This window comes from Rhodoglobus galactosidasius (assembly GCF_054957775.1).
The window spans coordinates 1-57,671 of record NZ_JBQIAV010000008.1; the positions used below are offsets into that span (position 1 = coordinate 1).

43 protein-coding genes (1 of these 43 running past the window's edge) are annotated in these 57,671 nt (G+C 60.1%); 11 read left to right on the top strand and 32 right to left on the bottom strand.

Annotation, left to right across the window (positions count from 1 at the left end; genetic code table 11):
* Nucleotides 1-3,116, top strand: a 3,116-nt coding sequence (locus ACTJJW_RS11015; protein ID WP_462644619.1) for a carbohydrate binding domain-containing protein, incomplete at its 5' end; no start/stop codon positions are given.
* Nucleotides 3,117-3,200: 84 nt separating this feature from the next.
* On the opposite strand, the gene ACTJJW_RS11020 is transcribed toward ACTJJW_RS11015, so the two are convergent.
* From ACTJJW_RS11020 to ACTJJW_RS11035, 4 genes are read right to left on the bottom strand one after another with little or no spacing between them, the layout of a single operon-like run.
* Nucleotides 3,201-4,058, bottom strand: a complete 858-nt coding sequence (locus ACTJJW_RS11020) for an aldehyde dehydrogenase family protein (protein WP_462644620.1) — start codon at nucleotides 4,056-4,058, stop codon at nucleotides 3,201-3,203.
* Nucleotides 4,055-5,566, bottom strand: a complete 1,512-nt coding sequence (locus ACTJJW_RS11025; RefSeq protein ID WP_462644622.1) for an aldehyde dehydrogenase family protein — start codon at nucleotides 5,564-5,566, stop codon at nucleotides 4,055-4,057. The genes ACTJJW_RS11020 and ACTJJW_RS11025 overlap by 4 nt, the downstream gene beginning before the upstream one ends.
* A gap of 8 nt (nucleotides 5,567-5,574) precedes the next feature.
* On the bottom strand, nucleotides 5,575-6,588 hold the full coding sequence (deoC, locus tag ACTJJW_RS11030) for a deoxyribose-phosphate aldolase (RefSeq protein ID WP_462644624.1): 1,014 nt from the start codon (nucleotides 6,586-6,588) through the stop codon (nucleotides 5,575-5,577).
* Complete coding sequence (locus ACTJJW_RS11035; protein WP_462644626.1) at nucleotides 6,585-7,529, bottom strand: sugar-binding transcriptional regulator; 945 nt, start codon at nucleotides 7,527-7,529, stop codon at nucleotides 6,585-6,587. The genes deoC and ACTJJW_RS11035 overlap by 4 nt, the downstream gene beginning before the upstream one ends.
* Before the next feature lie 190 nt (nucleotides 7,530-7,719).
* Here ACTJJW_RS11035 and ACTJJW_RS11040 point away from each other — a divergent pair, with 190 nt between their 5' ends.
* Nucleotides 7,720-8,679, top strand: a complete 960-nt coding sequence (locus tag ACTJJW_RS11040; RefSeq protein WP_462644628.1) for an ROK family protein — start codon at nucleotides 7,720-7,722, stop codon at nucleotides 8,677-8,679.
* Here ACTJJW_RS11040 and ACTJJW_RS11045 read toward each other — a convergent pair.
* The 5 genes from ACTJJW_RS11045 to truB are packed head-to-tail and all read right to left on the bottom strand — an operon-like array spanning nucleotide 8,676 to nucleotide 12,626.
* On the bottom strand, nucleotides 8,676-9,923 hold the full coding sequence (locus ACTJJW_RS11045) for an MFS transporter (RefSeq protein ID WP_462644630.1): 1,248 nt from the start codon (nucleotides 9,921-9,923) through the stop codon (nucleotides 8,676-8,678). The two genes, ACTJJW_RS11040 and ACTJJW_RS11045, sit on opposite strands and share 4 nt — an antisense overlap.
* 10 nt (nucleotides 9,924-9,933) lie before the next feature.
* Nucleotides 9,934-10,890 (bottom strand): bifunctional riboflavin kinase/FAD synthetase, encoded by a 957-nt coding sequence (locus ACTJJW_RS11050; RefSeq protein ID WP_462644632.1) that lies wholly within the window; start codon nucleotides 10,888-10,890, stop codon nucleotides 9,934-9,936.
* A gap of 1 nt (nucleotide 10,891) precedes the next feature.
* Nucleotides 10,892-11,305, bottom strand: a complete 414-nt coding sequence (locus ACTJJW_RS11055) for a hypothetical protein (RefSeq protein WP_462644634.1) — start codon at nucleotides 11,303-11,305, stop codon at nucleotides 10,892-10,894.
* Between the two features lie 24 nt (nucleotides 11,306-11,329).
* A complete protein-coding gene (locus ACTJJW_RS11060) occupies nucleotides 11,330-11,698 on the bottom strand; it encodes a hypothetical protein (protein ID WP_462644636.1) in 369 nt (122 codons plus the stop codon).
* Nucleotides 11,691-12,626, bottom strand: coding sequence for a tRNA pseudouridine(55) synthase TruB (truB, locus tag ACTJJW_RS11065; protein WP_462644638.1), 936 nt, complete (start codon nucleotides 12,624-12,626; stop codon nucleotides 11,691-11,693). Before truB ends, ACTJJW_RS11060 begins: the two co-directional genes overlap by 8 nt.
* Before the next feature lie 135 nt (nucleotides 12,627-12,761).
* Between truB and ACTJJW_RS11070 the strand changes: the two genes are divergently transcribed.
* Nucleotides 12,762-13,769, top strand: a complete 1,008-nt coding sequence (locus ACTJJW_RS11070) for a ketopantoate reductase family protein (RefSeq protein ID WP_462644640.1) — start codon at nucleotides 12,762-12,764, stop codon at nucleotides 13,767-13,769.
* The gene (locus tag ACTJJW_RS11075) at nucleotides 13,759-14,652 is read left to right on the top strand and encodes an HhH-GPD family protein (protein WP_462644642.1); all 894 of its coding nucleotides are present in this window, start codon (nucleotides 13,759-13,761) and stop codon (nucleotides 14,650-14,652) included. Before ACTJJW_RS11070 ends, ACTJJW_RS11075 begins: the two co-directional genes overlap by 11 nt.
* On the opposite strand, the gene rbfA is transcribed toward ACTJJW_RS11075, so the two are convergent.
* The 8 genes from rbfA to ACTJJW_RS11115 form a co-directional block, all read right to left on the bottom strand.
* Nucleotides 14,649-15,149, bottom strand: a complete 501-nt coding sequence (gene rbfA / locus ACTJJW_RS11080) for a 30S ribosome-binding factor RbfA (protein WP_462644644.1) — start codon at nucleotides 15,147-15,149, stop codon at nucleotides 14,649-14,651. The two genes, ACTJJW_RS11075 and rbfA, sit on opposite strands and share 4 nt — an antisense overlap.
* Nucleotides 15,150-15,268: 119 nt before the next feature.
* On the bottom strand, nucleotides 15,269-18,112 hold the full coding sequence (gene infB / locus ACTJJW_RS11085; RefSeq protein WP_462644645.1) for a translation initiation factor IF-2: 2,844 nt from the start codon (nucleotides 18,110-18,112) through the stop codon (nucleotides 15,269-15,271).
* A 90-nt stretch (nucleotides 18,113-18,202) separates the two neighbouring features.
* Nucleotides 18,203-18,493, bottom strand: a complete 291-nt coding sequence (locus tag ACTJJW_RS11090) for a YlxR family protein (RefSeq protein WP_462644647.1) — start codon at nucleotides 18,491-18,493, stop codon at nucleotides 18,203-18,205.
* Nucleotides 18,494-18,620: 127 nt separating this feature from the next.
* Nucleotides 18,621-19,622 carry a transcription termination factor NusA gene (gene nusA, locus ACTJJW_RS11095; RefSeq protein ID WP_462644649.1) on the bottom strand — a complete coding sequence of 334 codons (1,002 nt, stop codon included), beginning with the start codon at nucleotides 19,620-19,622 and terminating at the stop codon, nucleotides 18,621-18,623.
* A 74-nt stretch (nucleotides 19,623-19,696) separates the two neighbouring features.
* The gene (locus ACTJJW_RS11100) at nucleotides 19,697-21,478 is read right to left on the bottom strand and encodes a proline--tRNA ligase (protein ID WP_462644651.1); all 1,782 of its coding nucleotides are present in this window, start codon (nucleotides 21,476-21,478) and stop codon (nucleotides 19,697-19,699) included.
* 18 nt (nucleotides 21,479-21,496) lie between these two features.
* A complete protein-coding gene (gene ispG / locus ACTJJW_RS11105) occupies nucleotides 21,497-22,645 on the bottom strand; it encodes a flavodoxin-dependent (E)-4-hydroxy-3-methylbut-2-enyl-diphosphate synthase (protein WP_462644653.1) in 1,149 nt (382 codons plus the stop codon).
* A gap of 69 nt (nucleotides 22,646-22,714) precedes the next feature.
* The gene (locus ACTJJW_RS11110) at nucleotides 22,715-23,359 is read right to left on the bottom strand and encodes a CoA transferase subunit B (protein WP_462644654.1); all 645 of its coding nucleotides are present in this window, start codon (nucleotides 23,357-23,359) and stop codon (nucleotides 22,715-22,717) included.
* Nucleotides 23,359-24,135 carry a CoA transferase subunit A gene (locus ACTJJW_RS11115; protein WP_462644656.1) on the bottom strand — a complete coding sequence of 259 codons (777 nt, stop codon included), beginning with the start codon at nucleotides 24,133-24,135 and terminating at the stop codon, nucleotides 23,359-23,361. The genes ACTJJW_RS11110 and ACTJJW_RS11115 overlap by 1 nt, the downstream gene beginning before the upstream one ends.
* Nucleotides 24,136-24,523: 388 nt before the next feature.
* Here ACTJJW_RS11115 and ACTJJW_RS11120 point away from each other — a divergent pair, with 388 nt between their 5' ends.
* On the top strand, nucleotides 24,524-25,720 hold the full coding sequence (locus tag ACTJJW_RS11120; protein WP_462644658.1) for an acetyl-CoA C-acetyltransferase: 1,197 nt from the start codon (nucleotides 24,524-24,526) through the stop codon (nucleotides 25,718-25,720).
* 91 nt (nucleotides 25,721-25,811) lie between these two features.
* On the opposite strand, the gene ACTJJW_RS11125 is transcribed toward ACTJJW_RS11120, so the two are convergent.
* The 4 genes from ACTJJW_RS11125 to ACTJJW_RS11140 form a co-directional block, all read right to left on the bottom strand.
* Nucleotides 25,812-27,140, bottom strand: coding sequence for a M50 family metallopeptidase (locus ACTJJW_RS11125; protein WP_462644659.1), 1,329 nt, complete (start codon nucleotides 27,138-27,140; stop codon nucleotides 25,812-25,814).
* 89 nt (nucleotides 27,141-27,229) lie between these two features.
* A complete protein-coding gene (locus ACTJJW_RS11130; RefSeq protein ID WP_462644661.1) occupies nucleotides 27,230-28,312 on the bottom strand; it encodes a 1-deoxy-D-xylulose-5-phosphate reductoisomerase in 1,083 nt (360 codons plus the stop codon).
* 49 nt (nucleotides 28,313-28,361) lie between these two features.
* Nucleotides 28,362-29,177, bottom strand: a complete 816-nt coding sequence (locus ACTJJW_RS11135) for an FKBP-type peptidyl-prolyl cis-trans isomerase (protein WP_462644663.1) — start codon at nucleotides 29,175-29,177, stop codon at nucleotides 28,362-28,364.
* A 289-nt stretch (nucleotides 29,178-29,466) separates the two neighbouring features.
* The gene (locus ACTJJW_RS11140; RefSeq protein ID WP_462644664.1) at nucleotides 29,467-29,937 is read right to left on the bottom strand and encodes an OsmC family protein; all 471 of its coding nucleotides are present in this window, start codon (nucleotides 29,935-29,937) and stop codon (nucleotides 29,467-29,469) included.
* 164 nt (nucleotides 29,938-30,101) lie between these two features.
* On the opposite strand from ACTJJW_RS11140, the gene ACTJJW_RS11145 reads away from it, so the two are divergent.
* Nucleotides 30,102-31,085: an asparaginase gene (locus ACTJJW_RS11145; RefSeq protein ID WP_462644666.1), complete on the top strand. Its 984-nt coding sequence runs from the start codon at nucleotides 30,102-30,104 to the stop codon at nucleotides 31,083-31,085.
* Between the two features lie 24 nt (nucleotides 31,086-31,109).
* Here the strand turns inward: ACTJJW_RS11145 and ACTJJW_RS11150 are convergent, their stop codons facing one another.
* Nucleotides 31,110-32,315 (bottom strand): ABC transporter substrate-binding protein, encoded by a 1,206-nt coding sequence (locus ACTJJW_RS11150; RefSeq protein ID WP_462644668.1) that lies wholly within the window; start codon nucleotides 32,313-32,315, stop codon nucleotides 31,110-31,112.
* A gap of 172 nt (nucleotides 32,316-32,487) precedes the next feature.
* On the opposite strand from ACTJJW_RS11150, the gene ald reads away from it, so the two are divergent.
* On the top strand, nucleotides 32,488-33,603 hold the full coding sequence (gene ald, locus ACTJJW_RS11155) for an alanine dehydrogenase (RefSeq protein WP_462644670.1): 1,116 nt from the start codon (nucleotides 32,488-32,490) through the stop codon (nucleotides 33,601-33,603).
* Here ald and ACTJJW_RS11160 read toward each other — a convergent pair.
* The 10 genes from ACTJJW_RS11160 to ACTJJW_RS11205 form a co-directional block, all read right to left on the bottom strand.
* Nucleotides 33,569-36,658, bottom strand: coding sequence for an FtsK/SpoIIIE domain-containing protein (locus ACTJJW_RS11160; protein WP_462644672.1), 3,090 nt, complete (start codon nucleotides 36,656-36,658; stop codon nucleotides 33,569-33,571). The two genes, ald and ACTJJW_RS11160, sit on opposite strands and share 35 nt — an antisense overlap.
* Nucleotides 36,659-36,775: 117 nt before the next feature.
* Nucleotides 36,776-39,217: an FHA domain-containing protein gene (locus tag ACTJJW_RS11165; RefSeq protein WP_462644674.1), complete on the bottom strand. Its 2,442-nt coding sequence runs from the start codon at nucleotides 39,215-39,217 to the stop codon at nucleotides 36,776-36,778.
* 82 nt (nucleotides 39,218-39,299) lie between these two features.
* The gene (locus ACTJJW_RS11170; RefSeq protein WP_462644676.1) at nucleotides 39,300-41,591 is read right to left on the bottom strand and encodes a transglutaminase-like domain-containing protein; all 2,292 of its coding nucleotides are present in this window, start codon (nucleotides 41,589-41,591) and stop codon (nucleotides 39,300-39,302) included.
* Nucleotides 41,588-43,021, bottom strand: a complete 1,434-nt coding sequence (locus ACTJJW_RS11175) for a DUF58 domain-containing protein (RefSeq protein WP_462644678.1) — start codon at nucleotides 43,019-43,021, stop codon at nucleotides 41,588-41,590. The genes ACTJJW_RS11170 and ACTJJW_RS11175 overlap by 4 nt, the downstream gene beginning before the upstream one ends.
* Nucleotides 43,018-43,989 carry an AAA family ATPase gene (locus ACTJJW_RS11180; RefSeq protein WP_462644680.1) on the bottom strand — a complete coding sequence of 324 codons (972 nt, stop codon included), beginning with the start codon at nucleotides 43,987-43,989 and terminating at the stop codon, nucleotides 43,018-43,020. Before ACTJJW_RS11180 ends, ACTJJW_RS11175 begins: the two co-directional genes overlap by 4 nt.
* A gap of 9 nt (nucleotides 43,990-43,998) precedes the next feature.
* A complete protein-coding gene (locus ACTJJW_RS11185) occupies nucleotides 43,999-49,911 on the bottom strand; it encodes an Ig-like domain-containing protein (protein WP_462644682.1) in 5,913 nt (1,970 codons plus the stop codon).
* 18 nt (nucleotides 49,912-49,929) lie between these two features.
* Nucleotides 49,930-51,357 (bottom strand): serine/threonine-protein kinase, encoded by a 1,428-nt coding sequence (locus ACTJJW_RS11190; RefSeq protein ID WP_462644684.1) that lies wholly within the window; start codon nucleotides 51,355-51,357, stop codon nucleotides 49,930-49,932.
* A 119-nt stretch (nucleotides 51,358-51,476) separates the two neighbouring features.
* A complete protein-coding gene (locus ACTJJW_RS11195; protein WP_462644686.1) occupies nucleotides 51,477-52,271 on the bottom strand; it encodes a PP2C family protein-serine/threonine phosphatase in 795 nt (264 codons plus the stop codon).
* A gap of 19 nt (nucleotides 52,272-52,290) precedes the next feature.
* Entirely contained in the window at nucleotides 52,291-52,806 is a 516-nt protein-coding gene (locus ACTJJW_RS11200; RefSeq protein WP_462644687.1) for an FHA domain-containing protein, read from the bottom strand.
* A 43-nt stretch (nucleotides 52,807-52,849) separates the two neighbouring features.
* Nucleotides 52,850-54,286: a gamma-aminobutyraldehyde dehydrogenase gene (locus ACTJJW_RS11205; protein ID WP_462644689.1), complete on the bottom strand. Its 1,437-nt coding sequence runs from the start codon at nucleotides 54,284-54,286 to the stop codon at nucleotides 52,850-52,852.
* A gap of 122 nt (nucleotides 54,287-54,408) precedes the next feature.
* On the opposite strand from ACTJJW_RS11205, the gene ACTJJW_RS11210 reads away from it, so the two are divergent.
* The 4 genes from ACTJJW_RS11210 to ACTJJW_RS11225 all read left to right on the top strand — a co-directional run.
* Nucleotides 54,409-54,891 (top strand): Lrp/AsnC family transcriptional regulator, encoded by a 483-nt coding sequence (locus tag ACTJJW_RS11210; protein WP_462644691.1) that lies wholly within the window; start codon nucleotides 54,409-54,411, stop codon nucleotides 54,889-54,891.
* 57 nt (nucleotides 54,892-54,948) lie between these two features.
* Nucleotides 54,949-56,331 carry an aspartate aminotransferase family protein gene (locus tag ACTJJW_RS11215; RefSeq protein ID WP_462644693.1) on the top strand — a complete coding sequence of 461 codons (1,383 nt, stop codon included), beginning with the start codon at nucleotides 54,949-54,951 and terminating at the stop codon, nucleotides 56,329-56,331.
* Nucleotides 56,332-56,380: 49 nt separating this feature from the next.
* A complete protein-coding gene (locus ACTJJW_RS11220; protein WP_462644695.1) occupies nucleotides 56,381-57,433 on the top strand; it encodes a hypothetical protein in 1,053 nt (350 codons plus the stop codon).
* A gap of 93 nt (nucleotides 57,434-57,526) precedes the next feature.
* A protein-coding gene (locus tag ACTJJW_RS11225) for a methylated-DNA--[protein]-cysteine S-methyltransferase (protein WP_462644697.1) crosses the window boundary here: on the top strand, nucleotides 57,527-57,671 show its start. It continues 368 nt past the right edge of the window; only the first 145 of its 513 coding nucleotides appear in the window; it begins with the start codon at nucleotides 57,527-57,529; its stop codon lies off the right edge, out of view.

Sequence of the window (57,671 nt, forward strand, 5' to 3'; positions counted from 1 at the left end):
TCCCTACAGCCTGCCCGATCGAGCTGAGCCCTGTCATTACGGTGTTCGTCAAGGGGAACTCCTTCCCCGCCCTCTACGACACTATTCGGGACGATCCCGGTGCCTTATGCAAGGTTGACAGAGAGGGATACGCCGGATACGGCCACAACTTCCCCACGGCGACCGACTGGAGCGAGTTCGATGGCGTGAGGTTCATGCTGAACGGCACGGCCTCCGGATCCGTCCTGCAGTTCGAGATCTTCGACGGCGGAGCCAACTCGGACTCCTCTGAGCGGTTCGAGCTGGAGTTCATCGATGACGTCGCCGGATGGCGCTCCATCGAAATCCCGTGGTCGGCTCTGGTGCGTTCCACCGACTACAACCCGGGGCCCAATGACGGCCTAGGCCTCACGACCGTGTGGGGCTACGCCGTTCCGGTCGTCAGCGGCAACACCACCGTGCAGATCGACGACATCGAACTCTTCGCGGGCGCCGAGGTAGCGCCGACGGTCTCGCTGTCCGCCGCATCCGCCGAGGTCATCGAGGGCGCTACAGCGAACATCAACGTGCGACTCAATGTCGCGCCCACCGTGCCCACCACCGTCGACTACGCGACGAGCGGCGGCACGGCCGACACCGATGACTACACCTCCGAAGCAGGCACGCTCACCTTCGCCGCGGGCGAGACGACGAAGACGATCTCCATCGCCACGACAGACGACGACGCCGAGGAACCAAGCGAGATCCTCTCGTTGGCCCTCAGCAATGCCGTCGGTGCCGCGCTCGGCACCCCGAGCGCGGCGACGATCACGATCGTCGACAACGACGGCCCAGTCGTCGGTCGGCCCACCGGCCGCACACTGGTCGTCGAGGACTTCGAAGCCACACTGCCGTCGGGCACCACGGGAGCCGTCCCGGTCGGCTGGTTCAGCGCCGAGGACCCCAACAGTACCGTCGCCTTCACCACTGTCCCCTCGCCCGTGGCCGTGCCCGCTGAGGCTGCCGGCAACGATGTGCTGTCGTCGGCGTTCACGGTGACGTCCTACGGCGTCGTGGTGAGCAACTTCACTAACGACACCGTAGACACGTGGACCACCCAAGACTGGAGCACCTACGAGGGCATCGGCTTCTGGATGCACGGCAACGGATCGGGCACGCGCCTGTTCCTCGATATCCAGGACAACCGCAATCCCGGTTCAACCGTCGACGATGCCGAGCGTTTCGTCGTCGAATACACCGACAACTGGACTGGCTGGAAGTTCCAGCAGTTCGACTTCGCGGACTTCGTGCGGAAGAATATCAACAACAACGCGCCCAACGACGGACTCGGACTCACCGACATGCACGGTTACGCATTCGGTGCGCTCACCACGGGCGGCACGCAGATGTTCTACTACGACGACGTGCTGCTCTACGGCCAGGCCGCGGAGGTTCCCCTGACAGTCGGATTCGACCGCGCCGGGTACGAGGTTCTCGAGGGCTCCGACGCCACCATGACCGTGCGGCTGAACCGCGCCGCCGCCACCGACGTGACCGTCGACTTCGCCACCGCGGAATCCGCGGCGCGCACCGCAACCGAGGACCTGCCCGCGACGCTCGACCGCGACTTCATCGCGGCAAGCGGAAGCGTCACGATCCCCGCCGGGGAGCGTGAGGCGACCATCACGGTCTCGACTCTGCAGAACGCCAAGCACGAGGTGGACGAGACCTTCCTCATCGACCTGTCGAACCCGATCGGAGCCGAGTTCGGCTTTGTAAGTAGTGCCACCGTGAGCATCCAGGACGACGACCCGATCGACTTCACGATCGTCGACGACTTCGAGACTCACCCGTGGCTCTTCGACGCCGAGGGCGACATCGACCTCGCAGTACGGCAGGTCGCGGCCGGCACCTACGCCGGACAGGACGTCTTTGAGAACGTGCTCGACGTAACGACGGGCGGCGATTCAACCCTTTTGCGTAACTTCGCGGCCGGTCAGGACTGGTCGGCCTACGAGGGACTGTCGTTCTGGTACTTCGGAGAGGGCGATGGCGACACCGTCACCATGACGGTGTCCGACAACGCGGCCGCCGATGAGGGGCCTGACAGCTGGGTTCCGGTGTGGAGCGACGAGTTTGACGGGGCGGCCGGTACTCCCGCCAACCCGGACAACTGGACCTACGAGACCGGAGGCTGGGGGTGGGGCAACGACGAGCTGCAGTACTACACCGGCAGCACCGAAAACGCAGCGCATGACGGTGACGGCAACATGGTGATCACGGCTCGCGAAATCGACCCCGCGAACACGGACCTCGATTGCTGGTACGGACCGTGCACGCACACGTCGGCGCGCCTGATTACCGAGCAGAAGAAGGAGTTCGAGTACGGACGCATCGAGTCACGCGTGAAGGTGCCCCGGGGCTCCGGCATCTGGCCCGCCGTGTGGACGCTCGGCAACGACTTCCGTGAGGTCGGCTGGCCCCAGACGGGCGAGATCGACGTAATGGAGTTCGTCGGCCGACTGCCGAACGAGATCTTCGGCACCATCCACGGACCGGGATACTCGGGAGGCAACTCCTTCGGCGACACCTACACGTTCGATTCACCGGTGTACGAGGAGTTCCACACCTTCTCCGTCGAGTGGACCCCGGAGCGGATCGACTGGTTCGTCGACGACATCCAGTACCACTCGGCCACCCCCGAGAACTTGGCCGGTAAGGAGTGGGTCTACGACCACCCCTTCTCGTTGATCACCAACGTGGCAGTTGGCGGAAACTTCGGTGGAACGCCGGGCGAGGACCTCGTGTTCCCGCAGTCACTCACTCTGGACTACATCCGTGTCTTCCAGGCGCCGGACACCGCCGAGCGGTTCGAGACGAGATTCGTCGACAATCAAGCCGGATGGCGCAAGGTGACCGTCGCGTTCGCCGACCTCACCCGTTCCGCCGACCAGCCGGCCGACGCGCCGAGCGACGGCCTTACCCTCACCGACGTGCAGGGCTACGGCTTCGGTTTCAGCGGTGCGGGGTCGGTGAGCCTGGACCGGGTCACCCTGGTCGAGAATGTTCCGACCTGCACGGTGCGGGGCAAGCCGGAGGTCAAAGGTAAGCCCGCCGTGACGGGCAAGCCGGCGTTCCCCGGACGGCCCTGCCGGTAACGCTCGAGCCACACTGACGGCACCAGAAAACGAGGAAGCCCTGCACCGGTCGGTGGGGCTTCCTCGTTGTACGGGGTTCGGGACCTAGATGAGGCTCTTCGTGTGCCACACCGTCTTGGTCTCGGTCCACTGCACAACGCGCTCAATCGACGGTGCCGGAACACCGATAACCGGCCCGGAAACGCGCTTGAGTGTGTCGGCAGCCGCGATCTGAAGGTCAACCCACTCGAGCTGTTCAGCTCCAGCGAGGTCGAGACCATTGACATCCGCATGGCTAGCAAGCCACGGCGCAATCTCGGCCGGCGAACCGGTGAGGATGTTGACGACGCCACCGGGAACATCACTCGTTGCGAGCACCTCTGAGAGGCTGATCGCGCTGAGCGGTGCGCCCTGGTGAGCAACAACGACAACAGTGTTTCCGCTGACGAGGGCCGGAGCAATGACGCTCACGAGGCCCAGCAGCGACGACGAGTCCTGAGGAGCAACGATTGCGATAACACCGCTAGGCTCGGGCGTTGAGAGGTTGAAGTACGGGCCAGAGACCGGGTTGCCGTTTCCGGCAACCTGCACGTACTTATCTGCCCAACCTGCATACCAAACCCACGCATCAATCGCGGTGTCGAGCTGCGTGGTTGCCGCCGCCTTCGACAGCGACTCGGTTGCCATCAGCTCGTCAATGAACTGCTCGCGACGACCCTCCAGCAGTTCGGCGATGCGGTACAGCACCTGGCCGCGGTTGTAGCCGGTAGCACCCGACCAACCGCTGAAGGCCGCACGGGCCGCGACAACGGCATCCCGAGCATCCTTGCGGCTTGCCAGGGCGGCATTCGCGAGGAAGGCGCCCTTCTTGGTTGCTACCTCATAGGTGCGGCCACTCTCGCTGCGCGGGAACTTGCCACCGATGTAGAGCTTGTAGGTCTTAGGAACCGTGAGACGGGTCATTTCTTGCCACCTTTCGTGACGGCGGGCGCGGCCCATCCAGCGGATTCTAGGTAAGCGGCCAGTCCGTGACGGCCACCCTCGCGGCCGTAGCCACTCTCCTTGTAGCCACCGAACGGCGACGCAGGATCGAAACGGTTGAACGTGTTGGCCCAGATGACGCCGGCACGCAGCTTGTCAGCAACGGCGAGGATGCGCGAGCCCTTGTCGCTCCAGATGCCTGCAGACAGCCCGTATGGCGTGTTGTTGGCCTTGGCGATGGCTTCGGCCGGGGTGCGGAACGTCATTACGCTCAGTACGGGCCCGAAGACCTCTTCGCGAGCAATGCGGCTCGAGGTCGACACGTTCGTGAAGATCGTTGGTGCGAACCAGAATCCGTTCTCGGGGATCGCGCAGTCGGCGGTCCAGCGCTCGGCACCTTCGGCTTCGCCGACGTTGCTGAGTTCACGGATGCGGTCGAGCTGAGCCTGGGAGTTGATCGCGCCAATGTCGGTGTTCTTGTCGAGCGGGTCACCCATTCGCAATGTCGACAGTCGCGCCTTGAGACGGTCGACGACCTCATCGTGGATGTTCTCCTGAACCAGAAGGCGCGATCCTGCACAGCAGACGTGCCCCTGGTTGAAGAAGATGCCGTTGACGATTCCCTCAATAGCCTGATCGATAGGTGCATCGTCGAAGACAATGTTGGCGTTCTTTCCACCGAGCTCGAGCGTGACCTTCTTGCCGCTGCCCGCGATGGACTTGGCGATCGCGCGGCCAACGCCGGTTGAGCCGGTGAAGGCGACCTTGTTGACATCGGGGTGGTTGACAAGCGCCTGGCCCGTGTCTCCCGCGCCAGTGACGATGTTCACGACACCCTTGGGCAGATCAGCCTGCTGCAAGATCTCGGCGAAGATCATCGCGCTCAACGGTGTGGTCTCAGCCGGCTTGATCACGACAGTGTTTCCTGCCGCGAGCGCCGGAGCGATCTTCCACGCCAGCATGAGCAACGGGAAGTTCCATGGAATCACCTGTGCGGCGACACCGAGCGACTGCGGGTTCGGGCCTAGGCCTGCGTAGTCGAGCTTGTCAGCCCATCCGGCGTAGTAGAAGAACCACGCAGCAACGAGAGGAATATCGACGTCGCGGCTCTCCTTGATGGGCTTACCGTTGTCGAGGCTCTCGGCAACAGCGAGCTCACGAGCGCGCTCCTGCACGAGACGAGCGATGCGGAAGAGGTACTTGCCGCGGTCTGCGCCAGACAGCTTCGACCAGGTGCGGTCGTAGGCCTTGCGGGCGGCCGCAACTGCGGCATCCACGTCAACGTTGTTCGCGTTGGAGATCGAGGCAATCTCTTTCTCGGTTGCCGGTGAGATCGTCGTGAACGCGTCTCCACGCCCGTCAACAAATTCGCCATCGATGAAGAGACCGTAGTGCTTCTTCAGGTGAAGAATCGAAGTCGATTCTGGGGCGGGCGCGTAGTCGAGAAAGCTCGGTGCCGTCACGCTCAGTGCCTTGTTATTTTCAGTCATGGTGTGCCTTAGTCAATCGTGACGTAGTCGGGGCCGGAGTAGTGGCCGGTGGAGAGCTTCTGACGCTGCATGAGAACGTCATTGAGGAGACTGGATGCACCGAAACGGAACAGGTGCGGCTGCAGCCACTCCTCGCCAACAGTTTCAGCGACAGTCACCAGATACTTGATCGCATCTTTAGAACTGCGGATGCCACCGGCCGGCTTCACGCCGATCTTTTCGCCGGTGAGCAGGTGCCAGTCGCGCACAACCTCGAGCATCAGGAGGGTGACGGGCAGCGTTGCTGCCGGCGCGACTTTTCCCGTGGACGTCTTGATGAAGTCTCCCCCGGCAAGAATCGCCAACCACGATGCTTTGCGAACGTTGTCGTAGGTGTTGAGCTCGCCGGTCTCAAGGATCACCTTGAGGTGGGTGTAGGTGCCGTTTTCGCGACGGCACGCCTCTTTTACGGCAACGATCTGGTCGAAGACGACACCGTACTTGCCGGAGAGGAACGCGCCGCGATCAATGACCATGTCGATCTCGTCCGCACCGTTTGCTACCGCTTCTTTGGTATCAGCGATCTTGATCGGAAGCGATGAGCGTCCGCTGGGGAACGCAGTCGCAACAGCGGCAATGTTTATTCCGTTGTCTGCGCCGTTCGACCAGGCAGAGCCTAGTGCTTCTGCCGCGTAAGGAACCATGTCACCGTAGACGCAGACAGCAGCAACCCGTGGGGTACTGACATCCCCCGGATCAGGAAGCATGGCCTTAGCTGCGAGTGAACGCACCTTGCCCGGGGTGTCTGCACCCTCGAGTGTGGTGAGGTCGATGAGCTTGATGATGGTGTCGAGAGCCCACGCCTTTGACGTGGTCTTAATCGAGCGTGTGCCCAATCCTGCGGCGCGCTGCTCAAGCCCGACCGCGTCAACGCCCGAGAGACCCTCAAGGTGAAGCTTGAGAGATTTCTCGGTCAGATCTGCACCGATGAGATTGACCGCGCGCTCAGCAGGAGCGAGCGCGATGGCCGATTCGATTGTCATGTGGTTTCCTCCAGAAGTGCGTGTGCTGTGGCCTCATCGGTAACGATGACGGAACACAACCCACTCGTAACGACGGCGCGCGCGACGTCATGTTTAGCGTCGCCAGCGACGACAAAAATTGCGTGCTCTGCTGCACGAAGGTCACCAAGACCGATGCCTACCGTGCGCTCGTCCAAAGAAGGATCGACGATTGCACCATTGCGATCGATATAGCGCCCGACAACATCGCCGACAGCACCCTTGCTCACGAGCTGTTCAACATCCGCTTCGCTCAGGTACCCGCTGTCTACGTGTACCGAACTCGCACCGGCAACACCGGCGCTATACAGATAGGCGGATGCCGAAGCACCTAATGCACGAACGCTAGCAACGGCGCGGTCGCGTTCAATCGCACGTTTCGTTTCGACCTGCTCAAGAATTGCGGGGATCGGTAGAAGCGTCGCTTGACCGTGCCCCTTCTGGGCGATCGTTACAGCGGTCTGGGCCGCAGTGCCCTGTTTGCTATTGAGGCTCACCCCACCATTGATCTGCACGACCTGCACGCCGACAGTCCACCCTGGGGCAAGCAGTCGGGCAACCTCATCGAGCGTGCGGCCCCAGCTCACGCCGAGAGTGCGCGGAACGGGTCGAACAGCCGCAAGGTAGTCGGCAGCCGCTTGGGCCACGCGAGGACTCACCTCTTCGTCGTCGGCGGGCAGCGGAACAACGACCGCGTCTTTGAGACCGAAGCGGTCTCTGAGCTGGCGTTCGACATCCAATCGCCGGGCGCGAGGGTGCACGATCTCGATGCGAACAATTCCGACTTCGCGGGCGCGCGTAAGAAGTCGGCCCACTTTCCAGCGGGTGATGCCGAGGAGGGCACCAACTTCGTCTTGAGTCTTGTTCTCTTCGTAGTACAGCTCGGCAACGCGCACGGCCAAGAGCTCGGTTGATTCGTCCACTGCTGCCTCCTGTCCTCAACGATAGAGTCATGCGCACCCCGCTGCAACATATGCGGGACTCGTTGCTCAAATGAGCAGCGAGCGCAACTCAATGATGCGCACATGCGCAGCCAACACCCTGAAGCTGAACACCACACGAATGGCAGCACGCGCACCTCCAGCACCCCGCGCACCCAATAAGGTGGATGCCGTGACCACCACCACATCGAATCGTTATGCCCTCGCCATCGACATCGGCGGAACAAAAGTCGAGGCTGCCCTCGTCGACCCGAACGGCGTCGTTCTCGCGACTAGCCGCTTTCGCGCGCCTACCGGGCGCGCTTCGTCGAGCGAACAGCTCGCGGAAAGCGTGCGCACCGTCGTTCGGCAGTCAACCGCAGCGCTGCCGGATGGGGCTGAACTCCTCGGCGCAGGCATCGGCAGCGCCGGGCCGATCTCAGTTTCCCGCGGCGAAGTCTCTCCACTGAATCTGCCCGCGTGGCGCGACTACGGCGTTCGTGCCCTCGTAGAAGAAGAACTCCCGGGTCTCACTGTTGCGCTCCGCGGCGACGGGAACTGCATCGCACTGGCCGAACATTGGATTGGTGCCGCCCGCGGAGTGAAGTACTTCATGGGAATGGTCGTCTCGACCGGTGTCGGCGGAGGACTCATTCTCGACGACCGACTCATCGACGGCCCTACCGGAAACGGCGGCCACTTCGGCCACATCGAAGTCGGCAGCGAAGACACGGTGTGCGGTTGCGGGGGAACTGGCTGCGTCGAGGCAGTTGCGTCGGGCCCCAAGACTGTCGAATGGGCTCAAGCTCACGGCTGGACCGGCACCACAGGTGAGGAACTCGCAGCAGACTATGCAGCAGGCGACCAAGTCGCGGTCAGCGCCGTGCGCCGATCTGCTCGCGCAGTAGGTCACGGAATCGCTTCGGCTACGGCTCTCGTTGACCTCGAACTTGTCGCAATCGGTGGTGGCTTCTCACACGTCACCGCCGACTACATCGACCTCGTCGCCGAAGCGATCACCGATCGCGCACCGTTCCCGTTTATCACCAAGGTTCGAGTCGTGGCATCCGCGCTCTCCAGTGACGGTCCCCTCATCGGCGCTGCGGCCCTCGTGCACCACCCGGAACGGCTCAGCGAGGTCGCACGAGCCTAGTCGGCGAGTTCACCAACGGGGATTCGCAGTTCATCCTCGACGAATCGCGGCCGAGTCAGCCAGGACGCACTGAGGATGCCGAGCAGGCTTGCCGTGAGCAACAGCATGAGTGGCGCAACCCAGCCACCAGAAAGCTCGCGAACCAACGCAACCGCGAATGGACCGAGCGCGCCGACCGTGTAACCAACGCTCTGCACGAAACCACTGAGCGCTGCTGAAGCCTCGTGGCTACGCGTACGCAGGTTGATGAGCACAAGGCTGAGCGGGAACATGATGCTCCCAATGCCGACGAAAATGACCCACAGCCAGGTGAGCGTTGTTGGCGCAAAAGCGAGCCCGAGGAAACCTGCCGCGCCAGCACCCACCCCGCCGAGTATGAGGAGTCCAACGTTGGAGATCCGATTCACCAGAATCGGGCTCACAATGCCCAGCGGGATGCCAATTAGTCCAAAGAGCGACAACATCGCCCCCGCCTCGACAGGAGTCATGTCGGCCGACTCGATCAGGATTTCGGGCAGCCACGCGAAGAACGAGTAGAAGCTCATCGACGAGACAGCGAATGCGAAAGTGATCGCCCAGGCTGTCCTCGAACGAGCCATAGACCACACCGAAATACCGCTCGACGTGGAGAGCAAAGCTGCTTCGCTCGCTGCCGTGCGACGTGCGTGACGCCCCCGCACCGAGAGCACAAGCCAAGGAACAAGGGCAGTGAGCGCCAGCAAAGCCCACACGGCAACAGACACACGCCATCCGGCTACCTCTGCAACGGGGGCCGCAAAGAACGCGGGGATCGCAGCGCCCAGCGAGACGAGCATCACATAGCCGCCAGTAACGGTGCCCAGGCGATCAGGGAAGTACTTCTTGACGGCAGGCGGCAACAGAATGTTTCCGATGCCCATTCCGCCGAGTGCGATGATGCTACCGAGCGCCAGCATCACGTAGTTGTCGCTGACAGCGCGGATGCCCGATCCAAGCACCATCGCAACAGCCGCGATCAGCAAGCTCGCATCGAGACCGCGGGCGCGGGCCAGCGCGGGTGCGCCGATCCCGGCAAAGGCAAAGGCCACCGGCGGCAGCATCCCGAGCACGCCGAGCCCCAGACTCGAGAGCGGAATATCGTTCTCGATGACCCCAAGAATGGGAGAAATTGCGGCAACTGCAGTGCGCACGTTCAGGGCAATAAAAAGGATACCCAGGAGTGCGAGGATGCGCCCTCTCCAGAGAGTGCGCGCGCTGGTCGTCATTCGAACCATTCTACTTCTTGGGCGTCGCTTTTGCGGGGACGCCCAAAATAGTTCTCACGTTCTCTTCGTCGCGGCGCATCTCCTCGACCAGGGAATCAATCGACGAGAACTTCACCATTCCGCGAATGAACTCGACAAACTCGATCTCAACACGTTTTCCATAAATATCGAAATCTTGATCGAGTGCGTGTGCTTCGACCTGTTTCTCGGCCACTCCCTCGAAGGTGGGATTGTTGCCAATCGAGACCGCTGCAGCGAATCGTGTACCGTCGATTACCAACCACGCCGCATACACACCATCCGCGGGAATGAATCCCTCGGGCATCCGCTCAAGATTCGCGGTCGGATAGCCAAGCTCACGACCGCGCTGTTGACCGAGCACGACTATGCCGCGCACGGAATGTAGTGCCGTAAGAATGCGACCAGCCTCAGCTACCTGGCCATCGGCGAGTAAGTCTCGCACGAAGGTCGACGAAATACGACGGCCAGCCTCGAGTTCAATGTCATCAATGACGATGACATCAAAACCGTGCCGCTCGCCGAGAGAACGCAACAACTCAACGTCGCCAGCGCCCCGCGCCCCGAAACGGAAATCTGCCCCAACAAGAATGACCCGAGTCTCCAGCGCCCCCGCCAGCACCGTTGCGACAAAGTCTTCAGCGCTGACTTCGCTCAATGCACGATCAAAAGCCAGAACTAGAGTTGCCTCGATGCCGGTAGACCCCAACCGCTCGAGCTTTTGCTCTGTGCTCACGAGCGGCTGCGGGCAGGCCTCAGGGTTCAACAAACTCATCGGATTGCGATCGAAGGTGACAACGACCGAACGCAAGCCCCGCTCAGCGGCAATCTGCTGCAAACGTTCAAGCACCGCGCGATGGCCACCGTGCACGCCATCAAACTTGCCGATCGTTACGGCGACCGCACCAAAGTCATCCGGCACAGCGTCGATTGATTCGAACAACTCCATGTCAGCGATTCTCCTGAGAATTGCGCACCCGGTGCAGCCAGATGAGGCCAAGAACGGGAAGTACGAGAGGCACAAACAGGTAGCCGGCCCCGAACGACGACCACACAGTGTCTGCAGGGAACAGAACGGCATCGACGAGGCTGAGCGTGCCAATCGTCAGCACGCCGACGAGTTCGAAAATAATCGCAACAGCGGCAGCCCTGAACCAGGCAGCGCCCGAGCGAACGAGAGCTACGGTAGCCACAATGTAGACGAGCCCAGCGAGCGCCGACAAAAGATAGGCAATCGGTGCCTCATCAAACTTGGTCGCGATCTGAAAGAGTGACCGGGCGGTAGCGCCCAACGCCATCACCGCATAGACGGCAATAAGCACACGGCCAAAGCCCGTGGCGGTAGAAGAATCCTTACTAGTCATCGCATCAACTTTAGGCGCTCTGGGCTAGGCCAATTGCACAAACCAGATTTGGCTCATCCGGTAGACCATCACGGCAATTGATAGGCACGCAACACCCAACACAACGCTGCTCCAACGATTACGTTCGATGAGGCCCCACATGACAGCTGCTGGCGGGATCAGGATGGCGGAGACCAGATAAATCCAGAACTCTAGGCCACTGCCGGTAGCGACATTACCGAACGCGGGAGCGATGATCGCCATCACCAGTTGGACTACCAACAGCGCCTCAACGAGCAGGGTGGCGCCCAGAGTGTAGTCATTGGGTTTCACTCCAGCGAAACCAACAATGATTGCCGTCGTGCCAGCAAACACGGCGATGACCACCTGCACCCACACAAACCACTCAACCATCGCTTGGCGCGCCTTCCTCGATAACTGCTGCGGCATCCGCGGGAAAATTCGAGAGGATGCGGGTGCGCCCGTCGACGACTTCGGCGAGACCGATAAGACGGCCGGCGGGGTTCACCACTGCGATCGGGCCTGTGCCAACGGGGCCGAGCGGAATCTGCTGGCCTCGTGAGAGTTCGAACGCCTGCCGGTCACCGATTTCCACGGTTTCGAACAGCGTTCCTGCCACCCGTGCCGGTGCGATGAGGTGAGCCTCAAGATCATCGGCGAGCGTGCTCGCAGTCTCGACGGTGAACGGCCCAACCTTGGTACGCCGCAACACCGTGAGGTGGCCGCCAACGCCCAGCACCTCCCCCACGTCACGCGCAAGGGCTCGGATGTAGGTGCCAGACGTGCAGTCGACACGAACCTTAACGTCGATGAACTCGTCGCGCGCAATCTCCAGTACATCGAAGGCGGACACAGTTACGGCACGTTCCATGAGAATTACCTCTTCACCGGAACGGGCCAGGGTGTACGCGCGTCTGCCATCAACTTTGATCGCACTCACAGAGCTTGGTCGCTGCATGATCGGACCCGTGAACTGAGCAACAGCTGCTGCGATGGCCTCATCGGTGATTGCGGCGAGAGCTGCAGCATCCGCTGGGGTGGAAAGCTCGCCTTCAGCATCGTCCGTGTTCGACGACGCACCCAGCCGAATCGTGGCCGTGTATTGCTTGTCAAGACCAACCAGATAGGTCAGCAGTCGTGTCGCGTTGTTTGCGCCAAGCACGAGGAGGCCAGTCGCCATGGGATCGAGAGTGCCTGCGTGGCCAATCTTGCGAGTGCCGACGGATGCTCGAGCCCGTGCGATAACACCGTGGCTCGTGATTCCCTGTGGTTTGTCAATGAACAGAATCCCGCTTGAGGGGTTGCGCGGTGGCTTAGCCATGACCGTACCTCCCCAACCAGCGGCCCCGAATGGGCAGCGCAACAACATTAGCCAATTCTCTCTCACCGCACGCACGTAGCGACACCGCCGGTTAGCTCCCACTGGAATGCGACGTGGTGCGCTTAGACTTCAGACATGCGAATTGGCATCATTGGGACGGGTGCCGTTGGCGGCGCAATTGCGGCGTTGCTTGCCCGCGCGGGCAACGATGTTGAGGTCACTGCTCGCGGAGCTCACCTTCACACCATCCGCCAGTCCGGCATCTCTCTCACCGGCGCGTGGGGCGAAAGCCAGTCTCGGATGCAGGCCGCAGCAACGCTTACCCGAGTCAACGAGCTGGTGATCGTGGCAACCAAAGCACACGACGCGGATGCGGCACTTCGCGAGAATATCAAGTACCTGCGCAATGTACCGGTCGTCATTTTTCAGAATGGGCTCGACTCACTCGAGACCGCCACACGGGCTTCACCCCGATCAGATGTGATTGGTGGCCTCGCGACTTTCGCATCATCGTTCCTCTCCCCCGGCAAAATCCATGTCACTGCTGCGGGCCCCAGCTACCTCGGCGTCGCTGGTGACAATGATGTTCCTGCCCGATATGCAGCACACATCCTGAACGAGGTTATGCCGACCTTTGCCGTGCCCAACTTTCGCGGCGCACAGTGGACAAAGCTCGTGATCAACCAGGTCAACGCACTGCCCGCGATTACCGGCCGCAGCGTGCAGGCAGTGATCGCACACTCTGAACTCCGCCGAGTGATGACGGCAAGTATGCGAGAGACGGTGCAGGTCGGTCTCGCCGATGGCATCCACTTCGAAACGCTGCAGGGTCTCAACCATCGACGACTGCGTACTTTTGCGCGAACCCCGCTGTGGGTTGGCCAACTGCTACCTCGACTGATGGCCAGCCGTATGGGCCGCACGCCCAACCCCGGTTCGACCCTTCAGAGCATTCGACGAGGCCAACCAAGCGAAGTGGATGCTCTGAACGGCGCCGTCGTACTCGCCGCGGCCGCCAACAACAGCAGCGCCCCGGTGAACGCTCTCATGGTCGAACTTGTTCACGCGGTAGAAGACAGCGGCACGTTCTTTAGCCCCGACGATGTCGCCGCCCGTTACGCGGCTCTGACGAGTGACGACTGAGACCTCGGCCGCTGATCTCGGCACACTCTCCCGGCTGATTCGGGAGTGGTTCGTGGAGCACGGTCGCGATCTTCCTTGGCGCCACGACGGATTTGGTGCTTGGGGCATTCTTGTCAGCGAGATTATGCTTCAGCAAACACCCGTCGCGCGAGTGATTCCGAGACTCGAGCAGTGGCTCGAACGATGGCCGACGCCAGCCGCGCTTGCCTCAGCGGCCCCCGGGGATGCCGTACGCGCTTGGGAACGCCTCGGCTACCCGCGACGCGCACTCAACCTGCATGCCGCCGCCACAGCGATTACAGAGCACCACGACGGCATTGTGCCCGAGGATGTACCAACCCTGTTAGCGCTGCCCGGCATCGGGGACTACACGGCTCGCGCCGTCGCCGCATTTGCGTACGGGCACCGGCATCCGGTGGTCGACACCAATGTGCGGCGAGTGATCGCCCGCGCGGTGCTCGGGCAGGGCGAAGCGGGTCCGCCATCGACTAACCGCGATCTCGCTGCGATGGAAGAACTTCTGCCCGGCGATCTCGCTGCCGCTCGCGCGACGAATGCAGCGGTCATGGAACTGGGCGCACTCGTGTGCACCGCCAGAAACCCGCTGTGCGATGAGTGTCCGATCAAGCAACTCTGCCAGTGGCGCGCAGCAGGCTACCCGGCGTATGAAGGAAAGCGCCAAGCGACCCAGAAACGGTTCGAGGGATCAGATCGCCAAGTCCGCGGCCTCATCCTCGCCGAATTACGCGCGAGCGATGTGCCAGTAACGACAGACGAAATTGCTCAGGTGTGGTCTGATGCCGAGCAGCGCGAACGAGCTCTCAGCGGTCTACTGACCGACGGTCTCGTCGTGCAAGTCGATTCTGCGTACGAGTTGCCCTAGTCGTTTTTGCTTACGTAAACCGCGTCGTCGTCATCTTCGTCGTCGTCGAAGCCTGCTGCTTCTTCTTCGGCAGCAAAGTCACGAGGCTTGACGTAGGGGTCTTCGTCGCCGGCGTAGGTTGCGTTCTGCTTCAACGAACCGATTGTTGCGTCGCGTTGGTGCGCCTCGGTGAGGAGCGAATCGATTAGCGCGGCGTTCTCGGGAATACCGTCTGGGATGAACTCGATCGACGGGGTCAGCCGTGCTGTGAGGTTCTTGCCAACTTCGCGACGGACGAGGCCAGTCGCGGACTTGAGGGCGGCCGCGCTGTCGAAGCGCTCCTCGTCGGTGCCGTAGACAGTGAAGAAGATTGAGGCGTGCTGCAGGTCACCGGTGACGCGAACGTCAGTGATTGTGACGAACCCGAGTCGTGGATCTTTGATGCCACGCTCCAGAGTCTTCGCAACGATTACCTTGATGCGGTCGGCCATTTTCGCCGCGCGAGCTGCGTCAACCATCTTTACTCCTTCTATTACTTTCGCGGCCTCGAGTTTAGCTGAGGCGTTGACGGCGGCCCCGTTCAGGAAGCTTGCGTAGCTCCGCTTCCTGAACGGGGCCGCCGTCATAAGCCAAACGGTTAAACCCGCGGCTTTTCCTTCATTTCAATTGTCTCGATCTCGTCACCGATTTGGATGTCGTTGAACTTACCAAGACCAATTCCCGCTTCGTAGTCGGTACGCACCTCGGTGACGTCGTCCTTGAAGCGACGCAGTGAGTCGATCGCCAAGTTGTCGCCAACGACGACTCCTTCGCGAATAACTCGAGCACGAGCGTTTCGCGTGATCGTTCCCGATCGCACGATGACACCAGCGATGTTTCCGACCTTGGAGGATCGGAAGATCTCGCGGATCTCGGCAAAACCGGACTGAACTTCTTCGAACTCAGGCTTGAGCATGCCCTTGAGCGAGTTCTCGACGTCTTCGAGTGCCGCGTAGATGACCGAGTAGAAACGTACGTCGACACCTTCGCGGGCGGCGCGTTCGCGTGCCTTCGGGTCGGGCCGAACGTTGAATCCGATGATGATCGCGTTGTCGACTGTGGCGAGGTTGATGTCGCTTTCGGTAACAGCACCAACACCGCGGTGGATGATACGCAGCTGTACCGAGTCATCAACATCAATCTTGAGCAGCGACTCTTCGAGGGCTTCAACAGCTCCCGATACGTCACCCTTGATGATGAGGTTGAGCGATTCGACCTTGCCGTCTTCGAGGGCCTTAGTGAAGTCCTCGAGGCTGATGCGCTTGCGGCTACGAGCCAGCTGGGCGTTACGCTCTGCTGCTTCGCGCTTTTCGGCGATCTGACGGGCCATACGGTCATCGTCGGTTACGAGGAACACGTCGCCGGCCTTGGGAACCGAGGTCAATCCAAGTACAGCAACCGGGCGCGACGGCTCGGCCTTGGTGATCGAATCGCCGTTCTCGTCGAACATCGCACGAACGCGACCGTAGGCGGTTCCCGCGACGATGGGGTCTCCGACCGACAGCGTTCCCGACTGGATGAGCACGGTTGCAACAGCACCGCGACCCTTGTCGAGCTTGGCTTCGATCGCGACACCACGAGCATCCTTGTTGGGGTTTGCGCGCAGGTCGAGTCCGGCATCCGCTGTCAGGAGCACAGCATCAAGAAGCTCGGTGATGCCGATCTTGTTGAGCGCCGAGACGTCCATGAACATGGTGTCTCCACCGTATTCTTCAGCCACGAGACCGAATTCGGTGAGCTGCTGGCGAACCTTTGCCGGGTTTGCGCCCTCTTTGTCGATCTTGTTGATTGCGACAACGATCGGAACGTTGGCTGCCTGAGCGTGGTTGAGTGCTTCAACCGTCTGCGGCATGATTCCGTCGTCTGCTGCAACCACGAGAATCGCGACGTCAGTAACCTGCGCACCACGTGCACGCATAGCGGTGAACGCCTCGTGACCCGGGGTGTCAATGAAGGTGATCGGACGCTCGATGCCGTCGTGCTCTTTGACAACCTGGTAAGCACCAATGTGCTGCGTGATGCCGCCGGCTTCGCCAGCAACAACGTTGGCGTTCCGGATCGAGTCAAGCAGCTTGGTCTTTCCGTGGTCGACGTGACCCATGACCGTGACAACGGGAGGACGGATGACGAGTTCGTCATCTGATTCCTCTTCGAGTTCTTGATCGAGGTCCATATCGAAGCCGAGCAGGAGCTCGCGGTCTTCTTCTTCTGGCGAGACCATTTCGATCTTGTAACCGAGCTCATCGCCCAGAATGTTGAAGGTTGCCTCGTCGAGCGACTCTGTCGCGGTTGCCATCTGTCCCAGGTGGAACAGAACGGTAACCAGGTTGCCGGGGCTCGTGTCGATCTTGTCAGCGAAATCGGAGATCGATGCACCGCGACGCAGGCGAAGAACCTCGCTACCATCGCCACGGGGAATGCTTACGCCACCCAGTGAAGGAGCGGCTCTCAGCTCGAACTCTGCCCGTTTCGCCCGCTTCGACTTGCGTGCCTTGCTTTTGCCGCCACCGCGACCGAAGGCACCTGCGGTACCGCCACCGGGGCCGCGACCGCGACCGCCGCCTGGCGGACGGTTAGGACCAAAGTTGTTGCCTGGTGCGCCACCTGGGCGTGCTCCGCCACCAGCGCCACCGGGACGCTGACCGCCACCACCACCGGCACCTGGGCCACCTGGACGCTGACCGAAGCCGCCCGGACGTGCACCCTGACCGGGGCCGCCTGGACGCGGAGCGCCGGGACGTGGCGTTCCGGGGCGAGGCGCACCGGGGCGCGGGGCGCCGGGACGAGGTGCACCGGGACGAGGAATTCCGCTAGCAGCGCTGCCGCCAGCACCAGCACGTTGCGAGCCCTGGTTGGAGGCGTATGGATTGTTACCCGGGCGCGCAGGGCCGCCGCGCTGCATTCCTTGGTTGGAAGCGAAGGGGTTGTTTCCTGGACGGGATGTTCCCGGACGAGGAATCGCCGAAGGGCTCGGCGCAACAGGAGTGTCGCCTGCAGGCTTCGCGCCAGATTCGGTGGATGCCTTCTCGGCAGCCAAAGCCTTTTCTGCGGCTAGAGCTTGAGCCTGACGCTCAGCAACCGTTAGGGGAGCGGGAGCCGCGCCCTCTTCTGGTTCGTGAGCAGGCTCTGACGTTGGCTCGGGTACAGCAGCAGGAGCTTCTTCAGCAACGACTGCAGGGGTTGGAGCACTGGGTGTCGGCGTCTTCGGTTTCGGTGCAGCTTTAGGCGCGGCCTTAGGAGCAGCCTTGGGCTTCTCCGGCTCTGCTGGGGCTTTCGCAGCGTCTGCTTCTAGTGCAGCTTTTAGCCGTCGCGCGACGGGTGGTTCAATGCTTGACGAAGGGCCTTTAACGAATTCGCCCATTTCTTTGAGCTTCGCTAGTGCAGCCTTGCTATCGACGCCTGCTTCGGCGGCGACTTCGTGTACGCGTGGTTTTGCAGCCACTTTTCTCCTGTCTGGGTCTGCTCCCAGACAGGGGCAGACCGCTAATTACGGACGGAACTCATTTCGAGCCGCTCATTAGTTGTCCATAGGTCAATCAGCCTGTTCGTTAGGGGACATCGGTTGATGTCCCGCCTCATATTCAGCTAACACTGAAAGAAGTGTTCCGGTATCTAGCGGTGAATTCACCTTCAAAGCACGCTCAAAAGCTCTGCGTTTGACTGCAGACTCATAACACGTGGATGTGGGGTGGAGCCACGCACCGCGACCCGGAAGTGCGGCCGAATGGTCGGCCACAACCGCACCGTGAGATGCGATAACCCTCAGTAACGAGGATCTACTGCCGCTTGCACGACAGCCAATACACGTTCTTACTGCATCCATGATACCCCTACTCTCCAGTCGCGCACTCCCCCGCGTCTAGTGTCGGCGCGTAAACCGCACTTGCGAGCGGCGCACAACTGCGGTCGACGCTGTCTCACAGGGAGAAGAGCCGGCCGCGGTCGCGCGACTACTCGCCGTCGAGAATCGAGTCTGGTTGGATGTCGATGCGGGCACCGGTTAGCTTGGCTGCTAGGCGCGCATTTTGGCCCTCTTTGCCGATCGCCAGTGAGAGCTGGTAGTCGGGAACTAGGGCACGGACTGCTTTGGTCGCTTCATCGAGGACAAAAGAGCTTGAGACCTTGGCCGGTGAAAGCGCATTCGCGACAAACACGGCAAGATTCTCTGAGTAGTCGACGATGTCGATTTTCTCGTTGTTGAGCTCTGCTGTTACGGCGCGCACACGTTGGCCAAGCTCGCCAATGCACGAACCCTTAGCGTTGACGCCCGGCTCGGTTGCCCGAACGGCCATCTTGGTGCGGTGACCGGCTTCGCGAGCCACCGAAGTGATCTCAACAATGCCGCTAGCGATCTCAGGAACTTCAAGGGCAAAGAGTTTGCGTACGAGCGAAGGATGGGTGCGGCTGACCGTGATCTGAGGACCCTTGTCACCCTTGTTCACGGCAGTGACGTAGACGCGCAGTCGTGAACCGTGCTTATATTCTTCGCTCGGAACCTGCTCCTCGGGAGGCATAATCGCCTCGACGGTGCCCAAGTCAATGTGGATCATCCGAGGGTTGGGGCCCTGCTGGATGACGCCGGCAACAATGTCGCCTTCGCGACCTTTGAATTCGCCGAGAACCTTGTCGTCACCAATGTCGCGAAGACGCTGGTTGATGACCTGCTTCGCTGCGAAAGCTGCGATGCGACCGAAATCGCTTGGGCTGTCTTCAGCCTCACCGACGATTGCGCCTTCGTCGTCGTATTCAGGAACCCACACACTAACGTGGCCGGTCTTGCGATCGAGTACGACGCGAGCCGTCGGCGCAATCTCTGCAGCCTTACCTTCGGGAGCCTCAACGTGCTTGAGATAGGCACTCATGATTGCCTGCTCAATGATTTGCACCAGCTCTTCGAACGGTATCTCTCGCTCGCGCTCCATCATGCGCAGCACGCTCAAGTCGATATCCATTGAGGGCCTCCGATATTCATTTAGGGGTGATAAACCGGAGCCTCACTGGCTCCGAATAGGCTAGTTTAGCCGCCTTATCCGAGCAGCGCCGCACCAACCTCATCGATGTGTGTGCTGGTGCGCTCGTTCGTAACACGATCCCAGACCTCGACCATTCCGTTGGCAGCATCGCGGCCAACAATCACGATCTTTGGCACGCCAAGCAGCTCAGCGTCGCCGAACTTTACGCCAGGCGAGACCTTGACGCGGTCATCGAAGAGCACGTCGAGTCCCGCACTCTCGAGCGAGGCAACCAGGTTCTCTGCGGTGTCGAAAATGACGGGGTCTTTGCCCGCGGCCACGATGTGCACATCAAACGGGCTGATGTTCTTGGGCCACAAGAGACCCTTGCCATCGTTTGTCGTTTCAGCAATTGCAGCCATCAGTCGCGTAACGCCGATGCCGTAAGAGCCCATCGTGACGGTGACGAGCTTGCCGTTCTCGTCGAGAACCTTGAGGCCGAGGACCTCTGCGTATTTGCGACCGAGCTGGAAGACGTGACCAATCTCCATCCCGCGAGCAGTCTCAATGGGTCCACTGCCGTCGGGGGCGGGATCACCCTCGCGCACATCCGAGACTTCGACCGTACCGTCAGCCACGAAATCACGACCGGCCACGAGACCAAGAACATGCTTTTCGTGGATGTTGGCGCCAGTGATCCACTGAGTGCCGTCAACGACACGAGGGTCGAGCACGAAGCGCACACCGGTTGCAGACTTCTCACCGATCACGGCGCCCTCAGGCGACCACGGACCGATGTAGCCCTTCACAAAACCGGGGTTTCCCTCAAGCTTCGCGAGTGCAGCGAAGTCTTCTGCGGTTGCCGCTTCGACCTCTGCTGGCGCAAAGGCAACCTCGGCACGCTTGAGGTCAACATCGCGGTCGCCAGGCAGCCCGACAACGACAAGCTCACGGGTTCCGTCGAGCGATTTAAGCGCAAGAACCACGTTCTTGAGGGTGTCGGCCGCAGCCCACGGGCGATCAGCACGAGGCTGCTGCTCGTTAGCCAGCGCGACAAGCGTGTCGATCGTGGGCGTGTTTGGCGAATCGAAAATCAGCGGCTCAGGTAGGCCTGCAATGGGGAGCGCCTCTGGCGGGGTCGTGCGGTACGCCTCAACGTTCGCGGCATATCCTCCAGCTGAGCGCACAAAGGTGTCTTCGCCGATCGGGGTGGGGTGCAAGAACTCTTCGCTCTTCGAGCCACCCATTGCGCCAGCATCCGCGGCAACTACGACGTACTCCAGGCCCAAGCGAGTGAAGATTCGCTCGTAGGCGTCACGGTGCTGCTGGTACGAAACGTCGAGCCCGGCATCCGTGTAGTCGAAGGAGTAGCTGTCTTTCATCGAGAACTCGCGCCCACGAAGTAGGCCAGCACGCGGGCGTGCCTCGTCGCGGTACTTGTCCTGGATTTGGTAGAGCGACAGCGGCAAGTCCTTGTAGCTCGAGTAGAGGTCTTTTACGAGCAGCGTGAAGACCTCTTCGTGCGTTGGCGCCAATAGGTAGTCAACGTCGCGGCGGTCCTTGAGTCGGAAGATTCCGTCGCCGTATTCGGCCCAGCGACCGGTCAGCTCGTAGGGCTCGCGCGGCAGCAGCGCCGGAAAGTGCACCTCTTGCGCACCGAACGATTCGAGCTCGTCGCGGATGATCGCCTCAATCTTGCGGCGCACCTTGAGCCCGAGGGGCAACCAAGCAAACACCCCTGGTGCTTGACGACGGATGTAGCCGGCGCGCACCAAAAGGCGGTGACTGGCTACCTCGGCATCGACGGGATCTTCGCGGAGCGTGCGGACAAAGAGTTGAGAGAGACGTGTAGACACGCCTCAATGTTAGTGCGGCTACGGGGTGAGCACTTGCGGGCTGCCGATCTCGCCAGCAGGCATCTCCGCAGCGATGCGGTTCGCTTCCTCGATCAGCGTGGCAACGATCTCCGATTCGGGCACAGTCTTGATGACTTCACCCTTGACAAAGATCTGGCCCTTGCCGTTTCCGCTGGCAACACCGAGGTCGGCTTCACGAGCCTCACCCGGTCCGTTGACAACGCAGCCCATGACGGCAACGCGCAGCGGAACGGTCATGCCTTCGAGACCCTCAGTGACGTCGTTGGCGAGCTTGTAAACATCGACTTGCGCGCGACCACAGCTGGGGCACGACACGATTTCGAGCTTGCGCTCGCGAAGGTTGAGCGACTGCAATATCTGCAGTCCAACCTTGACCTCTTGAGCTGGCGGGGCAGAGAGTGACACGCGGATGGTGTCGCCAATGCCCTCGGAGAGCAGGATGCCGAACGCGGTCGCACTCTTGATCGTGCCTTGGAACTCGGGACCAGCCTCGGTGACGCCCAAGTGCAGCGGCCAGTCACCGCGCTCGGCGAGCATCCGGTATGCCTTGACCATCACGATGGGGTCGTTGTGCTTGACAGAAATCTTGAAGTCGTGGAAGTCGTGCTCTTCGAAAAGACTTGCCTCCCAGACAGCGCTCTCCACGAGCGCCTCTGCTGTTGCCTTTCCGTACTTCTGCAGCAGGCTGGGCTCAAGCGAACCAGCGTTAATGCCGATTCGCAGGCTCACACCGGCGTCCTTAGCCGCCTTGGCAATGTCGCCGACCTTGTCGTCGAATTTGCGAATGTTTCCGGGATTTACGCGAACGGCGCCGACTCCGGCATCAATCGCCGAAAAAACATACCGCGGCTGAAAGTGGATGTCGGCAATAACCGGAATCTGGCTCTTCTTCGCGATGATGTGCAAGACATCCGCATCATCTTGGTGGGGAACAGCGACTCGAACAATATCGCAACCCGACGCGGTCAGTTCGGCGATCTGCTGAAGAGTTCCGTCGATGTTCGTAGTCTGCGTTGTCGTCATTGACTGCACGCTGACTTGCGAATCGCTACCAACTCCTACAGAACCGACCTTGATCTGCCGGGTCTTGCGACGGGGAGCGAGGACTTCGGGAACTTTCGGCATTCCAAGATTGATTGCTGGCACGATTCCAGTCTAGAGCCGACTCCTGAACAACACCGGAATGCTAGCTCGCGGCGAAAAGGAAATAGCGAACTACCGAGTGTCGAGATCGACCATAAGGTCGGGCTCGGTTGCCGCCCTCACCGTGGCTTCGTCGACGCCGGGCGCAAGCTCGCGCAAAACGAGCCCATCGGCTGTGATGTCGATCACGGCGAGATCGGTGATGATGCGGTGAACAACGCCACGACCGGTGAGCGGTAGCGAGCACTCGTTCACGATCTTGGGGCTGCCGTCTTTAGCCACATGCTCCATGAGAACGATCACGCGAGCTGCGCCGTGCACCAGATCCATGGCGCCGCCTGGGCCCTTGACCATCTTTCCCGGGATCATCCAGTTGGCAAGATCGCCAGCGACCGAAACCTGCATCGCACCCAAAATTGCCGCGTCAATCTTGCCGCCGCGGATCATGCCGAAGCTCATTGCCGAGTCAAAGAAGGCGGTGCCTGGAAGGGTCGTGACTGTCTCCTTGCCCGCATTGATGAGGTCGGGGTCAACGTTCTCTTCGGTCGGATAGGGCCCGACGCCGAGAATGCCGTTCTCTGACTGCAACACAACGGTGCGACCCTCTGGCACATAGTTCGGCACCAGAGTGGGAAGCCCAATACCGAGATTCACATAGGAGCCATCGGCCAATTCAAGTGCGGCACGCGCCGCCATCTCTTCACGTGTCAAAGCCATTACGCCACCTCTTTCTGCACAGTGCGACGTTCGATTCGTTTCTCGACATCTGAACCCACCTCGATCACCCGCGTGACGTACACGCCGGGCAAGTGCACGGCATCCGGTTCAATCTCGCCGGGTTCGACCAGCTGCTCGACCTGGGCGATGCAGATGCGGCCAGCCATTGCTGCGAGTGGCGAGAAGTTGCGCGCCGACTTAGCGAAAACGAGGTTGCCGTGACGATCACCCTTGAGCGCGTGCACGAGCGAAAAGTCTGTTGTGATCGACTCTTCGAGCACAAACTCTTTCGACGTTCCGTTGACATCAAAGGAGCGAACCTCCTTCGGGGGAGACGCAATCGTAATGCCACCCGAACCGTCGTAGCGACGAGGCAGTCCACCCTCGGCCACTTGCGTGCCCACACCGGTTTGTGTGAAGAACGCAGCGATTCCGGAGCCACCAGCGCGAAGCTTCTCGGCAAGCGTGCCCTGCGGCGTCAGCTCGACCTCAAGCTCTCCCGTCAAAAACTGACGCTCAAACTCTTTGTTCTCGCCAACGTACGATGACGTCATCTTGCGGATGCGATGGGCCGCAAGCAGCACGCCTAAGCCCCAGTCATCGACACCGCAGTTGTTGCTCACGATGCTCAAATCGTCAGAACCCACCTCCAGCAGCGCCTGAATGAGCACCATCGGATTGCCGCAGAGACCGAAGCCCCCGACGGCAAGAGATGCCCCATTCGGAATATCGGTGACAGCTTCAGCCGCCGACCCCACTGTCTTATCGATACTCACACTCGGACCTCCCGCGGTTGATTCTTCAATAGTTCTTCCGTTACCCAGCAATTAAGTCTGCAGGATACTGCGTCACCAGAACTGTGTAGTCAGTGACAAACGGCGCCCCAGGAAACTTCACCTGGCGAAGTTCTGGTCAACGGTTGTCACGCTGTTCCGGAGAATACAACGCGGGCACGTGATTGAAAAGGCCCCGCGACGGGCTAACGAAAACTATCGTCGCAATTTACGCCGGAGCGAGGTACTTTTTATTGACCCACATGATGGGATTTTTTCTGCTGCCGTGGGAGCACTGCTATCTGAACCTGAGGACCGGTTCAGACTTCGGGTTGCCATGGTTGCTCAACCACCCTGTCAACAACGGCACACGAACAGAGGAGTTTGCACAGTGGACAACACCCCCGCACCCAACGATGTAGTAATCCTTTCCGCGACTCGCACCCCACAAGGGAAACTGCGCGGGCAACTGGGCTCGCTCAGTGCCGTACAGCTCGGCGCAGTAGCGCTTAGCGCAGCCATAGAACGCTCCGGCGTTGACGTCGACGACATCGACCAGGTCATCTTCGGCCAGGTGATTCAGGCTGGCGCGGGCCAGAACCCCGCACGACAGACGTCCATCGCGGCAGGCCTCGCCTGGAAGACCCCGGCCGTCACGGTCAACAAAGTCTGCCTTTCTGGACTTGCCGCCGTTGTGGATGCTGCGCGTCTCATCCGTCTCGGCGAAGCCAACGTTGTTGCTGCCGGCGGTCAAGAATCCATGACCAATGCACCGCACATTCTTCCCGGATCACGCATGGGCTGGGCTTACGGCACTGTTTCTGCGCTCGACTCCGCCGCCCATGATGGACTCACGGATGCGTTCGATGCCGAATCGATGGGCGCTAGCACCGAGCGCCACAACGGCCGCCTCAAGATTGGCCGCACCGAACAGGATGAGATTGCTGCCGCCTCGCACCAGCGCGCCGCCGCTGCAATGGAATCCGGCGTGTTCGCCGATGAGATCGCGCCTGTCATGATCCCCCAGCGCAAGGGCGATGACCTCGTACTCGACACCGATGAGGGCGTACGCGCCAGTACGACGGTAGAGACTCTCGCCGGACTACGCCCCGCCTTCGACCCCGCAGGAACAATCACCGCCGGCAACTCATCGCCGCTGAGCGACGGTGCTTCTGCTGTCATCTTGGCTAGTCGCGCTTGGGCTGAAGAACACGGCCACACGTGGCTGGCTGTGCTCGACCGCTCCGGCCACGTCGCCGGCCCCGACAACTCTCTGCACTCGCAGCCGTCACGTGCTATTGCGGCAGCGTTGGAGAACGCGGGCTGGAGTGCGGGCGACCTCGATTTTGCTGAGATCAACGAAGCTTTTGCCGCGGTGAGCCTGCGCTCAACCGCGGAGCTCGGGCTGAGCCACGACATCGTCAACATTCATGGTGGAGCGATTGCCCTCGGACATCCCATTGGCGCCTCAGGCGCTCGACTCGTTGTGCACGCTGCTCACGAGCTCGCACGACGCGGCTCCGGCCGCGCTGCTGTAGCACTGTGTGGTGGCGGCGGACAGGGTGACGCGCTGCTGTTGAGCCGCTAAGGCTTCAGGGATGTGTCACGGCTCAAGCGGCCCGGGCGCATCCCTGTTCGTAACCGGGTTCACACCCATACGTGCAAACGCGAGGGCGCTGCTAGAAGATCGAGATCGGCTTCACGATGTCTGCGTAGACCAATAGCAGGGTCATGGCCCCGAGAAGCACCACAACGACAAGCGTCAACGGGATGATCTTGGCCGTATCGACCGGGCCTGGATCAGGCTTGCCAAACAGCTTGGCGAAGAAACGACGGATACCCTCATAGAGCGCACCCGCGACGTGACCGCCGTCTAGGGGCATCAGTGGCACCAGGTTGAAGACAAACAGCGCCACGTTGAGGGAGCCGATGAGCCCGATCAGCGATGCAACCCGATCAGCGACCGGAGCCGAATCGAGACTCGCAATCTCCCCAGCAATACGACCGACGCCGACCACACCGATCGGACCGGTCGGATCGCGGTCACCAGGGCCGAAGGCGGCAGCGGCAACGTCGACCATGCGCTGGGGAAGGTTTACGATCACGTTGGTAACGGCCACAACGTTCTCACCAACCGCAGGCAGAACCGCGGTCACCGGCTGCTGAACGGTCTCGACGGCTGAGCCGATTCCCAGGAAACCGTACTCTTCGGTCCGGGGGTCGCCATCCGCGTTTTCTGCAATCTGTCCGCGATCGTCGTAAACGTAACGTTCGGTGAGCAGCGGCTCGGTCACAAGCGTGACCTCGGCTCCATCTCGCTCCACGACCACCGACAACTCCGTGCCAGCAGCAGCCCGAATGTACTCGGTAGCTTCAGCCCATGTCTCCACCGGCTCGCCATCCATTGACACCAGTCGGTCACCCGGGAGCATTCCTGCGGCGAAGCCCGGTGCTGCCGGATCAGTGCTCTCACATGTTTGGCGCTCTGCAGTAGCCGGGATCACACACTCAGAGACACTGCTGATCGTCGTAGTGGACTGCGCGACGCCAAAACCCATAAAGAGAATCGCAAACATCACGATTCCGATGAGGAGGTTCATCAACGGACCGCCGAGCATGATGATGACTCGCTTGAACACTGGCAAACTATAGAAAGCCCGCGACTCGTCGACATCAACCAGGGTGTCAGCACTCGCGGTGCGAGCATCCTGAACCAAGGACTGAAAAATACCCGTCGTAGCGGTGCGACCTTTGTCGTTCGCCTTGCCAGGCGGGTACATGCCAGCCATCGCAATGTAGCCGCCGAGTGGAATCGCCTTGACGCCATACTCCGTCTCACCGCGCTTGCGCGAGAACAGAGTCGGTCCGAAACCGATCATGTATTGGCTAACGCGCACGCCAAAGAGCTTTGCCGGCAGTAGGTGACCGATCTCGTGCAGACCGATCGACACAGCAAGGCCGACCACGACAACTAGAATGCCGAGAATATACAAAAGCACGTTTTCCACCCGCTAAGACTAGCCACGAGCGCCGACGCCGACCTGTGCCGGTGCTGTGGAAGCAACAGAACTACCTCACACTGGGGGTTATCTGTGCCTCAACGACGCGTCACTACTACCGAATCTGCTTCGCGGCGGGCCCACGTTTCAGCATCGTGCAGCGCGTCAAGGCTCAACTCTGTCGCCTCATGACTCTGCACAACCTGCTCAACAACATCCAGGATGTCGAGGTAGCCGATGGCGCCCGCGTGGAATGCGAGGACTGCCTGTTCGTTGGCTGCGTTGAACACTGCGGGATAGGTGAGACCGGCAGCGCCGACAGCCTTTGCCATCTCAACGGCCGGGAAAACTTCGCTGTCGAGCGGCTCAAAGTTCCACGTGCTCGCAGTAGTCCAGTCCAGAGGGGCGCCGACACCAGCAACGCGGTGAGGCCAATCCAGCGCGAGAGAAATCGGCAGGCGCATATCGGGTGGGCTCGCCTGGGCGATAGTGGATCCATCCACGAACTCCACCATGGAGTGCACAATCGACTGCGGATGCACCGTGACCGTGATGCGGTCGAACGGCACATCGAACAGTAAGTGCGCCTCAATGACCTCTAGTCCCTTGTTTACGAGGGTTGAGGAATTCGTAGTGATTACGAGACCCATGTCCCAGGTCGGGTGCGCCAGCGCTTCTTGCGGAGTCACCTCGCGCAGCGAATCACGGGTACGACCGCGGAAGGGACCCCCGGATGCTGTCAAGACAAGTCGACGCACCTCAGAATGCTCCCCCGATTTCAGCGCCTGCGCGATCGCAGAATGCTCGGAATCAACGGGAACAATCTGCCCAGGCTTGGCCCGCGACATCACCAAATCGCCGCCGACGATCAGGCTCTCCTTGTTGGCCAAAGCCAGCACTGCACCTGAATCGAGCGCCGCGAGCGTAGGCCCAAGACCCACCGAACCGGTGATGCCGTTGACGACGACATCGGCCGCGACATCCCGAACCAGCTGGGCCGCTTGCTCAGCACCGAACGCGATATGGTCGACGCCGAATCGCGCAGCCTGCTCTTCAACAAGTGCGCGATTCGAGCCCGCGGCCAGCCCGACTACATCGAACCGATCGCGATTCGCGTCGATCACGTCAAGCGCTTGCGTGCCGATTGACCCGGTCGAACCAAGCAGAATTATCTTGCGCATTCCGCAACCTTAGCGACCCCGCACAAATGTGCGCGAATGACGAGCGAGACTAGCCGAGGCCGAGAATATCGACAACAAAAACGATTGTGTCAGTGCCGCTGATTCCCGCACCCTCGCTTCCGGCCTCCCCATAGCCTTCGCTGGGGGGCAGCACTGCGATGATCTGCGAGCCAACCTTTTGGCCCTCAAGCGCAGTTTTGAAACCTGAAACGACCTGTCCGGTGTTGAACGTTGACGGTTCGCCGCGAGCCCAGCTCTCGTCGAAAATTTCTCCTGTAGTCCAGTTCATGCCCACGTAGTGAACAACGACATCTGAGTTCTCTTCAACCGTCGCGCCGTCGCCCTGCTTAAGGACAGCAACCTCGAGTTCTGAGGGCGGATCAGTTGACGGAATAGTGATCGTCGGGCGACCGTCGTCGTCAAGCTCAACCGTTGGTAGCCCATCAACTGCAGGCTGATCTTCGCCATCTGCACGCGGAAGCGCCGGGTCAGCCGGGGCATCAACCGAAATTACGTCAATAACGAAAACGATGTCGTCGTCGGCGGCAACACCAAGCTGCTCACGTGCGGCAGCGTCGGCGAAGGACTCCTCAGGCGGAACTACTCCAACTACACGCGAACCGGCAGTCGAGCACTGGAGCGTCTTGACTAAGCCGGCGGGGAGCAGCTCGACATCAACGGGAAACGGGGCAATGCCAGCCTCGTCGTACGTCGTTGACGTCGAAAGTTCCTCACCCGTGGCACCGCTGTACAGCGTGAAGTACACGTTAGCCTTCGCTCGTTCGACCGCGAGCTGATCGCCGTCACCCTTGATCGCGACCGAACGCTCGGTCTCCGCGACATCAGTCGGGAAGTCAATTTTCACTGTCGGTTTGCTAGCGAAGTCGCCGCTGGTTTCAATAGCATTCGAAGCAGAGCCGGAAGCTGTCTCCGTGCAATCATCCGACCGCCCAGCCGTCGTCGAGTCGGTGGGAGCACATGCGGCAAGAGACACCACAACGCCGAGGGCAAAGATTAACGGAATCGCTTTACGCACAGGAACCTTTCACAGCAACAACAAGAAACAGCAATCCTCCCGCACTGTTGCTGTGTGTAGCGTGTGGAATCGCCGCTCGCCTCGCTATCTGCGAGAGTCAGCGAGTCGTGACAGGCTGCTAGTCCTCAACGATGATGCGTGGCTGGTGAAGAACCGCAAAGTTGACGGATGACGCGATGAAGCACTTCTGACTAGCTTCGGCGTGTGCATCCATGGCATCGTCAACGTTGCCTGCCGAGATCGTCACGACGGGCCGAAGGGTCACCGAGGTGAAATGCCCGCCCCCGTTGTCGGTCTGCTTCATCGTGCCCGAGACCTCGTCGTGGTAGGCAGTAACCACGATTCCCCGACTGACCGCCACATGCAGGTAGCTCAACATGTGGCACTGGCTGAGGGCCGCAATGAGCAGTTCCTCCGGATTCCATCGGTCGGCAGAACCGTGGAAGACGCGAGCGCTTGAGCCATCGATGCTGTGCTTGCCGATGGCAGTTATCTCATTGTGGCGGGAGTACCCGCGGTACTCGCGAGTGCCCTCACCAAGGTTGCCCGACCATTCGAGCCGCACCTCAAAGTTGTGGTCGATATTCATCAGAATCTCCCTCGCCTGCATCCAGCCCAACGCGAACGACCGCAGTACATAGTCGCACTGCCACGCGCGACTCCACCGTAGCGTTCCAGCTTGGGAATGACCGAGTCCCCAGAGTTCGTTCGAGCCATCGCGGCAAAGCGCTGGGATGCAGCTAGCGTGGGATGGTGAATGTAGCTTCTTCGAGCCCAGCCAATGCCCTTACCGTCGACGACACTGCGCAACTGGCCGTGCTCGAGCGGTCAGGAATGATCGAGTCCCGTCACCTTGGCGCAGCAGTCGTGCTTGCCCCAGACGGCAGCGAACTGCGTCGACTCGGCAACCCCGACGCGCTCATCTACCCGCGCTCCACTCTCAAACCGATGCAAGCCGTCACGGTGCTGCGCTCAGGAGTGACACTCACCGACGAACAACTAGTGCTTGCCAGCGCAAGCCACACCGGCAGCCAGCGCCACCAAGATGTCGCAGCATCGACCCTCGCCGCCTACGGTCTTAGTGCTGACGATCTGCGCTGCCCTCCTGACTGGCCGGCAGATTCGGATGCTCGGCGCGCAGCCGACGCTCCTACTCGGCTCGCGATGAACTGTTCAGGCAAACAAGCGAGCTTCCTGGCTGCCTGTGTTGTCAATAGCTGGCCGCTCGAGAGTTACTTGGAGCACGACCATCCGCTGCAAGCTCGAATTCGCGAGACTGTTGTCGACTTCACGGGCACCGAGTTGGCGCACGAGGGAATCGATGGATGCGGCGCTCCAGTCTTCGCCATGAGTCTCACTTCTCTGGCCACCGCCATCCAGCGCGTGGTTACTGCCACCTCCGAAAGCGACCAGTACTCCCACGCCCTCGTCAGCGCGATTAGGGCACACGCGTGGGGGCTCGACATGCCCCAGGTGGCCGAAGCGATGGATGCGCTGGGCATTATCGCCAAGCGGGGTGCCGAGGGCGTTCTCATTGCGGCGGCCCCCGATGGCACCACCGTTACCCTAAAAATTCTTGACGGCTCGATCCGCCCGCTCTTGCCGGTCGGTCTGTCGTTGCTCGCTGACGCGGGCGCAATTGATGCAGATGCTGCTGCCGCAGTGCTTGCCTCGACCACTGAAAAGGTCCTAGGTCGAGGCTTGCCGGTCGGCGAGCTGCGCTATCAACTCGTCTAGGGGCCCTGCGTGTTTGTCGGCGGCCTAGCCCTCGCCGGTGACGCGGCGGAACTCTGCATTGAACGCTTGATCGTCGTTTGAGCTGAGGGTTCGGAAGCTGCTCGCACGTGACATCGCAGCGTCATCCGGGAACGTGAACTGGTTCTTGGCCAAACTCGGATAGTTCTCGATTGCATATTCGAGCGTTCCCTCAACAGGACTCACACACTGAATCCACTGCACAACTTCTGTCGCAACCGCGGGGTCGTAGTAGAAGTTCATGAGCTTCTCGGCGTTAGTTTTCTGCTGAGCTCCTGCAGGGATAACCAACGAGTCGGTAAAGAAGGTTCCCCGTGATTCGGGGAGTAAGAACTTGTACTTCTCGTAACCCGCCTGAGCGTTGAGCACAGCGATATCGCCGGCCCGAGCGAACCCGGCGAGCGCCTCACCCGACCTGAACGTGTCGATGTAATCGCTGCCCATAACGCCAAGAATGTGTCGTGAGGCGAGGTGTGTCTCAAGCACCGCGCTCGCCTTCTTGAACTCTTCGATTCCCCAATTTTCTTCGGAAATATCTACACCGTGGCCGAGCAACAGCATGCCGATCGTGTGTCGCATTTCTGCGAGCACAACTACTTTGCCTTTGAGGTCGTCTCGCCACAATTGCTCAACAGACTCAAGTCCCTGGGGGTATTCCTCGGCGTTCCAGGCTAGGCCAATGAATCCGCTTTGCCACGGCAGCGAATATTCGCGGCCGTGGTCGAAGGCTGGTTGCGCGAGTTCCTTCTTGAGGTTCGCTTTGTTGGGGATGTTCTCTGAATCGAACTTTTGTGCGTAACCGAACCTAATGAGGCGCGCAGCCATCCAGTCGCTGACAACGATGACGTCGGCCCCCGTGGGCTTCCCCAGTGCGAGTTGGTCCTTCATCGTCAAGTAGAAGCCGACATTGTCTTTGACAACGGCGCGGTACTCCACACTGATATCTGACTGCTTCGTGAATTCTTTGAGCGTTGCGGAGTGACCGCTGAGGTCTTCGTCGATGTACGACGGCCAACTTGCCCATACGAGCGAGCTGTCACTTTCAGATATATCAATAGCACTCGAGCCGTCTGGTGCGGCACATGCTGCAAGAGCTAGCGCGGATACGCCAAGCCCTGCTCCCTGCAATAGCCGTCTGCGGCTGAGTTGAGATTGCTTCGCCTGCAGCACTAGCTGCTGGATCGCTGGATCCTGCAGAAGTGGTCTCGTCACAGTTTCTCCTTCGCCCCACCAATTACCCCGATGGTAGTGAGCGCAGTTTGGGTAGTTGTAGCCCCAGTTAGGAGGGGGATTTATGGGCGCGTGGCAACAATTCCATGTTTTGCCATCAGATTCGCGCCATTATTGTGCCCAATTCGGGTACCGCGCAGGTACGCTCTGGTTTATGAGGATTGCTGTTCCCACCGAAGTCAAAAACAACGAGTTCCGTGTCGCGATCACCCCAGCAGGGGTGCACGACCTAGTCGCACATGGACACGAGGTGCTCGTGCAGTCTGGTGCTGGCCTTGGCTCGTCTATTACCGATGAGCAATATGTTGAAGCGGGGGCCACACTTTCTCCGGATGCTGCGAGCACCTGGGCATCAGCCGACGTCTTGTTGAAGGTGAAGGAGCCGGTCGCTTCGGAGTATCAGTACTTCCGGGATGATCTCGTTCTTTTCACGTATTTGCACTTGGCCGCTGAAGAAGAACTCACCCGCGCGTTGCTCGACGCGAAGGTCACGTCGATCGCGTATGAGACTGTTCAGCTTCCTTCGCGTGCGTTGCCGCTGCTGGCTCCGATGAGTGAAGTTGCTGGCCGCTTATCAGCAATTGTGGGAGCCAACGTCATGCTCAAGCCCAACGGGGGGCCGGGGATGCTGGTGCCGGGAGTTCCTGGAACTCACCCTGCGGAGATCGTCGTTCTCGGTGGAGGTGTAGCCGGCACGAGTGCTATTTCTGTCGCTGTGGGTCTCGGAGCCCAGGTGACAGTTCTTGACACCAACATTCAGCGTCTGCGGGAACTGGATGCTCTGTATGCGGGTCGCATCAAGACGATTGCATCGAATGCTTTCGAGATCGAGCGTGCACTTTTGACCGCCGATTTGGTGATTGGTTCTGTTTTGATTCCTGGCGCGAAGGCTCCCAAGCTTGTGAGCAATCAGTTGGTGTCGCAAATGAAGCCGGGCAGCGTTCTGGTTGACATTGCGGTTGATCAGGGCGGCTGTTTTGCAGACTCCCGGCCCACGACACACGCTGATCCCACTTTCTCGGTGCACGGTTCGGTGTTCTACTGCGTGGCGAATATGCCAGGCGCGGTACCTCATACGTCAACGCATGCCTTGACCAACGCCACCATGCCTTACGTGCGTGCCATTGCGAACTTGGGTTGGCGCCCAGCACTTTCTGCTGATTCTGCTTTGGCACTGGGGCTGAACACGTTCGGTGGCACCGCAGTGAATGCGAATGTTGCCTTAGCTCACGGTCTCACGCAGTCACGTCTTGAGGATGCGCTGCGCTAGCTGGTGGCAACCGCACCCTGCCTGCTCCGTCTTCGGTGACTCTCCAGTAGTGGCCTAAGCCTGAAGAAAGCGGGGGCGGCAGCTCGCGCGTGCGCGCGAGTTGACGGTAGTCGCTGAGGTTGCAGCCGTCGAGCAGGGTAGTGGCCTGCGCTCTCAATAGCGTTAGCGCGCCCCAGCGGGATTGCCATTCATCGATTGATCCGATGATGGCTATCGGGCGAGCAGCGTCAGTGATGAGCAGTTCGCGTTCGGAACCCGGCGCCCCATCGAGGGAGCGAACCTGCCAGCCTGCGGCCGTGAACGCGGCTGTGGTTGCTGCCGGGCGGCTGCTGGCGATGGCGAGATTTTCGGCGTGGCTGAGCATTGCGACTGCTGCCGGCCTCGGAAGTGGAGGGTAAGTGTCGCTCAGCGCTATTTGCACTCGTACTCCTTTCCAAAGCCCGCCTCCGGGCGGCAGCGCGGCGTTGAAGTCGGCGGAGGTTCCGCCAGAAAGCACGAACTCTTGTTTGCTCCCAAACCGAAGCCTCAGAGTGTTTGGCATGAGTTGGGCTAGTGATTGCAATGCGGGCGTGATGCGTTGAGCACTCGCGGCTACCCAAATTTTGCGCGCTGGTCCTTCACGCAGTAATCGTACGAGTCGGTCGAGTACGGCGGCACGGTAGTCGTCTTCGAACCGCGAAACGATCGCATCGAGGTCATCGATCACCAACAGCGTTCGAAGCGAGGGGTGCCCGCGTACCCCTGCCTGGTCGAGTTTACTGTGCAAGTCAGCAAGGGTGTCCCAGAATCCTGCGGGTTCGAGTCCCCCAGTTACAACCCGGACGCCTGCCTCTGTGTCTGCGAGAGGCCGCGTGGCGGCCGCTGTGGGGTTGATGATGTTGCTCGATGCGGCTGCTTGTGCGGAGGCTGCAGCGGCGATCGTTGCGATCGCTACGCTCTTTCCGCTGCCGGGGGCGCCCAAGATGAGCACATTGCCGTCACCCGATGGTGACCATTCGGCTACGCCCTGCCTCTGTTCATCTGGCAGGTCTGTGAGCCCAAAGAACACTGTGTCGCCATCAGACCTATTCGGCACACCCCAGACGTCGCTCGGGTGATGCGAGTTCGGTGCACTCTGCTGCTTGACTTCGTCGCGTTTGGAACGCGCGCTGCTGAGTTCCGTGACGGTGGCGAGGGGAACGTGTTCGGAGAGCGGTTGGCACCAGGGCCGTCGGGGGCTATAGGTTGCTGGCCATCGCTCCGCGACGGCCAGCACGTCGCCAGGAGTGGCAAGCGCGAACTGCGCTAGCTCTGCAGAGGACGAGCCATGAGCGACCCACGCGCGACCTTTTGCTCGTGCGGGAAGCTCGGCGGCGCGGTCGCTGCCGATCACCGCGGAACTGTCGGCCGCATTGTTGACGCGCAGTGAGATCCGTAGATCGGCGTTTGCAAGCAGCGCATCTCGCACCACCCCCGAGGGTCGTTGGGTGCACAGGATGAGGTGCACACCGAGTGAGCGACCACGGGCTGCAATGTCGCTGAATAGTGCGTGAAGCTGCGGGTAATCCGCCATCATCGCTGCAAACTCGTCGACGACGATCACCAACCGCGGAACGGCGTCTAGCTCAGAGATGTCTCTCGCGCCTGCCCGCGCGAGTGCGCGTTCCCGGTGCTGTAGTTCTGCACGGAGGCTCGCGAACGCTCGACTGGCTGCTGTCTCATCGAGGTCGGTGATGATTCCGACAGTGTGCGGAAGTTCGGCAAGGTGAGTGAACGCTGAGCCACCCTTGAAATCGACGAGAAGGAACGTGACGTCGTCGGGCGATGATTCGGCAGCCATTGCGAGAACCCACGAGATAAGCAGTTCGCTCTTGCCACTCCCTGTGGTGCCACCAACGACGGCGTGCGGTCCGTTTGCCACGAGATCGACCATGGTTCGACCATTCGCGCCCACTGCAGGCCTGCTCTCAAGCGAGTGGGCGCGCTCGGCCATCGGCTCGGTGACGGGGCCGAGTTGGGCCAGAAGTTCTTGGAATTCGAGCGAGTCGGGCACAGTACCGTCGCTGGTCGCTAAACCATCTCTGGAGGCGATCTCGTGCGCCGCGAGCGCCCACACCAGGGCTTGTTCGCGACCGAGGAATGATGGCTCAAATTCGCGTCGCTGATGCTTGTCAGGATGACCAACAACGGCAACTGCATCGCCGCTGGCACGAATGACGATCCGGTGCCCGCTTGGCGCCTGCTGTTCATTCGTGACGACACTGATCGATACGCTCGGCGTATCGTCTCCCAGCTGCCCCCAGTGCACGCTAGCGCGCTCGTGACCCGTGTTAGCCGCATCCGCCCCACCATCTGAACGCAATACGCGATGGGGAAGATGTGAACCCCACTGTTCTGCGCTGAAGACGCCGCGCAGTCTCACCCAACTTGTCGTCGGAGCGAGAGTGCGAGCCAGCTGTATTGCCAACGCTCGGGCCAACGAGAGCGCAATCAGCTCGTTGCCAAAAATTGCGATGCCGAGTCGAGCATTCACCGCGATGGGGGCACCCTGCAGAGTGGATGCCTGATTGGTAAGTCGCTGATAGTGTTCGTCGATTGTTGAATCCACGCGGTCATGAGACCCTGCCCGGTCGATAACGAGATTGCTGCGCACGCTGCCGTAGCCGAGGTGCACCGGCAGCACATCGTGGGGTTCTCGCATCCATCGAGACGAATCCGTGTGCGCGTCTCGCACCACAACGATTGCCGGCGGTGTGCACTCAGCGAGGTCACCACTTTCGCGCCGGTGGTATGCCTCGATTGCCGAGTGTGTCGTTGACATATCGTGCGAGAAACGTGCGGCTTCGGCTCGCAGTTTCTTGCGTGTAGAAACGCGCGAATCAATATAACTTCCTGTTGCGGCCAGCGGCCCTAACGCCGCAAAAATGAGCGCAAATGTGGATCCTGTGATCAACCAGATCGCCAAAGATGCAACGACCGGCACTATTGCCGCGACGACCGGAAAACGAAACGGCGCGGCTGGCTGCGGCGCCGTCGGCAGGGTGATGTGTGGGTCGTTGGTGCGGGATTCGGTCACAGGCCTACTCCACCAGCAAGTGGCATCCAGAAACCGTGCTCACCGCTAGCGGTGGAAAGACTGCGTGTGCTGACAGCTGTGAGGGAGGCTTCGCCCTGACATTAGCTAGCGCTGAGGCTAGCTAACGATGAAGAACTGCTCGCCAACCTCGACGCGCGTGCCACGCATTACTCGGTAGCGCTTACCTGGCTCGCACCGTTTTGCTTCCCCGCCGGGCTCTCGCACAACAGTCCCGTTGCCTGAGAATCGGTCGCTAATCCAGAACGCACCCGCCATCTGACCAAACTCAAGGTGAGTTTTGGATACGGATTTACTGGGATCCGTAATCGGAACCAGAATGTCGAACTTCTCGGACGGCTCCGGAATCGGATTACGCCCTACGAGTCCTGTGCCCGTCACTATCACGCTGTCACCGGTGCTGAACTGCAGCACAAAACGCGTTCCAGAGACGCTTCGTTCCACGATCCGAGTGTCTTCGATATCTTCATCATCAGAAACAATCGGCAGCTCAACGCGGTGATGAGACATCGGTGGGGGTGCGAGAACCGAGAGATCTGGAGTCGCACCGGCCTCATCGCCAGTTGTCGGCGTGTGCACGTCGTCGGCGACAGCTTCGTCGTCGCTGTCGGTCGGGCAGGGCACAGCGCGGAGTCGCTCGAACTCAGCGACTGTCCCATCGCGATCATCTTGAGCGGCCGGGACCGGATCTGAGGCCTCGATCGAGTCGCTTGCACTGTCCGGAGTGGATGCCGACGCTGCGGTCAAACTCGAGGACTCGGTTTCAGGTTCAGGCTCAGTCGCGGGCTCACCGGCAACCGGAGTCCCAACGGCGTCGTCAGTGCCGCCGATCGCCGTAGCGCTATCCTGCTCGCCGTGTACGTCCGGTTCGGAGCTCTGATCGGGCTCGACGGGCTCAGGGTGCTCGGGGGTTACTGCATCGTCTTCCAGCACGGCGGAGTCTGCCTCGGGCGCTTCTTCGACGGTGCTGGCGCGCACGGTTGGCGTTCCCCACGGGAACGGGTCGAGTACGGGCGCGCTGACCGTGCGGGCGGTTGGCCCAACTCCGTGTTTAACGAACCCACAAGATCCGCAGAAGATATCGGACTCCGAGAGCGACGCATCACACTGCGCGCACACTGCGTCAGTCGACGTCGACACAGCCAAGGGTGCATGCGGAGCTGCATCAACACTCGCAGCAGCATCAGTTGTGTTCAGGGCATCAGCGTGTCTAGTCACGGCACCGCGCGGTTGAGCACCGAAACTTTCGGATACACGTGGCGCAGTTCCGCTCGGGGAAGCCGCCTCCGACTCTGGGTCACCTGCTGCCGTCGCGGGCGCGGGCTGGTCGCTCACACGCTCGGATGCCACAGGCGCGAATGCGGATGCCCTCAGCCTGCCTGCCGTCGTGAAGACCCGCTCGTCCCCGAGCGGGCGAACCGACTTAACCGGGGAACGTTCCTGGATGGGGGCGACCGCTTCGGTCCGGCCGACCTTGCTCAGATCTGGCTCAAATGGAGAGCGCGGGAGAGGCAAAGGCTCAACCAGAGGTTCGGGCTCAACGAGTGCTTCCGACTTGGGTTCCGGTGCGGGCTCGGGTTCCGGCTCGGAGTCGGACTCGGACTCGGACTCGGCTTCCGGCTCACGTTCGGATGGATCCCCCGCATCATCGTCGACCTCGGATGGGTCTTCAGCTTCCGTCGCGGTCGCCGCAGTATCCGCAAGAGCATGCTCGGCGGTTGTTGGCTCGTCCGCTGACGCAGCGCCTGAATTGGGCCAGGCAATCTCTTGAGGATTTGGCGCAGGAAGGTCGCGCCAACCTTCGTCCGTCACCGTGTTAGCTTCTCTGCGCACAGGCTGTTCCATGGCGGGTGCGTCAAGAGTAAGAGCCGCGGGGTTGGCTACCTCGTCATAGGGGCCGTCTTCGTCAAACGGCAAGACTTCATCGTACCGGCCGTCCTCGTCGTACGGGACGGTCTCCGTCTCCTCGCGAGTGCTGCTGGGGAAATCGCCGACGTCGTGGGCCCACAATTCATCAGCGCGCACCGAGTCCGATAACCCTACCGATGACTTTGCCGGTTCCACTGACTCTGCGGACTCCGCCACCCGAACCGACGGGCCGGTATCGCTGGCAGCTTGCGAAAGAACTAGCGGCTCGCCCAGCTGCAAAGCAGTCGGGGCGGATGCTGCGTGCACGGGCTCAGAGCTGTAACGAGCGTCGACGCCAGACACCGATGATTCGTGCGTTGCATCGAGAGCATCAGCGTCGATAGCGGTCGACACCTCGTCAGCACTGGACACAAGCCCATCATGCGCAGGAGGCGCTGCCGTCGCAGTGGGAATGACGTCAGCTGATGAGGTCAGAGTCGGGCTAGCTGCCTCGGTCGCCTGGGTGGTTTCGACAGCCTGGGTGGCTTCGGTGGGCTCGCTAGTTTCGGTCGGGCGACGGCGTCGCGCCTCCAGTAGAGCCGCAACCTGAGCCTTCTTTTCAGCGCGTTTTGACCGCGCAAACTGCGACCTGTTTGGGGCTGCGTTAGCATTCCGGCGGGCGCGTCGGGACATCGCTCGCCGCCCACACTCGGCACAGTAGACAGCATCGGCGGGCAGTTGCGTCGCGCAGAAAGAACAAATCACGGGTAGTCCTCTATCGCTTAAACAGACTTGAGACACTATAACCGCCGAGCGAGCGTAGTGATATTTTGGTTGTGAACCGCGCCCAACGCGTCAGTCCAGTGTGGAGCTGATTTTCGAGATCGGTAACGTTCGTCCAGAACGCATCTACCTCGTCTGACTTCGGATCAGCTCCGGAGAAAATTGCGCGGTCAGCGTGCACCGCAAGATCATGTGCCGCGGGTGCTTGCACAACCGCAGCGACTTCCGTTCGGGTTCCTGACGGTGGTGGCGAGTAGCCATGGTCAAGTAGTGAGTCTTCAAATTCTTGCCAGCCACCACTGATCTGCTCCACTGTGGAGTCGGCCCGTCGACGCAAGAGTCGTCGCCGCACTTTCGCTACGATGATCAACAAGAATGGTGCCGCAAGCACTATAAGCACGAGCAGGCTCCAACCGACGGCTCGCAGAACAGCGAGCACCGCCTGCAGGAAGGGGTCGAGGTCAGGCTGGAGGGCCTGCTCGCTATCCGGATTCGATTGCCGGTTGAGAGTGTCGGACTCAATCTCAGGAGGTTGCACGACCGTTTGTGGGCGCGCAACCTGTGCGGTGTCGTCGGGATCCTCATCCGGGATTTCGCGCAGCGGCGGGTTCGGGTCAAGAGCGACCCAGCCGTATTTTGCCGTATTGACTTCGATCCATGCGCTGACGTCATTGCCACGAATCTGCTGGTCAGAGGTAACAAATCCGAGCACGACTCGGCTGGGAAAACCAAGCCCGTTTGCCATGATGGATGCCGCAACCGCGTACTGCTCTCCATCGCCAATCATGCGTGGCTCCGTGAACAGCTCGGCCACACGATCCGCTGCGTGTCCGGATCTGCTTGCTGGTTCATCCACACCCACACCATGACTCACGTAGCCGTCGGCGGCGAGCCCAGCGAGCATTGCGGCAAGACGCTCCCCCGGTACCGTTATGCCGCGCACATATTGGTCTAACTTTTCGGTGAGTTCATCGGGCGACACACCGATGGGAGGCACCTCTGCGGTGCCGGGGGTGAGTGTCGAGATTTCTTCGGCGCTGGGCTGGACAGGAATTACGCCCTCGAAGGTGTAGCTATCGCCATTCCTGAGGCCATCTATCACGGCAGCGGTGCCTGAAACCTTGTTGTAGTAGAGAGAATCACGAAGCTCAGAGGCTCGCGCACCATCGAAATCGATCTCTTCGAATAGCCCGACTGTTGGCACCCAGACTTCCGAGTAGTCTGCGATCGTGATCGTCATTGCGACTGAAGTGCCGTCGACATCCGACTGGTCAAAGCGGGACGGAACGCGAGCAAATGATCCGGATGCACTGGTAACCCGACCGCTGCCTACTGCGTAAACGACGCCGTCGTAGCTATCAAGAGTTGCAAGCCTGACGTGGGTGCCCAGTGGAATGCCGGAGACTTCGAACAGCACCGAATTCGCTGTGCTTGGCTGCCAGTAGCGCCTAAACCCAGAGAGCGGGCTCACATAATCGCGCGGATCAAAGGGCTCAACAATGGCGGTGCGCAAAACTGAGCGGTCATTCTTCGGCGGCAGTGCGCTCGCGACGCCTACTGCAACGCTTGCAGCTATCACCAAGATGACAATCGCACTAATCACTGTGCGCGCCCCAGCAAAACCGAACTCTCGTTTGCGTCTGGCGACACCATCCGTATCCATTGCCGCCTCGAGAGCGTTGACAGTGTCACGTCGGCGTCGCCACCGAAACCACACCAGAGTGAGCGCAACAACAACCAACAGCGCAATCGCTAGGGTTATTGGCCGGTCAGGGTAGGTGGGCCCAAACGCCACTGCCGCCAGGAACACAACGACCGGCGGAATCACCGATAATTCAGGAACCCTCGTGCGAAATGCGGTGCCGAGAGAGATAATCGTCGCAGTCAGGACCAGAACTAGGGCGGGCACGAGCAACGCCTGATAACTGCCCACCGGTAGCGAAATCGTGAGAAGTTGCTTCCAACCGAGAGCGATGCCGAACACCAGATCGATAAATCCCGTCACTGTGGGCAGCACCGAGTACTGAGTCTCGGACGGCACCGCAATCGGCACTCCGATTACAAGAAAAACAAGGAACGTGGCCAGCGCAGTCGTAACAAACGACCACTTTCTCCACAGTGAAACTATCGCTACGAGAGAACCAGCAATCATGCTCACCGCAATGAGGGTGATCAGCGCGGAGCTGCGATAGATCGGCCAGAGTGCTGCCGATGCAAGCGCGATTGCCAGCCAGAGAAGTGCTCCGGTAACAACGACAAATGAACGCGAGACTGTGCGAGTCATACTGCCGCCGATCGCGCGAGCGCCCGCTTGAGATCCTCAAGGTAGCCAATCGTCAGCACGCTCAATCCGGCAACACGGCGCAACCCAGGAACCGTTTCTTGGTCGCACACAATCGCGACAACTTCCACGTTTGCAGCAAACTTCGTCGACGCGGCACGCAGCTGCTGCGAGGTAACCGGAGAACCGCATATAAGGAATGCGACAGACACCTCATTTGTCTGCTCGGAGGTGACGCGCGCAACATCCACAAGTCGCAGCGCCGTTTCAGCACTCTGCACCCGCGTGAGGTCATCGAGCAGTCGCGTGCCTGTCAGCGTCGACAACGCGCGCACGGCAAAAATTTTGCGCTTAGCAAACTGCGGGGTTTGCTCGCTCGCGACGATGGTCACGGTGCGGGCATCACGAATAGCTTGGGCGCCAAGAGATCCCGCAACGCTCACGGCCATCTCGAACTCGTATTCGCTCGCGTAGTCGGCGGTTGCCAAACTCAGCGCGATCACGAGGTGGCTGCGCCGAGTTTCTTCGAACTGGCGCACCATGTACCGGCCGGTTCGGGCGGTAGTTTTCCAGTGGATGTTGCGCCGTTCGTCCCCCGGGAGATACTCGCGCAGGGCGTGAAAAGAGATGTCGTTGTTGGCGAGATCCTTTGTCGGGTTTCCCTCAAGGTCTCGAATAAGTCCGGTGCTGACACTCGGGATGCTGATGGTGCGCGGGTGAACAAAAACTTCTGTGGACTCAGTCCACACAAGTTCGCGACGCACGAGCCCCACCGGGTCAGCACGCACAGTGCGCACAGGGCCAACAGAAATGACCCCGCGGCGATGTGTCGGGATGGGAAATTCATGGGCTGCAGAACCGCCCCGCCGAATGCTCGGAAGCACCGCCTCGGCAAAGGTCTCTGCAATTGGTATTTCGGCGACGACTCCAAGACTGCGGCGTTTGCCGGAGTTGATTCCACGTACCTCGCCACTGGTTGCTTCACCGACGACTACACGCTGGCGATCCACGTGAAGACTGATCGCTAGCGGACTGCGACCGAAGAGAAAAATTGCTGCCATGAGCGCGACTGCGATACAGGCATAGCCGACGACAATGAGCTCCATCCAGGCAATCGCATAGCCGGCGATCAGAGTTGTCGGAATCAGCGCGAGAACGATCCAGCCCAGCGGTGTCATAACGGACGTGATGCGCTCTGCGTAGCGAGCAACGGTACTGCGTGCGAGCCCCACAAAGCGCACGACGCTAACGATCAGGTCGGCAAGAAATCCGGTACGGTAGCCAACAATTCGGGTGCGAGCGTTATCGAGGCCGCGGATGCTTGTCGGAAAGCCGGCCTCTGAGCGCGCTCGTTCGCCGCTCGGATCCTGGCGCTCCGGTGCGGGTTGTCGAGGCGGCTCTCGTTTAGCCGGGCGCTCGAGAAACGAACTCACACGGCTTGCCGTTCTGTGGGCGGAGGATTCTCAATCAGAATCTGGGCGATCACACTCGACGCGGTTACCCCTTCGAACTCAGCCTCGGCATCGATCACGAGGCGGTGTGCAAGAACAGGCTCAGCGAGCGCCTTGACGTCGTCGGGCACAACATAGTGTCGACCGTTGGATGCTGCCAGAGTCTTGGCTGCACGCATGAGGGCCAAGGCTCCACGAACACTCACTCCCAGCCGAACTTCAGTAGCACTTCGAGTTGCTTCGACCAATCGGCTGACATAGTCACTGATCGTGGGGTCCACGTGCACGGTGCGCGCGAGCTGGGCCATTTCTACAACGAGCTCTGCGCTGACCACTGGGTCGATCTTCACCGAGTGCGCCGCTACTCCTGCACCATCAAGAATGCGCAGTGTGGATGCACGATCCGGGTAGCCGATGGATGCCTTCATGAGAAAGCGATCCAACTGCGCTTCGGGCAGACGGTAGGTTCCGGCTTGCTCGATCGGGTTTTGGGTGGCGATCACTATGAAGGGCGCGCCAACAGGGTGGGAGATGCCGTCGACAGTAACTTGCCCTTCTTCCATTACTTCAAGCAGCGCGGCCTGAGTTTTGGGGCTTGCGCGGTTGATCTCATCGGCAAGCACAATGTTGGCAAAAATCGGTCCGGGGTGAAATTCGAACTCGTTGTCGCGCTGGTCGAAGATGCTTACACCAGTGATGTCGCCCGGCAGCAGGTCGGGCGTGAACTGGATGCGGTTCGTCGTTCCTGAGACGCTTTGCGCGATCGCGCGAGCGAACGAAGTCTTGCCCGTTCCCGGGTAGTCCTCGAGCAGCAGGTGGCCTTCGCTCAGCAGCGCGGTGAAGCCCAGGCGCACCACGAAGGTTTTACCGAGCAGTATTTGCTCGACGTTGGTCACGAGCCTGTTGAAGCTTTCCGCGAACCATGCGGCTTCATCGGGAGTCATGGTCATAGCGCACCTCTAGTCATAATCGAATCCGTTATACGTTCGGTCATAGGTTTGGCCGCCGTTGGCGATGACGCGTACTACGAGTGTCGGGTTCGCCTTTAGAGCAACGTCAGCGTGGCAGCTGCCGCCTGGCGTGCTGGGGTCGGCTGTCTGCCAGGGTCCCAGAGTCGCACCGCCGCAGCGGTAGTGCACTGCCTCGTAGGTTCCTGCTGGCCAGTCGAGCCACTCGAAGGTTCCGCTCTCGTTGAGGACGTCGCCGTCTGAAGTGAAGGCGAGGCTCGCAACCGAGGGGTTCACTGGAACGCCGAGTGGGAACGGCACTGACCAATCGGGCTGGCAGATGGGGGCAGATCCGTAGCTCCGGCACGCACGCACTTCGACTGAAATGTACTTTCCATACTGTTGGCCACCATCGGCGGTCAAGAAGGAACCAAGCGCAACGGGACCGAAGATCGTTCCGGGAACGCTGCCTCCGCTTAACCGGTAGTAGAGCGTGTAGTCGCTAGTAAGTCGGTCGCTGCCCATCCTTCCGCCGTTGACAGTGAAGTCGAACCGGTTGCCATTGGGCACGGGGCCCGCCGTATTGAGCGCGGTCACGACGGCGGGCGGGGTATGCGCGATGACGGTGGGCGATGCGGTGCAGCCCTGGCCGTTGTTTGCGAACACGAGCATTGAGTATGTGCGGTTCGGTGACAGCCCATTAAACGTCGTGGATGTCCCGCTTCCGACCGCGGAGAGTGCTGCACCATGACTGGTGATCGAGCCGTTCGCGGCACAGGTTGGTGCGGTACCGGTGTAAGCCGCGGCGGTGTAAGCAGTGACGGGTCGGCCGTTTTCGGTGAACGCTCCCGCCCAGGTAAGAGTGACCGTGCTGTCGTTGACGGCACTCGCCACTGGCGCGGCAAGCGCAATCGGCGGGCCAGCGGGGATTGCACTGCGGGGCTCGCTGGTGTTCCAGACAGATAGCGCGGTGTAGGCCGCGTTGCGGGGGCTCACCGTGTAGGTGATTGCCACACCGTTGTCGAGCACCCACGTGGATAGGGTGTCCCAGGTGCAGCTGGAACCGTCGCACGGAGTTAGACCAAGCGAGGTCTCGAATCCACCAACAACAACGCGATAGCGGTCGACCGGAGAACCACCAGATGGTGTTGGAACAGCATTCCATGTCAGTCGCAGACCGTGGTCGAGAGGAGTTGCGCTTAGTGCGGTCGGGGCAACAGGGATGATGTCTGACCAGACCGAGTCTGCCAGCGTTACGGGGTCAGATTCCCCGATCGCGTTGACGGCAACAACCGTCACCTTAACCGCGTTTGCTGGGCCGTTTCCTGTTGTAGCGAGCGCACACGTTGTGCCTGCACACTCAGTCGTGTTGCCGACGGCAGCGCCCGTCTTTGTGGTTACTTGATACGACGTAATTGCAGAGTTGTTGGCTGGCCCCGCGTTCCAGCGCATCATGATCGTTTTGTCGCCAAAGCCGCTTGGTCCGAGATTGGAAACCGGATCGGGTCGGTCCTGAACCGAGACGAGGACCGTGCCCCACACATAGCGAGTTGCATCATTAGTGGCGTCAGCGACCCGATACTGAAGGTTCACGTCGCCGGGCACCGCTTCCGCGGAAACGGTGACGGTCAGCGTGCTGTTGTCGCTGCTCGGCACGATCGAGAGCCCGGCGGGGATTGCTCCTCCACCGAGTCCGCGAATGTCGATCACGCGCAACGGTGCGCCAGGGAAAGGATTAGTTGATGCGTCGTTTGCGAGCACATCAACGACAGTTATCTGCCCGCGCTTGGCGATCGCGAGATCGGCGGCAGGGCTGGCAAGCGGCCGTGTCGAGGGAACCACGTTCAGTTCGATTCGTCCCGACTTGCCCTCAGAGAGATCATCTCGAACGCCGAGCGAAATCGAGGTTCGCGCTCCCTTGAACGCACTGTTGTTGGCACGAAGAGTCAACACCGGGCCGTCGAGTGAGTACGTGAAGCCTCCAGGCAAGGGGCTCAGCACTGAATAAGCGAGCTCGTCGAGATCATCAGGGTACGGATAGTTGGTCAGCTTAAGGAGATCAATCTCCTTCTCTTGGCCCGGCTCAAAGTCAATGACCGCGCCACCGAATACAGGGGCTTGGTTGTCACGAGGAAGTACATCAATCGGCAGCACGAGAATTGCTGTTCGACCTTGGGGATCCGTCGCCGAAGCACCATCAGTGACCTCAAACGAGATGGATGCTGGCCCGAAGTACTTTTCGGCCGAGGTATACACCAGAGTGTCTTCGTCGCGCACGAGGTCAGAGCCATCACTGTGGGTGGCCAGCACTGTGCTGGAGTCGGTGAGCCGAACCGGCTTTTCTCCGACCGCAATGATGTAGTCGTTGAGATCGATAACAAGAGTGCTCTCGCTATTGACGCTCAATTTCTGGGCGCGACGATCGATTTGTGGCAAAGCGTCGTTGTAGCCGGGCACTTTAATGAAGGCATAGCTGAATGCGGTGGGATCGACCGGATTAGTGACACGGAATGGGATGATCTGGCCCGCATCCTCGACCGAGACCTCTATCTTCTTGTCAGAGGTTACTCGCGCGACATCGCCGAACCCCGAATAGATCGCAAGCGAGAGTGTGCGCGGGTCGCCATCCGCAAAGAAAACATCACCAAGGACATCGACAGTTACGCGGTTGCGGTCAAGCACATCAGACAGCGTGAGCACACTATCCGTCGCGACCGGGTAGGCGGGCTTCGCCTCGGGATCGACTGTTACGCGGATGAAGTTCTGGCTCGAACCACCCGTTTCGTTTTCAATCACGTAAATGATTCCGTAGTCACCGGGGGCAGCCGGCGGAGTCACCTTGACAACATCACCGTCGATCTCGGCGATAGTGATGGGATCGTTCGGCTCAACCGACACGACTGACAGTGGGCTTCCGTCAGGGTCAGAGTCATTGGCGAGCACCTGAACCGACACGGTAATGCCCGGCTTCACCGTGACCTCGTCAATGATCGCAACCGGATTTCGGGCACCATCGATTCGAGGGCTGATGCCGATATTGATTTTACCGTTCGCTCGCGCACCCAAAGAATCGATCAGCGTGTAGCTAAAGGTGTCTGTTCCGGCCGAGTACTCTCCGGCCTGATAGACGAAGGTGTTGGAGTCAACTTCAATGACCGCACCCTTGCTGGGGTTAGTTGCTTGCCCAAGCAGTTGCACCGAGTCACCATCGGGGTCTGCTGATGTCAACGGGATCTGCACTCGAACGGTGTCCCCCGCGAGCACACGAGCAGTAACCGTTGGCGGCACCGGCGGGTTATTGCTTGCTGGGTCGAGTTCACGCACCGCGATACGCACGATCGCAGTTGCTGACTGACCGTCGGGGCCGGCAACTTGATACGCCGCAGTGAAGTTTCCGGTGCGGTCTGGCGCTAGGTAGCGCAGCACCTCGCCTGAGGCGAATAACAGGCCAGAGTCATCGGGCAAATCCTGAGCCAGCTTGGGCACAAGCGTCAACTCAAGCCCATCGGGGTGCTCGTCGTTGTGAAGCACCCGGATGTCGACTGCTTGGCCCACGCGAACCGTCACCGAATCATCGTTGGCGATGGGCGCTTGCAGCCGGGACGGCGCCGGAATTTCGACGACCGTAATCACGCCAACCGCATCCGCAAGCCCATTGCTGATGCGGTAGTTGAAGCTCACGGGCCCATCGTCGAGCGGAGCTTCGAGACTCACGCGAACGAGTCGCTGTTCCAAGATTTCGGCGCGCACACCAGAACTAGAGGGGAGGTTCATGATTTCGGTGACGAGCAGGACTCCACCGGCCGGGTCTACGTCAGTTCCGGCGACATCGATTCGTTCGTTCTGAAGCGTCTTTACAAAGATCGTTTTAGGCACCGTAATCGGTGACGTGTTCGCGTCTGGTGGTGCAACGACGTCGATGCGCACGAGTGCCGTGAAGGTCAGGTTGCCATCCGTGACAACGTATTCGAGATTGTGGCTGCGAGTCTCATTACTCTCAAAGCGGAAGGTTCCGGTCTCATAACTGGGCAAGACTTGCGCGCCAGTCTTCGCAGGAACGCTGTTGAGGCGAATGTTGCCATTGCCACCCCGAACATGGGCGAGCGGCGAGACAGTGACTTCTTTGCCCGCATAGGCGAGCACAACGAAGGGATCGGCCTCGATCGGAACCTCCCCTGGCGGTTTGACTGAAACCGAGATGCTCCCCGAACTTTCGGCGTCGCCATCAGAGACCACCAGCGTGACAATTTTGAGTTCGCCACCCGCGCCAGAATCGGAGAACACGACGTCGCCGCCCGGCTTATAGCTCACGGCGTCTGGCACGGCTACTGAGGCGCTTGTCAGATAGAACGGATCACCGTCGGGGTCAACCCAGTCGCCGAGAATCTGTTCAGTAACGCGGCCACTTGTTTGCACAGTGAACTTCGTGGCACGCACCTGCTGTGGTGGAGAGTTTTCAGAATCCGCGCGAATCTCTACGACCACGTTTGCGGTGGCGGTGCCTCCACGACCATCGCTGACTGTGTAGCCAAAACTAATTTGACCACTTGCTCCCGGTTCGAGCGTGAGCTGAATCTGTTGACGTTCGTTAATGCGGTCAATGCGGCCGATACCGGCACTAATAGTTGGCAACGCTTCGACGACAAGAACGTCACCGTTCGCGTCGTAGTCATTCAACAGAACGGGAAGAACCGTTGCGCGCCCTGGCCTGGCCCCGAAGACGTCATCGACTGCAACGGGCGGCTGCTGCACTTTGTCGACCTCAGGCTCAAGGTCGAGAAGGTTTTGTTCGACTTCAGGTTCTTCCTCATCAGTAGTGATGAGTTGGTTCCAGTTGTTGATCAATTCGCCGTTGCTCTGTACTGCCCAGGTGCGGCCAGTGAGCCGGTCGTTGAGCACCGCACGCGTACCGTTGGCGGAATACGAAAGCTGCGCATTGGCCTCCATCTCAGCCAATTGCAGCATCACACCATCGCCAGCATCAGTAGGACAGCGTCGCCAGTTCTCGCCACTTGTCCACGCGGCAAATTCGCAATCGCCGATCCGAAGCGGAGCCGCTGCCAATCCCGACTGGCCGGTGGACAAACCCACCGCTGCCGCACCGCTCAGCGGAACGCTCAACACGCCATCGCTATAGCTGACGAGCACACGCTCTCCCCCAGCGGACGGGAGTTGGAGCACTGGGCCATTGCCGCCGTCGATAAGGCCGGTGAGGTCAACAGTTCTGCCGTCCATGTACAGCAGTTGAGCATCCGCATCGAGGATCGCCCACTGGCCTGCTGCCGACGTGATGCTGAGTTCGGCCGTGGTGTCGAGATCGAGGGTGACGCTTGACTCGGCAGTGTCAGAGAGCGCCGCGTTTACCCGGAAAAGCTGACTCGTCGATGGGGAGAACGCGAATAACAGTCCGTTCTCGTCGACGCTCACAATGGCGTCGGCGCCGAGACTCAGCGACGCGGCCGACTCGGCATCAAAGTTAAGAAAATCGTCGTACGAGCGGATCCAAACCTCGCCCGTGCCGTGTTCGAGCACAACAACGTTGTCGGCCGCAAAGTAAACCTCAGGTTGGTTGGGCGGCAGCGCGACGCTCTCCGCGACCTCCGACAGCGCGGGGTCGACAACATCGATCACGCTCTCTAAACGATCGAACAGCAAGACATTCTCGCCGTGCTGAACAACTTCGAGGTCAGCACTTTGAGCGCTCACCACAGAGTTAATTTCGAGCACTTCCGTGCTTGCACGGCCAATTGCCTGCTGTTGGTTGTTCGCAACCCACACTGCGCCGTCTGCAAGATCAACGCGCTGAGCCGTGTACCCCGTCGACACAACTGCGACCGTCACTATCAGTGCGACGATCGCCGAGATACTCACCGCGCCAACAACAGTCGAACGACGCGCCCCACGCCACCCCTTAGCCACAGCCACGACCAGAGTTACCTATCGTCATGGCAGCACCGCACACTTCTGAGCGCTCGATGGTCCCGATTTGCCGTCGCGCGTGACCGTCACCGAAATGCACACGTTCTCGCCTGATTCCGCGTCGACCACGAAATTGGGTTCACGTTGCTGCACCGGCGGTTGCCCATCAGTCGTGGTGATCTGGTACGAATCTGCCGCTTCGAGTCCCGGGTCGGCCCACGAGAATTCCACGACATCGCTAGACACCGTGGCCCCAATGTCGCTAACCGTGGGGATTCCGCTTGACCGTGATTGCAATTGCGCGAAAGTCACCGTCGCTCCTAGAACCACAATGAGGGCGGCGAGCACTACACCCACCCAGGCGACTACCTGCATACTGTTGCCACGACGAAGCGGGTTCGAGCCCGTCTTTTGCCGTGCCGCCTTGCCTTCGACAGCCTCGCTATCGAAGGAGCCAAAGCTGTCGTCGATCGCGGCCGAACGACGACGCTTGCGCCGTTGGGCGGATGAAACTGGCAACGCTTGGCCTGGTCGCACACGCGTACGATCTTCGAGTTCTGCAACCGTGGCGAGAGCCCAATCATCCATCGCAACTTCAATGGGAGTTTGCGATAGACCGAGCTCAGATTCCACGGCCTGAAGTTCGTGCACCAACTCCAAGACGCTGCCCTGACGCGATTCCGGCTTGCGCGACATCGCGCGCGTCAGCGCACGATCCAAGCTTTCCGGCACATCACCACGGCCCGTGGAGCGAGGCTTCGCGCGGTTGATTCGTGAAATCAGGTCAGTTGATTTGTTCGACTCTCCCGGCACCTCAAACGGTGATCGGCCGGCTAGGAGCGAATACACGGTCGCGGCATACGACCACAGTTCGGATTCGATCGTGCCCGCGGTCTCATCCATCAAAACTTCGGGGGCAGACCACGGAATGGACATACCAACCGCTTCAAGATTCTCGGACTCGCTAAGAGTCGCCGCGATACCAAAGTCAGACAGCACCGGATGTCCGTAGGCGGTTGTCAAAATGTTCGAGGGCTTGATGTCGCGGTGCAGTACTCCTGCGCGGTGGGCAGTCTCAATCGCACTGCCGATCTTGATGGCGATGCGCAGCACCTCTGGCACGGGCAGGCGCTCTGCTCGGTAACGCTGGCTGAGGGTTGAGGAACAGAGTTCCATCACCAAATAGGGTCGTCCGTCTGATGACACGCTCGCCTGATAGACCGTGAGAATCGACGGATGTGCGCTCAGCTGCGCCATAAGATTTGCCTCAGCCTGGAACATCTGCCGAACCTGATCGTTGACGACCTCGCTCAACATGACCTTAACGGCTACCTGCCGCCGTGGCATGTTCTGCTCATAAAGAAAGACGTCGGCAAAGCCTCCGGAACCGAGAACGTGAACGTGTGAAAAGCCCGGGAGTGCAGGGGGATCAGAGGGCAGTCTTCGAGCCACAGCACACCCCCAACATGTCGACGAGTTCGACCATTCTAAGTGAGCAATTAGCTCAATATTCGGATTCTCCCCCTTGTCTGGGGCCAGATTGTCTGTCCTCAGTATGGAGGACCTACCGCTTAGTCCACTGTAGGTACTTCTAGTACATCGACGATGATCGCTGTGATGTTGTCGCGACCACCACTATCGAGTGCAGAATCGATCAAGGTCGAAACCGTCTCGGAGGGGTCACGACGTTCGGCCAGCTGCCGCGAGAGTTCCCCCTCGGGCACCTCCCGAGTGAGCCCATCCGAACAAATCAGCAACCGTTGCCCGCGGTGAATCGGCACCATCCAAAAATCTGGAGAAGGTGCCGCGTTAAATCCGATGGCGCGCGTGATGATGTTGGCATCAGGATGATCGTCTGCTTCGTCACGGGAGATGAGTCCCGCATCCACGAGGTCTTGCACCACAGAGTGGTCACGGGTGATCTGGGTAAGAGTGTCGTCCTCAAACGAATACACCCGGCTATCGCCAACGTTGAAGACCGCAAAGCTCGCCGATTCGTGGTGTTCGGTGATTACGGCGCCTGTCACTGTGGTGCCGACTCCGAGTTCGCTGTCTTGGGCGATCAAGCCGATGTAGTCCGTCGCGCGCTCGAGAGCACGTTCAACAGCACGAGCAGGCAAAAAGTCTCCCGTGATGGCATCGTCGAGTCGTTCTACGACTGCGGCACTGGCGAGATCACCCGCAGAGTGGCCGCCCATACCGTCAGCGACGGCAAACATGGGGAGTCGAGCGACATAACTATCCTCATTTGCGGCACGCCGATGGCCGGTGTGGGTGTCTGCAGCCCAAGCAAATGTAAATGTCTGGTCTTCTCGCCCCGGCAGTGCGATGGTGTGGCCTGAGTTGTTGCCGCCGATTTCGGTCACGGCTACCTTCCTGCGCGATTTACTCCAGACGCCGCCGTGGCAGAATCCGAATAATGTTTCCGTCTCCAATATCCACTAGCGTGCCGGCAGATACGACTACCGACTCACCCTGCCGGAGTTTTCTCGCAGCATTGCCCGGTACGTGAACAACCGAACCATTGGTAGATCGAAGATCTGTCACGATAACCGAAGAACCGAGCTGACGTATTTCAATGTGGGTTTCGGAGACCTCTCGGTTCGGTGAATTTACTGCAATAAGCCTTGGTCCCGCTCCTCGAACAATGCGGGGCGGGCGAGGGTCGCGCCCAAAGACACAGGGGTGTTCAAGGTTGTGTTCGCCAGCGGCGCCATCCAATTGCACCCGGTAATGCAGCGCTGAGGTCTGGCTGCGAGCAGGGGCGGGGCACGCTAACGGCTGCACTATTGCCTGCGGTTTTCTCGACGTGAGAATAATCGTGTCATCCAGGTCAGGCTCAGTCGGCTGCACGCTGGGGCGTTGGCCCGCGGTAATCGTGTCGTCGAAGTCTTGCTTCACGCCGCAAGTTTAGGCTCGTTTGACGGTTTCTCGAGGGAACACGTCACGCTTGTCCGATAAAACTCATCACGTGCTTAATCCGGGTGTAGTCCTCAAAACCGTAGCTTGAGAGGTCTTTCCCATAGCCAGAGTGCTTGAAACCGCCGTGGGGCATCTCGGCAACGATCGGGATGTGTGTGTTGATCCACACGCATCCGAAGTCCAAATACTTGGCGAAGCGCATAGCGCGGGCATGATCTCGGGTCCACACGCTTGAGGCGAGTCCATAGTCCACCCCGTTTGCCCACTCGAGCGCCTGCTTCTCGTCACTGAACTTCTGCACGGTGATTACCGGTCCAAAGATCTCGTTCTGCACCGCCGAGTCATTCTGCTGAAGCCCCGAGATGATGGTCGCCTCATAGAAGTAACCCCGCTGGCCCTGACGTTGGCCGCCCAGTTCAACCTGCGCGTGCGATGGGAGTTCCTCAACAACGCGCGAAACCTGTGCAAGCTGGTTGGCATTGTTCACGGCGCCGAAGTACACGTCGTCGTCTGGCGCACCGGTCTTTGCATTCTCCCGAGTCCAGCTCACCAGTTCGGCGACGAATTCGTCATGCACGTCCGCATGTACGATCACGCGCGTTGCTGCCGTGCAGTCCTGACCAGCATTGAAGTACCCGGCCGCACCGATCCCCGCAACAGCTGCGGCGATGTCCGCATCGTTGAATACCACCACCGGCGCCTTGCCTCCGAGTTCCAAATGAACCCGCTTGAGATCGACGGATGCCGCCTTGGCAACTTCCATACCGGCACGTACTGAGCCGGTGATCGACACCATCTGCGGTGTCTTGTGGTCGATCATGAGTCCACCAGTCGTTCGATCTCCTGTGAGCACATTGAATACACCAGCGGGCAGGAATTCGGCGGCGACTTCTGCGAACAGCAGCGTTGACGAGGGGGTCGTATCACTCGGCTTGAGTACTGTCGTATTTCCCGCGGCGATCGCCGGCGCAACCTTCCACACCGCCATATTGAGCGGGTAGTTCCAGGGTGCAACCTGACCGATGACGCCGATCGGTTCCCGACGTATCGACGAGGTGTGGTCTTTCATGTACTCGCCAGAGGCCATCCCCGAAAGGTGGCGGGCCTCCCCAGCGAAGAATCTAATCTGGTCGACTGACAACAGAATCTCATCGGCCACCAGACTCGCGCGAGGCTTGCCGGTATCTTTCGATTCCAGATCGGCAAACTCTTCTGCGCGGGCCTCCATCGCGTCAGCGATCCGGAACAGGGCGAGCTGACGTTCTGCCGGAGTGGTCTCGCCCCAGGTCTCGAACGCTGTCGCAGCGGCACCATAGGCATCGTCCACATCAGCCGATGAGGACACCGGTGATGCTGCGTAGCTCTCCTCAGTAGCAGGATCGACCACATCGAAGCTGTTCTCGGTGCGTGCGGCAACGTATTCGCCGTTGATAAAGTTTCGGATCTCAGAAGCGCTCATGCCACCAAGATACCGACCACGCGGTCAAAAATCCACCGCTGAACTGACGGTTTCCGCTGCGAAATCACTATTTTGATACGGAATCGCTTGCAGAAGGCCGATTCAGCTGATAAATTCGCCCCATGAGCACCTCCTCGCGCAGTTCCGCAGTCAAGCCTGCACATATCGATGACGTCTCAAAAGCGATCATCGAACAACTGCAAAACGACGGACGCCGTTCCTACGCCGAAATCGGCAAGGCGGTCGGGCTCAGCGAAGCAGCGGTCCGGCAACGCGTTCAAAAGCTTACAGACTCCGGTGTCATGCAAGTTGTCGCCGTCACCGACCCCATGCAGTTGGGCTTCTTTCGGCAAGCCATGATCGGCATCCAAGTGTCGGGAGACACCGCCGCAGTCGCTGAACAAATCGGCAAGCTACCCTCAGTCGACTATCTCGTACTCACAGCCGGCAGCTTCGACCTTCTCGTTGAGGTTGTGTGTGAGAACGACGATGACCTCATCGATCTCCTCAACCGTGACATTCGCGGCATCGAAGGCGTTCGCTCCACAGAGACCTTCGTGTACCTCCGCCTCCACAAGCAGTTCTATAACTGGGGCACGCGCTAAGCGGCCCCCTAACCAACCCCCAAGAACCCCTTAACCAACCCCAAGAAAGTGTCTGCCATGCCAGAGTTCGACGAAGCCGATCTGCAGCAAAAAGCAAAAGATCACCTGTGGATGCACTTCTCTCGCCAGTCGGTGATGGAAGACGGCCACGGCGTGCCCATTATTGTTCGCGGCGAAGGCCACCACATCTATGACAGCAAAGGCAAGAAGTACTTCGATGGCCTGAGCGGACTTTTCGTCGTCAATGCCGGTCACGGCCGCAAACGCCTGGCCGAAGTTGCAGCTAAGCAGGCAGAAGAGCTCGCCTTCTTCCCACTCTGGTCGTATGCGCATCCAAAAGCCATCGAACTGGCTGACCGTTTGGCCAACTACGCGCCGGGTGACCTCAACCGAGTGTTCTTCTCGACCGGCGGTGGCGAAGCTGTTGAAACGGCATTCAAGCTGGCCAAACAGTATTGGAAGCTGCAGGGGCGCCACACCAAGCACAAGGTCATCTCGCGAGCAGTGGCCTACCACGGCACGCCTCAGGGGGCCCTCACGATCACGGGCATCCCTGGCATGAAAGAGATGTTTGAGCCGCTGGTTCCTGGCGGTTTTCGCGTGCCAAACACGAACTACTACCGCGCAGAAGAAATGGGCTTTCACGGCACCGAAGAAGAGTTCGGACTGTGGGCAGCAAACCGCATCGAGGAGATGATCCTCTTCGAAGGCCCCGAGACTGTTGCTGCGGTGTTCCTAGAGCCAGTGCAGAACTCGGGTGGATGCTTCCCGCCGCCGCCCGGCTACTTCCAGCGCGTGCGCGAAATTTGCGACCAGTACGACGTCTTGCTTGTGAGCGACGAAGTGATTTGTGCGTTCGGTCGCCTCGGCCACATGTTCGCGTGTGATGCCTACGACTACATTCCCGACATGATCACGTGCGCCAAGGGAATGACAAGCGGTTACTCCCCCATTGGCGCGACGATCGTTTCTGACCGTGTCTATGAGCCCTTCAAGCACGGCGCCACGACGTTCTATCACGGGTACACCTTTGGTGGGCATCCGGTATCGGCGGCTGTCGCGCTCGAGAATCTCGACATCTTCGAAGAAGAGAAGATCAACGAGCACGTGCTGGAGAACTCACCGAAGTTCCGCGCAGCACTTGAGCGCTTGCTTGACCTGCCGATCGTGGGCGATGTTCGCGGCGATGGCTACTTCTTCGGTATTGAGCTGGTCAAAGATAAGGCGACGAAGGAGACTTTCAGCGAGGATGAATCCGAGCGCCTACTTCGTGGCTTCCTCTCCAAGGCTCTCTACGATGCGGGACTGTACTGTCGTGCGGATGATCGGGGCGATCCTGTGATTCAACTGGCACCGCCATTGACGATCGGCCCGGCCGAGTTCGACGAGATAGAATCGATCCTGCGTTCGGTGCTAACCGAAGCATGGAGCCGCCTCTAGAACCGCAGCAGGTTCGCCCTCTTACCCGCGGCTCAGTTAGAGTTGTTTCGTGAGTACTGAGGATAATTCGCCGATATTGCGCGGGCGCGATCGCCGATCCCCCATGACGGCGTCGCGCGCAATTGGGATTGCGTTTGCGCTCTTGCTCAACGTCGCCGTAATTTTTTCCGGAGTCTGGGCTCTCACCAACCAACAGCGCATCGCTGATCAGTTCACTGTGTGGCAATTCGAGCCATCAGCGAGCCTGCAGCAGTATGTCACCGAGTCGGACATGTCTGACGAGGGTACGTTCTTGTTCTACGCAAGCCAGCCAACGATTCAGTCGAACCCCACCTTCAACAGCACGTGCTCAAACGTCGAAGAAGACTTCGGCGTGCTCGGTTGCTATTTCCCCAGCGAAAAGTCAATCTACCTCTTTGACGTGACGGATGATCGTCTCGCCGGCATCGAGCAGGTCGTCGCCGCACACGAAATGTTGCACGCCGCGTGGGATCGCACCTCCGCTGACGAACGGGCGCGACTGACTCTGCTATTAGAAGCCGAGGCTACACGTATGAAGGATGATCCAGAGTTTGCAACGACGCTGGAGTTCTATGCGAAAACTGAGCCCGGCGAGCGCTCCAACGAACTGCACTCGATTATTGGAACTGAATTCTCAGACCTCAGCCCTGAGCTTGAAGAGCACTACGCCGAATACTTCACTGACCGTGCCGTGGTGGTAACCCTGCACGAGAAGTCCAACGCCGTATTCACCGCGCAGCAGGACGCCAGCAAGAAACTCGTCAAGGAGCTTGATGCCCTGCGCGCCAGCATCGATGAGGACTACGACGCCTACAACTCGGGCTACGAGCGACTCAACCGCGACATCAATGATTTCAACGCCCGCTCATTGGATGGCGATTTTAGTTCGCAAGAGCAGGCCGATAACGAGCGGGCTTCCCTGATCGACCGTCAGAACTCGTTGAACTCGCTGTACGACGTCATCGAAGCGAATGATGCAAGCTACAAGGAGATCGTGAAACAGCTTGAGGCGCTCAACGCCACCATCAGCGAACTCAACAAGAGCATCAACATCGAGCCGCGCAACGACGAGAAACTCTAGGACTTGTCCTCAACACACGCCCGCTGACATCCCAGCGTCGCGATGTCCGAAAATAGCCAGCGGCGCATCTAGAGTCAGGATTACGCTCGAATCATGCAATCAGGTAACACACTCCAGGATGAGTCCCCCTATCTGCGCCGTCTGCCCTCTCCGATCGGGCGCATCGAGCTGACCAGTGATGGCGAAAGCCTCACCGGGCTCGCCATCGAAAGCACGGGCACGCTACCTCGTGAGCACG

Excerpts from the sequence above, each read along its gene's own strand:
- ald (WP_462644670.1), top strand. The coding sequence starts at position 32,488 with ATGAGGATTGCTGTTCCCACCGAAGTCAAAAACAACGAGTTCCGTGTC.
- ACTJJW_RS11045 (WP_462644630.1), bottom strand. The coding sequence starts at position 9,923 with ATGACGACCAGCGCGCGCACTCTCTGGAGAGGGCGCATCCTCGCACTC.
- ACTJJW_RS11170 (WP_462644676.1), bottom strand. The coding sequence starts at position 41,591 with ATGACTCGCACAGTCTCGCGTTCATTTGTCGTTGTTACCGGAGCACTT.
- ACTJJW_RS11055 (WP_462644634.1), bottom strand. The coding sequence starts at position 11,305 with ATGACTAGTAAGGATTCTTCTACCGCCACGGGCTTTGGCCGTGTGCTT.
- ACTJJW_RS11090 (WP_462644647.1), bottom strand. The coding sequence starts at position 18,493 with ATGGATGCAGTAAGAACGTGTATTGGCTGTCGTGCAAGCGGCAGTAGA.
- ACTJJW_RS11020 (WP_462644620.1), bottom strand. The coding sequence starts at position 4,058 with ATGACCCGTCTCACGGTTCCTAAGACCTACAAGCTCTACATCGGTGGC.
- ACTJJW_RS11140 (WP_462644664.1), bottom strand. The coding sequence starts at position 29,937 with ATGAATATCGACCACAACTTTGAGGTGCGGCTCGAATGGTCGGGCAAC.
- ACTJJW_RS11130 (WP_462644661.1), bottom strand. The coding sequence starts at position 28,312 with ATGCGCAAGATAATTCTGCTTGGTTCGACCGGGTCAATCGGCACGCAA.
- ACTJJW_RS11050 (WP_462644632.1), bottom strand. The coding sequence starts at position 10,890 with ATGGAGTTGTTCGAATCAATCGACGCTGTGCCGGATGACTTTGGTGCG.
- ACTJJW_RS11180 (WP_462644680.1), bottom strand. The coding sequence starts at position 43,989 with ATGACCATGACTCCCGATGAAGCCGCATGGTTCGCGGAAAGCTTCAAC.
- ACTJJW_RS11210 (WP_462644691.1), top strand. The coding sequence starts at position 54,409 with ATGAGCACCTCCTCGCGCAGTTCCGCAGTCAAGCCTGCACATATCGAT.
- ACTJJW_RS11205 (WP_462644689.1), bottom strand. The coding sequence starts at position 54,286 with ATGAGCGCTTCTGAGATCCGAAACTTTATCAACGGCGAATACGTTGCC.
- truB (WP_462644638.1), bottom strand. The coding sequence starts at position 12,626 with ATGGCTAAGCCACCGCGCAACCCCTCAAGCGGGATTCTGTTCATTGAC.
- ACTJJW_RS11025 (WP_462644622.1), bottom strand. The coding sequence starts at position 5,566 with ATGACTGAAAATAACAAGGCACTGAGCGTGACGGCACCGAGCTTTCTC.
- rbfA (WP_462644644.1), bottom strand. The coding sequence starts at position 15,149 with ATGGTTGACGCAGCTCGCGCGGCGAAAATGGCCGACCGCATCAAGGTA.
- nusA (WP_462644649.1), bottom strand. The coding sequence starts at position 19,622 with ATGGATATCGACTTGAGCGTGCTGCGCATGATGGAGCGCGAGCGAGAG.
- ACTJJW_RS11060 (WP_462644636.1), bottom strand. The coding sequence starts at position 11,698 with ATGGTTGAGTGGTTTGTGTGGGTGCAGGTGGTCATCGCCGTGTTTGCT.
- ACTJJW_RS11110 (WP_462644654.1), bottom strand. The coding sequence starts at position 23,359 with ATGGCTTTGACACGTGAAGAGATGGCGGCGCGTGCCGCACTTGAATTG.
- ACTJJW_RS11215 (WP_462644693.1), top strand. The coding sequence starts at position 54,949 with ATGCCAGAGTTCGACGAAGCCGATCTGCAGCAAAAAGCAAAAGATCAC.
- deoC (WP_462644624.1), bottom strand. The coding sequence starts at position 6,588 with ATGACAATCGAATCGGCCATCGCGCTCGCTCCTGCTGAGCGCGCGGTC.
- ACTJJW_RS11070 (WP_462644640.1), top strand. The coding sequence starts at position 12,762 with ATGCGAATTGGCATCATTGGGACGGGTGCCGTTGGCGGCGCAATTGCG.
- ACTJJW_RS11165 (WP_462644674.1), bottom strand. The coding sequence starts at position 39,217 with ATGTCCCGACGCGCCCGCCGGAATGCTAACGCAGCCCCAAACAGGTCG.